Origin of the sequence: Flavobacterium stagni, from assembly GCF_004122105.1 — a bacterium.
Taxonomy (GTDB): Bacteria; Bacteroidota; Bacteroidia; order Flavobacteriales; family Flavobacteriaceae; genus Flavobacterium; species Flavobacterium stagni.
Map to the genome: position 1 here is coordinate 1 of NZ_SBKN01000008.1, position 57,671 is coordinate 57,671.

At 40.2% G+C, this 57,671-nt stretch carries 49 protein-coding genes (1 of these 49 running past the window's edge); 31 read left to right on the top strand and 18 right to left on the bottom strand.

What is annotated here, in order from left to right:
• The first annotated feature begins 20 nt into the window (after positions 1 to 20).
• The 3 genes from EQG61_RS11920 to EQG61_RS11930 are packed head-to-tail and all read left to right on the top strand — an operon-like array spanning position 21 to position 9,114.
• On the top strand, positions 21 to 6,179 hold the full coding sequence (locus tag EQG61_RS11920; RefSeq protein ID WP_206733887.1) for a gliding motility-associated C-terminal domain-containing protein: 6,159 nt from the start codon (positions 21 to 23) through the stop codon (positions 6,177 to 6,179).
• Between the two features lie 56 nt (positions 6,180 to 6,235).
• On the top strand, positions 6,236 to 7,147 hold the full coding sequence (locus EQG61_RS11925; RefSeq protein ID WP_129462174.1) for a PorP/SprF family type IX secretion system membrane protein: 912 nt from the start codon (positions 6,236 to 6,238) through the stop codon (positions 7,145 to 7,147).
• 17 nt (positions 7,148 to 7,164) lie between these two features.
• On the top strand, positions 7,165 to 9,114 hold the full coding sequence (locus tag EQG61_RS11930; protein ID WP_129462175.1) for an OmpA family protein: 1,950 nt from the start codon (positions 7,165 to 7,167) through the stop codon (positions 9,112 to 9,114).
• A 597-nt stretch (positions 9,115 to 9,711) separates the two neighbouring features.
• On the opposite strand, the gene EQG61_RS11935 is transcribed toward EQG61_RS11930, so the two are convergent.
• The 8 genes from EQG61_RS11935 to EQG61_RS11970 all read right to left on the bottom strand — a co-directional run bounded on the left by EQG61_RS11935 (position 9,712) and on the right by EQG61_RS11970 (position 14,687).
• A complete protein-coding gene (locus EQG61_RS11935) occupies positions 9,712 to 10,209 on the bottom strand; it encodes a CAP domain-containing protein (RefSeq protein ID WP_129462176.1) in 498 nt (165 codons plus the stop codon).
• 171 nt (positions 10,210 to 10,380) lie between these two features.
• Positions 10,381 to 11,025: a pyridoxamine 5'-phosphate oxidase gene (gene pdxH, locus EQG61_RS11940; RefSeq protein ID WP_129462177.1), complete on the bottom strand. Its 645-nt coding sequence runs from the start codon at positions 11,023 to 11,025 to the stop codon at positions 10,381 to 10,383.
• Positions 11,026 to 11,074: 49 nt separating this feature from the next.
• A complete protein-coding gene (locus EQG61_RS11945; RefSeq protein WP_129462178.1) occupies positions 11,075 to 11,989 on the bottom strand; it encodes a ribonuclease Z in 915 nt (304 codons plus the stop codon).
• Positions 11,990 to 12,190 carry a hypothetical protein gene (locus EQG61_RS11950; protein WP_129462179.1) on the bottom strand — a complete coding sequence of 67 codons (201 nt, stop codon included), beginning with the start codon at positions 12,188 to 12,190 and terminating at the stop codon, positions 11,990 to 11,992.
• Between the two features lies 1 nt (position 12,191).
• Complete coding sequence (locus EQG61_RS11955) at positions 12,192 to 12,521, bottom strand: ribonuclease Z (protein ID WP_129462180.1); 330 nt, start codon at positions 12,519 to 12,521, stop codon at positions 12,192 to 12,194.
• Between the two features lie 3 nt (positions 12,522 to 12,524).
• Entirely contained in the window at positions 12,525 to 13,451 is a 927-nt protein-coding gene (locus EQG61_RS11960) for an aspartate carbamoyltransferase catalytic subunit (RefSeq protein ID WP_129462181.1), read from the bottom strand.
• Positions 13,452 to 13,462: 11 nt separating this feature from the next.
• On the bottom strand, positions 13,463 to 14,005 hold the full coding sequence (gene pyrR / locus EQG61_RS11965) for a bifunctional pyr operon transcriptional regulator/uracil phosphoribosyltransferase PyrR (protein ID WP_129462182.1): 543 nt from the start codon (positions 14,003 to 14,005) through the stop codon (positions 13,463 to 13,465).
• A gap of 85 nt (positions 14,006 to 14,090) precedes the next feature.
• Positions 14,091 to 14,687, bottom strand: a complete 597-nt coding sequence (locus EQG61_RS11970) for a glutathione peroxidase (RefSeq protein ID WP_129462183.1) — start codon at positions 14,685 to 14,687, stop codon at positions 14,091 to 14,093.
• 163 nt (positions 14,688 to 14,850) lie between these two features.
• On the opposite strand from EQG61_RS11970, the gene EQG61_RS11975 reads away from it, so the two are divergent.
• On the top strand, positions 14,851 to 15,384 hold the full coding sequence (locus tag EQG61_RS11975; protein ID WP_129462184.1) for an RNA polymerase sigma factor: 534 nt from the start codon (positions 14,851 to 14,853) through the stop codon (positions 15,382 to 15,384).
• Positions 15,381 to 16,169, top strand: coding sequence for an anti-sigma factor (locus EQG61_RS11980; protein WP_129462185.1), 789 nt, complete (start codon positions 15,381 to 15,383; stop codon positions 16,167 to 16,169). The genes EQG61_RS11975 and EQG61_RS11980 overlap by 4 nt, the downstream gene beginning before the upstream one ends.
• Before the next feature lie 80 nt (positions 16,170 to 16,249).
• Here EQG61_RS11980 and ccsA read toward each other — a convergent pair whose 3' ends face one another.
• Positions 16,250 to 19,417, bottom strand: a complete 3,168-nt coding sequence (gene ccsA / locus EQG61_RS11985) for a cytochrome c biogenesis protein CcsA (RefSeq protein WP_129462186.1) — start codon at positions 19,415 to 19,417, stop codon at positions 16,250 to 16,252.
• Between the two features lie 139 nt (positions 19,418 to 19,556).
• Here ccsA and EQG61_RS11990 point away from each other — a divergent pair, with 139 nt between their 5' ends.
• The 9 genes from EQG61_RS11990 to EQG61_RS12030 all read left to right on the top strand — a co-directional run bounded on the left by EQG61_RS11990 (position 19,557) and on the right by EQG61_RS12030 (position 28,209).
• Positions 19,557 to 20,318: a Rossmann-like and DUF2520 domain-containing protein gene (locus EQG61_RS11990; protein WP_129462187.1), complete on the top strand. Its 762-nt coding sequence runs from the start codon at positions 19,557 to 19,559 to the stop codon at positions 20,316 to 20,318.
• The gene (locus EQG61_RS11995; protein WP_129462188.1) at positions 20,302 to 20,829 is read left to right on the top strand and encodes a KdsC family phosphatase; all 528 of its coding nucleotides are present in this window, start codon (positions 20,302 to 20,304) and stop codon (positions 20,827 to 20,829) included. The genes EQG61_RS11990 and EQG61_RS11995 overlap by 17 nt, the downstream gene beginning before the upstream one ends.
• Positions 20,830 to 20,853: 24 nt before the next feature.
• Positions 20,854 to 21,783 (top strand): geranylgeranylglycerol-phosphate geranylgeranyltransferase, encoded by a 930-nt coding sequence (locus EQG61_RS12000; protein WP_129462189.1) that lies wholly within the window; start codon positions 20,854 to 20,856, stop codon positions 21,781 to 21,783.
• Entirely contained in the window at positions 21,773 to 22,351 is a 579-nt protein-coding gene (locus EQG61_RS12005) for a Maf-like protein (RefSeq protein WP_129462190.1), read from the top strand. Before EQG61_RS12000 ends, EQG61_RS12005 begins: the two co-directional genes overlap by 11 nt.
• Before the next feature lie 41 nt (positions 22,352 to 22,392).
• Positions 22,393 to 22,638, top strand: coding sequence for a hypothetical protein (locus EQG61_RS12010; protein ID WP_129462191.1), 246 nt, complete (start codon positions 22,393 to 22,395; stop codon positions 22,636 to 22,638).
• The gene (locus EQG61_RS12015) at positions 22,639 to 23,166 is read left to right on the top strand and encodes a mechanosensitive ion channel domain-containing protein (protein WP_129462192.1); all 528 of its coding nucleotides are present in this window, start codon (positions 22,639 to 22,641) and stop codon (positions 23,164 to 23,166) included.
• A gap of 101 nt (positions 23,167 to 23,267) precedes the next feature.
• Positions 23,268 to 23,726, top strand: coding sequence for a hypothetical protein (locus tag EQG61_RS12020; protein ID WP_129462193.1), 459 nt, complete (start codon positions 23,268 to 23,270; stop codon positions 23,724 to 23,726).
• A 156-nt stretch (positions 23,727 to 23,882) separates the two neighbouring features.
• Positions 23,883 to 26,375 carry a PIG-L family deacetylase gene (locus tag EQG61_RS12025; RefSeq protein ID WP_129462194.1) on the top strand — a complete coding sequence of 831 codons (2,493 nt, stop codon included), beginning with the start codon at positions 23,883 to 23,885 and terminating at the stop codon, positions 26,373 to 26,375.
• Positions 26,376 to 26,490: 115 nt separating this feature from the next.
• Positions 26,491 to 28,209 carry a sodium:solute symporter gene (locus EQG61_RS12030; RefSeq protein WP_129462195.1) on the top strand — a complete coding sequence of 573 codons (1,719 nt, stop codon included), beginning with the start codon at positions 26,491 to 26,493 and terminating at the stop codon, positions 28,207 to 28,209.
• A 26-nt stretch (positions 28,210 to 28,235) separates the two neighbouring features.
• Here the strand turns inward: EQG61_RS12030 and trhA are convergent, their stop codons facing one another.
• Both trhA and EQG61_RS12040 read right to left on the bottom strand, forming a co-directional pair.
• Complete coding sequence (gene trhA, locus EQG61_RS12035; RefSeq protein ID WP_129462196.1) at positions 28,236 to 28,871, bottom strand: PAQR family membrane homeostasis protein TrhA; 636 nt, start codon at positions 28,869 to 28,871, stop codon at positions 28,236 to 28,238.
• A gap of 52 nt (positions 28,872 to 28,923) precedes the next feature.
• Entirely contained in the window at positions 28,924 to 29,775 is an 852-nt protein-coding gene (locus tag EQG61_RS12040; protein WP_129462197.1) for a DUF2911 domain-containing protein, read from the bottom strand.
• Between the two features lie 135 nt (positions 29,776 to 29,910).
• On the opposite strand from EQG61_RS12040, the gene EQG61_RS12045 reads away from it, so the two are divergent.
• Genes EQG61_RS12045 through EQG61_RS12060 form a run of 4 tightly spaced genes read left to right on the top strand, consistent with a single transcriptional unit; the run spans position 29,911 to position 33,845 of the window.
• A complete protein-coding gene (locus EQG61_RS12045) occupies positions 29,911 to 30,381 on the top strand; it encodes an SRPBCC family protein (RefSeq protein ID WP_129462198.1) in 471 nt (156 codons plus the stop codon).
• A 1-nt stretch (position 30,382) separates the two neighbouring features.
• Complete coding sequence (locus EQG61_RS12050; RefSeq protein ID WP_129462199.1) at positions 30,383 to 31,081, top strand: SDR family NAD(P)-dependent oxidoreductase; 699 nt, start codon at positions 30,383 to 30,385, stop codon at positions 31,079 to 31,081.
• A gap of 1 nt (position 31,082) precedes the next feature.
• Positions 31,083 to 32,369, top strand: a complete 1,287-nt coding sequence (locus EQG61_RS12055) for a cryptochrome/photolyase family protein (RefSeq protein WP_129462200.1) — start codon at positions 31,083 to 31,085, stop codon at positions 32,367 to 32,369.
• Positions 32,370 to 32,384: 15 nt separating this feature from the next.
• Complete coding sequence (locus tag EQG61_RS12060) at positions 32,385 to 33,845, top strand: cryptochrome/deoxyribodipyrimidine photo-lyase family protein (protein WP_129462201.1); 1,461 nt, start codon at positions 32,385 to 32,387, stop codon at positions 33,843 to 33,845.
• Here the strand turns inward: EQG61_RS12060 and EQG61_RS12065 are convergent.
• From EQG61_RS12065 to EQG61_RS12095, 7 genes are all read right to left on the bottom strand, one after another.
• Positions 33,842 to 34,489, bottom strand: a complete 648-nt coding sequence (locus tag EQG61_RS12065; RefSeq protein WP_129462202.1) for a GDSL-type esterase/lipase family protein — start codon at positions 34,487 to 34,489, stop codon at positions 33,842 to 33,844. The genes EQG61_RS12060 and EQG61_RS12065 overlap by 4 nt on opposite strands.
• Positions 34,486 to 35,145, bottom strand: coding sequence for an HAD family hydrolase (locus tag EQG61_RS12070; RefSeq protein WP_129462203.1), 660 nt, complete (start codon positions 35,143 to 35,145; stop codon positions 34,486 to 34,488). The genes EQG61_RS12065 and EQG61_RS12070 overlap by 4 nt, the downstream gene beginning before the upstream one ends.
• Positions 35,145 to 35,645, bottom strand: coding sequence for a DUF1648 domain-containing protein (locus EQG61_RS12075; protein ID WP_129462204.1), 501 nt, complete (start codon positions 35,643 to 35,645; stop codon positions 35,145 to 35,147). Before EQG61_RS12075 ends, EQG61_RS12070 begins: the two co-directional genes overlap by 1 nt.
• Complete coding sequence (locus EQG61_RS12080; RefSeq protein WP_129462205.1) at positions 35,645 to 36,361, bottom strand: tRNA threonylcarbamoyladenosine dehydratase; 717 nt, start codon at positions 36,359 to 36,361, stop codon at positions 35,645 to 35,647. Before EQG61_RS12080 ends, EQG61_RS12075 begins: the two co-directional genes overlap by 1 nt.
• A 417-nt stretch (positions 36,362 to 36,778) precedes the next feature.
• A complete protein-coding gene (locus EQG61_RS12085) occupies positions 36,779 to 37,435 on the bottom strand; it encodes a TatD family hydrolase (protein ID WP_129462206.1) in 657 nt (218 codons plus the stop codon).
• A gap of 693 nt (positions 37,436 to 38,128) precedes the next feature.
• Complete coding sequence (locus tag EQG61_RS12090) at positions 38,129 to 38,770, bottom strand: DUF6266 family protein (protein ID WP_129462207.1); 642 nt, start codon at positions 38,768 to 38,770, stop codon at positions 38,129 to 38,131.
• 392 nt (positions 38,771 to 39,162) lie between these two features.
• Positions 39,163 to 39,435, bottom strand: a complete 273-nt coding sequence (locus tag EQG61_RS12095; protein ID WP_129462208.1) for a helix-turn-helix domain-containing protein — start codon at positions 39,433 to 39,435, stop codon at positions 39,163 to 39,165.
• A 572-nt stretch (positions 39,436 to 40,007) separates the two neighbouring features.
• Between EQG61_RS12095 and EQG61_RS12100 the strand changes: the two genes are divergently transcribed.
• The 13 genes from EQG61_RS12100 to EQG61_RS12155 form a co-directional block, all read left to right on the top strand.
• Positions 40,008 to 41,672 (top strand): T9SS type A sorting domain-containing protein, encoded by a 1,665-nt coding sequence (locus tag EQG61_RS12100; protein ID WP_129462209.1) that lies wholly within the window; start codon positions 40,008 to 40,010, stop codon positions 41,670 to 41,672.
• Between the two features lie 5 nt (positions 41,673 to 41,677).
• Positions 41,678 to 45,124, top strand: coding sequence for a hypothetical protein (locus EQG61_RS12105; RefSeq protein ID WP_129462210.1), 3,447 nt, complete (start codon positions 41,678 to 41,680; stop codon positions 45,122 to 45,124).
• A gap of 11 nt (positions 45,125 to 45,135) precedes the next feature.
• The gene (locus tag EQG61_RS12110; RefSeq protein WP_129462211.1) at positions 45,136 to 48,714 is read left to right on the top strand and encodes a DUF6443 domain-containing protein; all 3,579 of its coding nucleotides are present in this window, start codon (positions 45,136 to 45,138) and stop codon (positions 48,712 to 48,714) included.
• A gap of 19 nt (positions 48,715 to 48,733) precedes the next feature.
• The gene (locus EQG61_RS12115) at positions 48,734 to 49,087 is read left to right on the top strand and encodes a YbbC/YhhH family protein (protein ID WP_129462212.1); all 354 of its coding nucleotides are present in this window, start codon (positions 48,734 to 48,736) and stop codon (positions 49,085 to 49,087) included.
• A gap of 548 nt (positions 49,088 to 49,635) precedes the next feature.
• Positions 49,636 to 50,310: a hypothetical protein gene (locus tag EQG61_RS12120; RefSeq protein ID WP_129462213.1), complete on the top strand. Its 675-nt coding sequence runs from the start codon at positions 49,636 to 49,638 to the stop codon at positions 50,308 to 50,310.
• A 347-nt stretch (positions 50,311 to 50,657) separates the two neighbouring features.
• Positions 50,658 to 51,233 carry a tyrosine-type recombinase/integrase gene (locus tag EQG61_RS12125; RefSeq protein WP_129462214.1) on the top strand — a complete coding sequence of 192 codons (576 nt, stop codon included), beginning with the start codon at positions 50,658 to 50,660 and terminating at the stop codon, positions 51,231 to 51,233.
• Positions 51,234 to 51,656: 423 nt separating this feature from the next.
• On the top strand, positions 51,657 to 52,220 hold the full coding sequence (locus tag EQG61_RS12130; protein WP_129462215.1) for a hypothetical protein: 564 nt from the start codon (positions 51,657 to 51,659) through the stop codon (positions 52,218 to 52,220).
• 3 nt (positions 52,221 to 52,223) lie between these two features.
• Complete coding sequence (locus EQG61_RS12135) at positions 52,224 to 53,894, top strand: hypothetical protein (protein WP_129462216.1); 1,671 nt, start codon at positions 52,224 to 52,226, stop codon at positions 53,892 to 53,894.
• A 119-nt stretch (positions 53,895 to 54,013) separates the two neighbouring features.
• Positions 54,014 to 54,919, top strand: a complete 906-nt coding sequence (locus EQG61_RS12140) for a tyrosine-type recombinase/integrase (protein ID WP_129462217.1) — start codon at positions 54,014 to 54,016, stop codon at positions 54,917 to 54,919.
• 13 nt (positions 54,920 to 54,932) lie between these two features.
• Positions 54,933 to 55,796 (top strand): tyrosine-type recombinase/integrase, encoded by an 864-nt coding sequence (locus EQG61_RS12145; RefSeq protein ID WP_129462218.1) that lies wholly within the window; start codon positions 54,933 to 54,935, stop codon positions 55,794 to 55,796.
• A 194-nt stretch (positions 55,797 to 55,990) separates the two neighbouring features.
• A complete protein-coding gene (locus EQG61_RS13780; RefSeq protein ID WP_164974935.1) occupies positions 55,991 to 56,161 on the top strand; it encodes a hypothetical protein in 171 nt (56 codons plus the stop codon).
• Between the two features lie 24 nt (positions 56,162 to 56,185).
• Complete coding sequence (locus EQG61_RS12150) at positions 56,186 to 56,770, top strand: hypothetical protein (RefSeq protein ID WP_129462219.1); 585 nt, start codon at positions 56,186 to 56,188, stop codon at positions 56,768 to 56,770.
• A 120-nt stretch (positions 56,771 to 56,890) separates the two neighbouring features.
• Positions 56,891 to 57,671, top strand: partial view of an RHS repeat-associated core domain-containing protein gene (locus EQG61_RS12155; RefSeq protein ID WP_262707620.1) — the 5' portion only. It continues 62 nt past the right edge of the window; the window shows 781 of its 843 coding nt (coding positions 1–781); the start codon lies at positions 56,891 to 56,893; the stop codon falls past the right edge of the window.

The window sequence follows — 57,671 nt, forward strand, 5'->3', positions numbered from 1 at the left end:
CTCCTGCAGGTAACTATACTTTGGTATACCAAATCTGTGAAATCTTAAACCCAACTAATTGTGATACGGCTACTGTAACAGTTACTGTGAACGCTGCTCCTATCGTAGCTAACGACGATAACGGTTCGGCTAACGGTTATACGGGTGGTACTGCTGTACCTAATGTGTTGGTAAACGATACCTTAAACGGTCAACCTGTTACTTTGGCGCAAGTGAACTTAACGCAAGTTTCTACAACGAGTCCAAATGTAACTTTAGATCCTGCAACCGGTGCGGTGAATGTTGCTCCTGGAACGCCTGCAGGTACGTATACTTTAGTATACCAAATCTGTGAAATCTTAAACCCTACTAACTGTGATACAGCTACTGTAACAGTTACTGTAGGTGCTGCTCCTATCATTGCTAATGACGATGCAGGAACACCAGTGAATGGTTTTGCGGGTGGAACTTCTTTCACTAATGTATTGGTAAACGATACTCTTAATGGTCAGCCAGTTGTAGCTGCTCAGGTGAACACTACGTTTGTATCTTCTACAAACCCTGGTGTAACTTTAGTTGGAACAGATGTGGTAGTTGCTGCTGGAACGCCTGCTGGTAACTATACATTGGTATACCAAATCTGTGAAATCTTAAACCCAACTAATTGTGATACGGCTACTGTAACAGTTACTGTGAACGCTGCTCCTATCGTAGCTAACGACGATAACGGTTCGGCTAACGGTTATACGGGTGGTACTGCTGTACCTAATGTGTTGGTAAACGATACCTTAAACGGTCAACCTGTTACTTTGGCGCAAGTGAACTTAACACAAGTTTCTACAACAAGTCCGAATGTAACTTTAGATCCTGCAACCGGAGCGGTGAATGTTGCTCCTGGAACGCCTGCAGGTACTTACACTTTAGTATACCAAATCTGTGAAATCTTAAACCCTGCTAACTGTGATACAGCTACTGTAACAGTTACTGTAGGTGCTGCTCCTATCATTGCTAATGACGATGCGGGAACACCAGTTAATGGTTTTGCAGGTGGAACTTCTTTCACTAACGTATTGGTAAACGATACTCTTAATGGTCAGCCAGTTCTTGCTTCTCAAGTGAACACTACGTTTGTATCTTCTACAAATCCGGGTGTAACTTTAGTTGGAACAGATGTAGTAGTTGCTGCTGGAACTCCTGCTGGTAACTATACTTTGGTATACCAAATCTGTGAAATCTTAAACCCAACTAATTGTGATACGGCTACTGTAACAGTTACTGTGAACGCTGCTCCTATCGTAGCTAACGACGATAACGGTTCGGCTAACGGTTATACGGGTGGTACTGCTGTTCCTAATGTGTTGGTAAACGATACCTTAAACGGTCAACCTGTTACTTTGGCGCAAGTGAACTTAACGCAAGTTTCTACAACGAGTCCAAATGTAACTTTAGATCCTGCAACCGGTGCGGTAAATGTTGCTCCTGGAACGCCTGCAGGTACTTACACTTTAGTATACCAAATCTGTGAAATCTTAAACCCTGCTAACTGTGATACAGCTACTGTAACAGTTACTGTAGGTGCTGCTCCTATCATTGCTAATGACGATGCGGGAACACCAGTTAATGGTTTTGCAGGTGGAACTTCTTTCACTAACGTATTGGTAAACGATACTCTTAATGGTCAGCCAGTTCTTGCTTCTCAAGTGAACACTACGTTTGTATCTTCTACAAACCCTGGTGTGACTTTAGTAGGTACAGATGTGGTAGTTGCTGCTGGAACTCCTGCAGGTAACTATACTTTGGTATACCAAATCTGTGAAATCTTAAACCCAACTAATTGTGATACGGCTACTGTAACAGTAACTGTGAACGCTGCTCCTATCGTAGCTAACGACGATAACGGTTCGGCTAACGGTTATACGGGTGGTACTGCTGTACCTAATGTGTTGGTAAACGATACCTTAAACGGTCAACCTGTTACTTTGGCGCAAGTGAACTTAACACAAGTTTCTACAACAAGTCCGAATGTAACTTTAGATCCTGCAACCGGTGCGGTAAATGTTGCTCCTGGAACGCCTGCAGGTACTTACACTTTAGTGTACCAAATCTGTGAAATCTTAAACCCTGCTAACTGTGATACAGCTACTGTAACAGTTACTGTAGGTGCTGCTCCTATCATTGCTAATGACGATGCGGGAACACCAGTTAATGGTTTTGCAGGTGGAACTTCTTTCACTAATGTATTGGTAAACGATACACTTAACGGTCAGCCAGTTCTTGCTTCTCAAGTGAACACTACGTTTGTATCTTCTACAAACCCGGGTGTAACTTTAGTAGGAACAGATGTGGTAGTTGCTGCTGGAACTCCTGCAGGTAACTATACTTTGGTATACCAAATCTGTGAAATCTTAAACCCAACTAATTGTGATACGGCTACTGTAACAGTTACTGTGAACGCTGCTACAATTGTTGCAAATGATGATACTATTACTGCTCTTTGTTCTGAAAATGGAGTATTTGCAAATGCAATTTCTAACGACACATTAAACGGTATAGCTATTGCTAATGGCCAAGTTAACTTTACTGTTATCTCTGGAACAGCACCTAATGTTGTTATTGATTCAAATGGTAATATTTCTTTATCAGCATCTGGAAGTTGTGGAACTTATACCTTCACTTATCAAATTTGTGAAGTATTAAATCCAAACAATTGTGATACTGCTACAATTACCTTGACAATTCAAGATACTACTGCACCTACTTTCGTAGAAGCTACACCAGCTAACGTAACAGTTGAATGTTCTAACGTTCCTGCGGCAGCAACATTGACTGCTACAGACAACTGTGGAACGGCTAACGTTACTTTCAACGAAGTAACTGCTGCGGGTAACTGTGCAGGTAACTATACATTAACTCGTACATGGACAGCTACTGATGCTTGTGGTAACACAACTACTGCTACGCAAGTAGTAACTGTTCAAGATACTACTGCGCCTACTTTCGTAGAAGCTACTCCAGCTAACGTAACTGTTGAATGTTCTAACGTTCCTGCAGCAGCAACAATGACTGCTACAGACAACTGTGGAGCGGCTACTGTAACTTTCAACGAAGTAACTACTGCAGGTAACTGTGCTAGTAACTATACATTAACTCGCACATGGACAGCTACTGATGCTTGTGGTAACACAACTACTGCTACTCAAGTAGTAACCGTTCAAGATACTACTGCTCCTACTTTCGTAGAAGCTACTCCAGCTAACGTAACAGTAGAATGTTCTAACGTTCCTGCAGCAGTAACAATGACTGCTACAGACAACTGTGGAGCAGCTAACGTTACTTTCAACGAAGTAACTGCTGCGGGTAACTGTGCAGGTAACTATACATTAACTCGCACATGGACTGCTACTGACGCTTGTGGTAACACAACTACTGCTACGCAAGTAGTAACTGTTCAAGATACTACTGCGCCTACTTTCGTAGAAGCTACTCCAGCTAACGTAACTGTGGAATGTTCTAACGTTCCTGCAGCAGCAACAATGACTGCTACAGACAACTGTGGAGCAGCTACGGTAACCTTCAACGAAGTAACTGCTGCGGGTAACTGTGCAGGTAACTATACATTGACTCGTACATGGACTGCTACTGACGCTTGTGGTAACACGACTACTGCTACGCAAGTAGTAACTGTTCAAGATACTACTGCTCCTTCTTTCGTAGAAGCTACTCCAGCTAACGTAACTGTAGAATGTTCTAACGTTCCTGCGGCAGCAACAATGACTGCTACTGACAACTGTGGAACAGCTAATGTTACTTTCAACGAAGTAACTGCTGCGGGTAACTGTGCTAGTAACTATACATTAACTCGCACATGGACTGCTACTGACGCTTGTGGTAACACAACTACTGCTACGCAAGTAGTAACCGTTCAAGATACTACTGCGCCTACTTTCGTAGAAGCTACTCCAGCTAACGTAACAGTAGAATGTTCTAACGTTCCTGCGGCAGCAACAATGACTGCTACAGACAACTGTGGAGCGGCTACGGTAACCTTCAACGAAGTAACTGCTGCGGGTAACTGTGCAGGTAACTATACATTGACTCGTACATGGACTGCTACTGACGCTTGTGGTAACACAACTACTGCTACGCAAGTAGTAACTGTTCAAGATACTACTGCTCCTACTTTCGTAGAAGCTACTCCAGCTAACGTAACTGTTGAATGTTCTAACGTTCCTGCAGCAGCAACAATGACTGCTACAGACAACTGTGGAGCAGCTACTGTAACTTTCAACGAAGTAACAACTGCAGGTAACTGTGCTAGTAACTATACATTAACTCGCACATGGACTGCTACTGACGCTTGTGGTAATACAACTACTGCTACGCAAGTAGTAACCGTTCAAGATACTACTGCACCTACTTTCGTAGAAGCTACTCCAGCTAACGTAACAGTGGAATGTTCTAACGTTCCTGCGGCAGCAACATTGACTGCTACAGACAACTGTGGTGCGGCTAACGTTACTTTCAACGAAGTAACTACTGCAGGTAACTGTGCTAGTAACTATACATTAACTCGCACATGGACTGCTACTGACGCTTGTGGTAACACAACCACTGCTACGCAAGTAGTAACTGTTCAAGATACTACTGCGCCTACTTTCGTAGAAGCTTTACCAACTGATGTGACTGTTGAATGTACAAGTATTCCAGAATTGGTTGAATTAACTGCAACTGATAACTGTGGTACAGCAACTGTAACATTTAATCAAACAACAGTAGCAGGAAGCTGTCCAAATAACTATACACTTGTTAGAACATGGACGGGTACAGATGAATGTGGTAACACTGTTACACATTCTCAAAACATTACTGTTCAGGATACAACGGCTCCAACATTTGTTGAGACTTTACCAACGAATGTGACAGTGGAATGTTCAAACGTTCCTGCTGCAGCTACATTAACAGCTAGTGATTATTGTGGTACAGCGACCGTTACTTTCAATGAAGCTACAATTGCAGGTTCTTGCCCAGGTGCTTACACTTTAACAAGAACATGGACAGCTTCAGATGTTTGTGGTAACACAACTACACATGTACAAACCATTACGGTACAAGATACTACGGCTCCAGTATTCGTAGGAACTTTACCGACAAATGCAACTGCACAATGTGATAATGTACCTTCAGCTGCAACATTAACAGCAACTGATAGTTGTGGTGCTGCAACGGTAACGTTCAATGAAACTTCTACAGCTGGATCTTGTCCAAGTGCTTACACACTGACAAGAACATGGACTGCAACGGATGCATGTGGTAATACAACTACACATACACAAATTGTGAATGTGGTTGATACTGTAGCTCCACAGATCGCTACTCCATACTTAGCAGTTGTAAATGTGAATTGTGATGCAATTCCGACTGTTCCTCAATTACAGTTTACAGATAATTGTAGTACAACAGTAATTGTAGCTTACAACGAAACTACTTCACCAACACAAAATGGAGTATACACAATTGTGAGAACATGGACTGTATCAGATGCTTGTAACAATACCAACACGTATACACAAACTGTGAACGTAACCTTGGTAGCTGCAACAAACAACCTAACTTATGCAGATGTTGTATGTAATAATGATAACACATTAACTGTAAATGTTGCCAATGTGATTTTAGCGCAATTCCCTGGAACAGATATGACTTCAGGTGTATGGACAGATGTGAATAACACAGGCGGATTAAATACTTCAACAGGTGTCTTTAATCCATACCAAATTGCAAATGGTAGCTACATTATCAAGTATACATTAAGTAATGGAACTTGTCCTGTGGAATATGCAGTAACTATAAATGTGAATGAAAATGCTTGTATTGTATTACCTTGTCAAGCGTTAGTAATCAATAATGCATTGACACCAAATGGTGACGGAGCCAACGATTACTTTATCATTGAAAACATTCAAGATACAACTTGTTACCCAGAGAATACTGTTGAAATCTACAACCGTTGGGGTGTGAAAGTTTTTGACACAACCAACTATGACAATGAGTCTAGAGTATTCCGTGGAGTTTCTGAAGGTAGAGCTACCGTTAACCAATCGGCGGAATTACCAACGGGTACGTACTTCTACATTTTGAAATACAAAAATGCTGAAGGTAATTATGTAACTAAAAACGGATATTTGTACTTATCAAGATAATCTGATCATCCGGGGATTATACCCTTAATCCCCGGGTGTTTTTAACACCCAAATAAATGAGAACAAGATTTTTACTTTTCGGAATGCTGTTATCGGGATGGATGAGTTTCGCTCAACAAGATGCCCAATACACACAATATATGTATAACACAATTAACGTCAACCCTGCCTATGCTGGTTCACGTGGTGTTATGAGTTTCTTTGGACTACATAGAACACAATGGGTCGGATTAGATGGTGCACCAGTTACAAATGCATTTTCAATGAATACCCCAATTCAATTCACTAATCTTGGATTAGGGTTATCGTTTGTTAATGATCGAATCGGACCTACTACAGAAAATACAATTTCTGCCGATATATCGTATTCTATCCAAACTTCTGAAACCTATAAATTATCCTTTGGTGTAAAAGCGACAGGTAATTTATTTAATTTAGATGTTACTAAATTGACTTACCAAAATGCGAATGATCCACTACTTCAAAATTTGAACAACAACTTCAGTATGAATATTGGAGCCGGAGCATATTTACATTCAGACAAATCGTACTTAGGTTTATCCGTTCCCAATTTCTTTGAAACAAAACGTTACAATGATAATGATGTAGCTGTTTATAAAGAACGTATGAACTTTTATTTAATTGGAGGTTATGTTTTTGATTTAAGTCCGAACTTAAAATTCAAACCTGCTTTCTTATCAAAAGTTGTTGAAGGAGCTCCTTTCCAATTGGATGTATCGGGTAACTTCTTGATCAATGATAAATTTACTTTAGGAGCCGCTTGGAGATGGGGTGCTGCCATGAGTGCAATGGCCGGATTCCAAATTACAGATGGTTTATTTGTAGGATATGGATATGATTTAGAAACAACTAAATTAGCCAACTATAACTCAGGTTCTCACGAAGTATTTTTACGATTTGAATTGTTCAAACGTGACGACCGTATTGTATCACCAAGATTCTTCTAATATAATTATAAGCAACCATGAAAAACAGATTCTTACAAATAGCTTTAATCGCTCTTGCCACTTGTGGAAGCCTTACGGCTCAAAACAAGGAAGCCAAAGGAACAAAGCAGTTTCAAAACTATGCTTATGTTGATGCGATTAAAACGTACGAACGTATTTTTGCCAAAGGATACAAATCTCAAGATATGTTGCAAAAATTAGGAGATTCGTATTACTACAAAGGTGATTTAACTAGCGCTGCCAAATGGTACAACGAATTATTCACTTTCGCACCAGAAAATCCAGCCGAATATTATTTCCGTTATGCACAAGCATTAAAAGCAACCAATGATTACGCAAAAGCCGATCAAATGATGGCGAAGTTTAATCAGTTGAGTGGTAATGATCAACGTGCTAAATTAGCGGCATCACAAAAAGATTATTTAGCCCAAATCAAGAAAAATTCGGGACGTTATACCTTGGAAAATGCAGGTATTAACTCGCAATATTCTGATTACGGTGCTGCCTATTATGACAAAAAATTAGTATTTACATCAGCGCGTGATACTGGAAGTTTAGGAAAACGTAAACATACCTGGACAGGTGAAAGTTTTACTAATTTGTATACGGCCGATATCGGTGAACAAGGTAAAGTCTCCAATCCGAAAAGAATGGATATGGGATTAAATTCTCGTTTCAACGAATCGACTTGTGCCTTTACCAAAGATGGTAAAACCGTATATTTTACAAGAAACAGCTTCTTGGATAAACGCGAAAAAAACAGCAAAGGTTCTACCCTATTGAAAATTTACTCGGCTACTTTTAACGACGGTAAATGGACAAATATTAAAGAACTTCCTTTTAACAGTAATGACTACCAAACCGCTCACCCCGCCTTAAGTGCCGATGAGAAAACCTTATACTTTGTATCGGATATGCCAGGAACTAAAGGGTTGTCTGATATCTTTAAAGTAAACATCAACGGTGACGGTTCTTTTGGAACACCTGTAAATTTAGGTGATGTAGTCAACACTGAAGGCCGTGAAACGTTCCCAATGATTACTTCAGACGGTGAATTTTATTTCGCTTCTGACGGTCATCCAGGATTAGGAGGATTGGATGTATTCTTTGCTAAAGTTCAACCTGATGGCTCTTTCAAACGTATTCACAATGTAGGTGAACCCATCAACAGTTCTAAAGATGATTTCGCTTATTTAATCAATGAAAAAGACCGTACTGGTTATGTTTCTTCAAACCGTGATGGTGGAAATGGAAATGATGATATCTACCGTTTCAAAGAAAACACCCGATTGGTAGATTGTGAACAAGCCATTAACGGTATCGTTACAGATGTGGCAGATGGTAAACCATTGGCTGGTGTAACGGTTGTTTTACAAGACCAAAACTTCAAAGTATTGAAAGAAATGAAAACCGATGCAGAAGGTAAATTTGATTTTGGTGCTCAAGATTGTGAAACGAAATTCTACCTAAAAACTACATTACCAGAATACAATACCGTAGATACTCCAGTAATGACAGCCAACGAAACAGGGAAAACGTTTGTGCCCATTACTATGGAACGCACAACTAAACCTGTTCAGCCTGGTGATGATTTAGCTAAAGCATTTGGTATTAAAATTATTTATTTTGATTTAGATAAATCGTATATCCGTCCGGATGCAGCCGTTGAGTTGGCTAAAATTTTGGATGTAATGAAACAATATCCAAATATGGAAATTGATGTTCGCTCGCATACCGACTGTCGTCAGACTGCAAAATACAATGCTTCGCTTTCTGATCGAAGAGCAAAATCGACCATTGCTTGGTTGATTAAAAATGGTGTGGAAGCTAAACGCTTAACAGGTAAAGGCTACGGAGAATCACAATTGGTTAACGATTGTGCTTGTGAACCCACCAACAAATCCGAATGTACGGAAGAGCAACACCAAGCGAACCGTCGTTCAGAATTCATCATTACCAAATTATAATCTACATTATAAATTGTTTAAACCCGAGAACGCCTCACTGCAAAGTGGGGCGTTTTTCTTGGTTATAAGCGGGTTTGAAACGAAATAAATCGTTTGGATTAAATATATAGCATAGACGATAGAAAAAGGATTAGTATACGGCTTTTCGATTCAATCTTGTACTCCAAATACGAATTCAATTCCTTTACGCTTAATTAGATCATAAGGAGTGATTAGTGCGCTTAATCCTCTTGAAATATATTAGCAATATAAATGCTAACAGTTCAATTTCATTGCAGTAAAAGTCTTTAAAACGATATTCATTCCTTAGGTGGAAAAAGATATGCCAAAGGCAATTTTCTACTTATGTAGAAATATCATCAATTGAAACTACTGATTTCTTTTACTACTAGATTTTAGTATACGTGTAAAAAAACAAATCGTGACTTCAGCCCGGATAGAGCCGGTATCCCCCGATTCTTATCGGGGATAAAGGCGAAAGCCGGTGAGAATGGAGTAAACCACCCAACTTGTGCTGCCCAATCCTAAAATAAAATACAAACAAAAAACCACCCCGAAGGGTGGCCTTTTTCAAAATCAAACAAAACTATAAATCAATTATTTCTTCATAAATATGTTGGTGTAATAGCGTTTACCAGTAGTTGGGTTTACCGAGATGGAAACTCCAAAGTGGGTGTAGTCTCCCTCAATGTTGGCTTTGTGACCCGGACTGTTCAACCATGCGTTTAATACAGAAGTTGGACTAGAGAAATTGTAGGCTACATTTTCCCCTACTCGAACTGCTCCTAAAACATGTTTGATGTTGTTTACGCGATCGTCAAAATAATCATGATTTACCACATTATTGTCAATCATGTACTCATTGTGCTCATACGATTTGTATGAAATGTGGTTTACGATTTGCAAACGCGATTTACCTATACTTTCTCTGTAATCGTTGATACGTTGGATGAGATCTGATTCCTCAGCAGAGTAATCATACGAAGTCACTAAGCGATATTCTTGAGATGAATCGCTGTCAGTGTCTTTAGAACACGATACCATTGTGAATACCAATGCAATTGGCAAAAACAATCTGAGTAGTTTTGCTTTCATAGTAGTAGGTTAAGTTTTGACCGATAGATGTGGGGCAAATATCTTGTCAGTTAATAATTGATGAACGTTGTTTTGATTTGGTTATCCAAACTTACTACTATACCGTCAAAACGACAAATAAAATCGATGAACTACATAAGTAATTTATTTTATAGGGATATTTTCTTACAATTAAGGCGCTAAACGATCAATTTGCCATGTATAATCTGACAAAAGCGTGTACCGAATTCGATCGTGTAACCGGTTAGGGCGCCCTTGCCAAAATTCAACAGAAACGGGTCGGACCAAATAGCCACCCCAATGACCGGGACGCGGTATGTTTTGCCCTTCAAATTCTTTTTCCAATTGGCGTAAATTATCTTCTAAAAAAGTACGGGAAGGAATAACCTCACTTTGGGGCGAAACGATAGCGCCCAACTTACTCCCGTCGGGGCGGCTGTCAAAATAATTATCGGATACAATTTCGGATGTTTTCTCCGCATTTCCTTTTATGATAACCTGACGTTCGATACTCGGCCAAAAAAAGGACAAACAAACCTGCGGATTGACTTCCAAGGCTCTCCCCTTTTCGGAATTATAATTGGTGTAAAAAATAAATCCTTCTTCGTTGAACTTTTTTAATAACACCACGCGCGACTTCGGATAACCATCGAGTCCGATAGAAGCCACCGTCATGGCATTGACTTCATCGACACCACCAAAGTCTTCGGTTTCATGAAACCAGCGGTGAAATAAATTAATAGGATCTTCTGGGAGCTGTGATTCCAACAGCTCACTTTTATCATAGGATTTTCGGTAATTGCCTAAATCTTTCATCGTACGTTTATTTGCGTACTAAATTACGGCAAAAGAATGGGAAGTAAAATTAACGCAACGGAATTTCGAATTCTTTACCATCATCGGCTAACCATACTTTAGGGAAAATGGTTTCGGCTTCGGATTGAAATCCGTCAATCGAACCGTATCGCGTGGAATAATGACCCAAAGCCAATTGTCTTACGTTAGCTTTTGAAGCAATTGTAGCCGCTTGCTTGGCAGTGGAATGCATGGTTTTTTCCGCCAAATGAGCTTCTTTTTCTAAAAATGTACTTTCGTGGTATAATAAGTCTACACCTTCAATAAGCGGAATAATGCGCTCATCGTATAAAGTATCGCTGCAATAGGCATAACTTCGTGCGACTGCCGGATCAAAACTCAATTCAGCATTTGAAATGACTCGACCATCTTCAAGTGTAATGTCACCGCCGTATTTAATTTTATTGTAATAGACTTTGTCAATCGCATACTCCTCAACCGCGGCAATATTCAATTTGCGCTCTTTATTTTTTTCTTCAAACAAATAGCCGTTGGTATAAATGCGGTGGTTCAAGGGTATTGTGGAAACGCGAACTTTCTCGTCTTCAAAAATAACTTCGGAAGCTTTGGATTCCAATTCGTGAAAAAACAAACTGTAACCGGTATACGAACCCGAAGCACGCAATTGCAGTAGAATAATTTCTTTGATGCCTTTCGGACCATACACGTGCAAATCACTCTCGCGATTCAAAAGCATAAAGGTCGAAATCAAACCGACCAATCCATAAAAATGATCGCCGTGTAAATGGGAAATAAAAATATGATTGATTTTGGAAAACTTTACTTTGCTCTTGCGCAATTGTACTTGGGTTCCTTCGGCACAATCAATCAAAAAAACATGATTCTTGATTTCCAAAACCTGAGAAGTCGGATTGGATAAAGTACGCGGCGTGGCGGCATAACAACCAAGTATGGTAAGTTTCAACTATTCTTCCGTTTTTTGATTTTCAATTTTTCCTAAACGAACAATTTTGAGAATTAAAACAATGACGATTCCCAAATTCAGCGCCAATTTCAAATATTCAAAATCACCTGTTTTTAAATTGCCAAAGAATCGGCGTACCAATAAAAAGGTCAGTGCAAACAGTACAACTGTATAGATATATATAAAAGTCTTGTTGTTCATCTTAAAATCCTAAATCGCGTTCGATTTCTTCCATTTCAATAATATCATGCGCCTCTTGGAGCGAAGGCACCACATGCAATTGGGCTGGAACCGCATTGTAATCCAAGCCCAAAGCAACAAGGACAAACGATTTCTTTCCTTTGCGGTGTACTTTAGACAAAGCTGAAAATAATTTCACATCAGCCAAGGTAGCAGTCACATGCGTAAGGTCTATAATGAGATTCTGTTGGGCAAATTGCACATGTTCGTGCGTCACTTTTTCACAAAAAGCGGCCACTCCTTCTGCTGTATTTTTAATTACGGTTGTATGTCCTTTGACGTCAACTTTCATAGGTTATTTTATTTTTGATGCTAATAAATAAATGACTGCCATACGCACGGCTACCCCATTCTCCACCTGATCCAATATTACCGAATGCGGTCCGTCAGCGACTTCAGAAGTGATTTCGACTCCACGGTTAATCGGTCCGGGGTGCATGATTACAATTTCTTTATTGAGCGAATTTAAAAGTTCTTGGGTGAGTCCGAATTGCTGCACGTATTCCCGAGTCGACGGAAAATACGTCACATCCAAACGTTCGTTTTGAATGCGTAACATATTGGCAACATCACACCATTCAAGTGCTTGGCGCAAATTGGATTCTACCTTTACCCCCAAACTTTCTACATATTTCGGGATTAAGGTTTTGGGGCCGCAAACGCGCACTTCTGCGCCTTGCATTTGCAACGCAAAAATATTGGATAAGGCTACCCGTGAATGCAAAATATCGCCTACAATGACTACTTTTTTTCCCGCTACATCACCCAATCGCTCCCGAATGGAATAACTGTCCAATAAAGCTTGTGTTGGATGCTCGTGTGCGCCATCGCCCGCATTGACAATACTTGCCTTGACATGTTGTGATAGAAAATACGCCGCACCGGGATGGGAATGGCGCATGACCACCATATCCACTTTCATCGCTAATATATTATTGACAGTATCAATTAACGTTTCACCCTTTTTAACCGAAGATTGAGCCGCCGAAAAACTAATCACATCGGCAGATAAACGCTTTTGTGCCAACTCGAACGATAACTTGGTTCGGGTACTGTTTTCAAAAAAGATATTGGCAATTGTAATATCCCGTAAAGAGGGAACTTTTTTAATCGGGCGGTTGATGACTTCTTTAAAATGATCTGCCGTTTCAAAAATCAATTGAATATCTTCTTCCTTGAGATATTTGATGCCGAGCAGGTGATTTACGGAAAGTTCAGACATTGTGTTGTAGTTTAGTGTTGTGTGACCAAATAGACGGCATCTTCTCCTTCATTTTCCATCCAACATACCTTCACCTTTTCCTGGTTGATGGCATCAACTTGACGGCCACGATAATCGGGTTGAATGGGCAAATGACGACTAAAACGTCGGTCTATGAGGGTTAGTAATTCGACTTCAGAAGGACGACCAAACGATTGAATAGCCGTAAGGGCTGCATTAATACTTCGTCCAGTATACAACACATCGTCAATAAAAACCACTTTTTGATCTTCTACTAAAAAATCAATTTGGGTTTTATTCGCCTCCAAAGGTTTGTCGCCACGTCGAAAATCATCCCGAAAAAACGTAATGTCCAAAAATCCCAAACGAATGTCGTTTACTTGGTATTCGTCTCGCAATAATTGGGCAATGCGCTCAGCCAAATATTTACCGCGCGGTTGCAACCCGATTAAAACGGTCGAACTAAAATCAAGGTGTTTTTCGATTAACTGACAAGCCAAACGATGCAGGATGATGTGTACTTCTTTCGAATTGAGTAAGACTTTTTGACTCATAGTGAAGTGTGCTGTTTGGGTGGTAAAAGTACGGATTTTTATTCAACACTATTCAAAAAAAATCCCTCGCAAGGAGGGAATTGATTTATTTTTTAATCCAATCGACAATTTGTGCATCCATTGGGGTGACTTGTGGTGCGACCACTTTTTCCAAATGACCGTCTGTTCCAATCAAATACTTTTGAAAATTCCATTCTACCTGACTGTCTTGTAAACCGTTGCGGGATTGCTGCGTTAAGAACTGATACATCGCACACATATCTTCGCCTTTTACAGATACTTTCGCCATCATCGGGAAGGTTACACCGTAATTTTTTTGACAAAATGTGGCAATCTCTTTATTACTTCCCGGCTCTTGTTGTCCAAAATTATTGGCTGGAAAACCTACAATCACAAAGTTTTTGTCTTTGTACTGTTTATATAAAGCTTCCAATTCTTTATACTGCGGCGTCAATCCGCATTTGGAAGCGGTATTTACCACCAATATTTTCTTTCCTTTCAATGAAGCAAAGTCAAATGTATTGCCTTCTAAATCTTCTACTTTAAACTGATAAATCGTTTCACGTGTTGCCATAGGATTGTTTTCTACAAAATTTGAAGTGTTTTCAGCTAGGGATGTTTCCGAATTTTTACACGATAACAAGCCGAAAATTAGAGCTGTTGCAAGAAATTTTATGTTCATGGTTTATTTTTTTGTCTAAAATTAATTTAAAAAAATTCAACACTATAGTGTACGTTCAATAAAAATGTGTTAATTTTTCGGTGTGAAATAAAACCATAGAGTCAATTAGTCCGTATATACTGACACTCTGAATAAAAATTTTGTTGAACTAACTTGTTAACACATGACACAGGAACAATTGATTCCGTTGCTCGTAAACAAAGATGAGCGCGCTTTCACAGCCATGTACGACATGTATTCGAAGAGTCTCTATGCTGTAATTGCTAACCTGATAAAGGATAGTGATGAAGCAGAAGACGTCCTTCAGGAAACATTCGTAAAAATCTGGAAAAATATCGATTCGTATAACGACTCCAAAGGTCGGTTCTATACGTGGATATTGAATATTGCCCGTAATACGGCCATTGACAAACTTCGTTCGAAGGGGTACAATAACAGCAAGAAAAACCTAGATGTCGACAACTTCGTATATATGGTTGGAGACAACAGTCGAATGAACAGTCGCATTGATACTATTGGTATTAAGGATTTCATTAAAAAGTTGAAACCTAAATGTATCCAATTGTTAGAACTCTTGTTCTTCCAGGGTTATACCCAACAGGAAGCTTCCGAAGAACTTGAAATTCCAATTGGAACCGTGAAAACACAAAACCGCACGTGTATCAATGATTTAAGAACTTATTTGAACGTATCATGAATTCAAAAGAAATAATCGAATCCGGTGATCTCGAATTATACGTTTACGGGGCTTTACCCGAAAACGAATCTGCCGAGATTGCTGCACTGTCCAAGAAAGACAGTACGGTTCTCAACGAAATCGTATCGATTGAAAAATCGGTCATCAATCTGTCCTCCAGCATTGCCCCAGCGCTGTCAGCAGGTGTGTTCCAATCCATAAAGGAACGCCTCGATATGGGTGGTGGCAACGTGGTACAAATGAACTCGCGTCTTAGCATTACACCTTACCTTGGTTGGGCCGCTTCTGTCGCGCTATTAGTGGGTGTTGCACTTCAGTACAATAAAGTGGCCGATGCACAATCGGAAATTGGCACCCTTCAAAATGAAAAATCTACCTTGCAGAAATCGGTTGTCGAATTGGAATTGGAAAAACAACAAACCGTTGTAGCGCTCGATGTCATTCGCGATAGCCAAAATACTGTGGTAAGCCTAGCCGGTCAAGCGGCTGCACCTAATGCTACTGCCAAGATTTATTGGAACCAAAAAACCCAAAAAGTCTATGTAGATGCTTCAGGATTACCCGAACCTCCAAAAGGCAAAGTGTACCAAATTTGGTCGTTGAAATTAGTTCCTGCCCTTACGCCTACTAGTATTGGTCTTTTGAACGATTTCACGAAAAATCCAGGTAAAGTATTTGCTGTAGAAGGAACGGGAGATGCACAAGCCTTCGGAATTACTCTTGAACCTGCTGGCGGTAGTAAGTCGCCCACCATGGAACAATTGTACACCTTGGGTAAAGTATAAGTCTTTAATTAACTTTCATATAAACAGAAAAAGGTTCGACAATTCATGTCGAACCTTTTTTATTACTTGTTGTTTTCTATTTATTTCGAAACCTTGCGGTACCGCCAGTAAACAATTCCTGCAAATACCATGAAGATTACAAATATGCGAATGTAAATATCTACGTTTTGCTTTTCTCCCGTAGCATACGAGTGCATACCGGTTAAATGGAAATTTACTCCAAAATAGGTCATTAAAATCGAAGCAAACGCCAAAACACTCATGAAGTTAAACGCAAATAATCCACGTAACCCCGGAACTAAGCGGGCATGAATCACAAACGCATAAACCATAATACTGATCAATGCCCAGGTTTCTTTTGGGTCCCAACCCCAATAACGGCCCCAACTTTCATTCGCCCATTGACCACCTAAAAAGTTACCAATCGTTAATAACACCAAACCTAATGTTAGTGCCATTTCGTTGATATAAGTAATCTCTTTGATGTTCAACTGCATGACTTCTTTGTTCTTTTCGTTGGTGGCCAACATTAAAATCATCGCTACAACACCCAAAATCATTCCCAACGTAAATGGACCGTAACTCATCACAATTACCGCCACGTGGATCATTAACCAATAGGAATTCAATACGGGTTGTAAATTGGCAATTTGTGGATCCATCCAACTCATGTGCGCCACCATCAAAATCATGGAAGTCACAAATGTACCTGCTGCAACGGTCAATTTCGACTTACGGTCAAAAGCCAAACTGAAAAACATCGTTGCCCACGCTACATAAATCATACTCTCATAAGCATCACTCCAGGGTGCATGTCCGGACACATACCAACGGGCAATCAAACCTGCGGTGTGGGTTGCAAACAAAATACCGATGAATAGATGAAAGGCATTGATGGAAATGCGTAACAAACGACTGTTGGTAAAGATGCGAATGATCGTTAGAATCAACATGATACTTCCCGCCAACATGTACAACCAAAATAAACTGCGGAAGACATCGTATTTATTCAATAAAATTTCCGAATCAATTTGTTGGTCAGTTGGGCGAACAGCTTTCCCGTATTTTTTCTGATAATCTTCCAATCCTTTTAATAAGGTATTGGCCATGGTGTAATTCTTGGTCTTTGTACCTCGTCCCAATTCATTCAAATAATACGGAAATGCATTCTTGATTTTATCCAAATCGGTTCCCGTCGCTTGGTTCAATTCCATGAAAGAAACCCATTTGTTACTCTTGTCATTTGGAACAGGGAATATCTTTAAAATGCCGCCGTACATCGCACTGTACAACAAATTGATTTTTTTGTCGGCTTCCACAAAATCCTTTTGAAAATTATTCGGATTGGTGGTTTTATAGGCATCATCCAAGTAGGGGGATAATTTATACATCCCATTATCCGTAATGAAATCTTTAAATTTCACATACTTGACGTCTTTTCCAACGCCAATGATTTTGCGAATACTATCGTTTCCTTTTTTCAAATAAATCACAGGCAAATTCTCCCAAGCTCTTGGATACATCACCATGGATAAAAATACCTGATCGGCGTTTAATCCTTCGTAAGTATCGCTTTTACTCACTTTCCGTAATAATTCCGATGAAAAAGTATTCACCGGTTTCATACGTCCGCCATCATCTTGAATGACCAAACGTCCAAATTTCTCCGCTTGTACTTCAGGAACTGCATATTTCTTCACCGAATCCAAATAGTTGATATTCGTGGGCATCGCCATAGGATTGGAATGCTGGTGACCATCATGCTCCGAGTGTTGCGCTTGTATGGCAAAACTGATAAAGAACAAAAGAATCGTTGCTAAAGCATTCTTCTTTTCTTTTACTTTTTCCAATTTCTTTTTCAAATCGGCAAAGCGCGTATTCTTATCAAATAAAATGGCTAACATGCCAAAAAACAATAAAAAGTAACCTATATAAGTAATCATCGTTCCCCAATAATCGTGGTTCACTGATAAAACCGTCCCTTTTTCATCGGGATCAAATGACGATTGGAAGAAACGATAACCGCCGTAATCCAAAATATGGTTCATGTAAATATCGGCATCGGTGTTTTTCCCATTATCCATGACCGTAACCTTACTTTTAAAAGCCGAATAACTTTTCTCAGTACCTGGATATTTATCGGCTATAAAATCATTCAATCGCATGGAAAAAGGCAATTCATAGACTTTACTACCGAACAGTAACGAGAATTCCAGTCCGCCCAATTTTACCACTTGAGGCTCACCTGTTTTACCTTTGGAACCTACCAATGTAATATCTTGCGATTTACCACCCGAAGTTACAGTGACAATCAAAGCATCATCGGTATTTTTGGCTTTGTAGTTGGTCCCCGATGTCCATTCTTTCTTCCCTTTAATGGGTTGCTCTGGAAAAACAAATTGCGAACCGCCTACATTATATAAAGAGCGAAACATCAAATCTTGTTCAGTAGCTGCGGCAATTTCCCCTTTAAATTGATCCGCCATACGCATGAAATTACCTGCAAAAGGCGATTTTATAGATGTCTTTGTCCCATCTGTCGTGATGTTAATCGCGCCCTCCATGGGTTTGTTGAGCGAAAATAACAATCCGTGTATGCTTTGTACAACACCTTCTTCTAAAAAATGCTCATGACGTTGACCGCCACCCGCTTCAACCATTTTGATAAAAAACTTTCCGTTGGCATCCGCAGCAATCGTTTGCTTGGCATCCATCATGAATTTTTTATACGAAATTTGGAAAGGAGTTTGATCGAATTTTTCATCGATAGTAAAATTATTGGAGGCAAATGGAGGATAAACCGCTTCAGATAACAATAAGGGCTTCTCAATGATGCGTCGCTTCAATGCCCCTTGGTATTGCCCATCAATCCAAACCGTTAAATAATTTTTATCGGAATAAAATTGTTTAGCACTTTCACCTTCACGAATCGGCATCACCCCTTCAAAACTGATGTATCGTGTGATTCCTGCCCCAATAATGATCAAAATAAACGCCAAGTGCAACAGTAAGGTCGCCCAATTCTTGCGCAAATGCAATTGATAGCGTTTGATATTCCCGATGAAATTGATTAAAAAGAAAATCAATATCAATTCAAACCATTTGGTATTGTAAATCCAGATTCGAGCCGTATCCGTATTGAAATCACTCTCAATAAAAGTTCCCGCCGCCATAGCTGCTGCATACACAATAAACAATACCGCCATTAATCGGGTGGAATATAAGAAGGAAGCTAATTTATCAGCCATTTTCAAAAAAATTTACGCAAAAATACACCAAAAAAAACGTTTTTTCCGTTTCAACACATCGATTTTAATGGAATATTAGGAATTGTCTGTTCCTTCGAATAAAATTGCATTTTGCCCCTTTTTTTATACTTTTACAGCCATGATAAAAACGGTGATTATTGGTTCTGGAAATGTGGCCCAACATCTCATTACGGCCTTTCGCGAAAGCGGAAATGTACACCTTGTCCAAGTCCTAGCCCGCCATCCAAAAACCTTGGAACAGCAATTTCCCGATTTGGACATCATCACTGATGCGGCCTCTCTTGCTGAAGCCGACGTGTATGTAATTGCCGTTTCAGATAACGCTATTGGCGCAGTGTCATCCCAACTCCCACTGAACAATAAATTGGTGGTACACACCTCAGGGACTACCTCACTTGCTGTTTTAGATCCCAAAAATCGTAGGGGTGTTTTTTATCCTTTACAAACGTTTACAAAAGGAAAACGACTCGCCTATCACCACATTCCGTTTTGCTTGGAAACCGAACACGAATCGGATTATGCCATTCTTCACGAATTGGCCCATTCGGTATCAGAATCGGTGTACCGCATCTCGGAAGACCAACGCAAAGCCTTACATGTCGCGGCTGTTTTTGTGTGTAATTTCACCAATCATTTGTATCAAATAGGTCACGATTTGTGCGAAGAACATCAGGTTCCCTTTGCTATTCTCCAACCATTGATTGCTGAAACTGCAGATAAAATACAAACCCTTACCCCACAACAAGCGCAAACCGGTCCTGCCCTACGTGGCGATACCGAAACCCTCAATCGGCACTTGGCGGCATTGACCGATGCCACCCAAAAAGAAGTTTACCAACTCTTGACAAAATCCATTATTGATCATGGCAAAAAGCTATAAAGAACTCATGAACGACATCACCACTTTTGTGTTGGATGTTGACGGTGTACTCACTGACGGTACCGTACACGTTTCGCCCACCGGCGAAATGCTACGCGAAATGCACATCCGCGACGGATTTGCGATGAAAGCCGCACTCGAAAGTGGCTATAACGTATGCATTATTTCGGGAGGAAGCAATGAAGGCGTGCGCATCCGTTTGCGTAACCTGGGCATCACCGACATTTATTTGGGTTCACCCGATAAAGTGGAAACCTTCAAAGAATATTGTGACATTTATGGCATCCAACCGGATCAAGTCTTGTACATGGGTGACGATATTCCCGATTATCACGTGATGCAAAAAGTTGGCCTTCCCACTTGTCCCCAAGATGCAAGTCCGGAAATCAAAGCTATTTCCACCTATATCTCCCACAAAAATGGCGGGAAAGGTGCCGTGCGGGATGTCATCGAACAAGTGATGAAAGTCCAAGGAAAATGGCATACCTATTACAACGGAAAACACGATTAAACGCTCTATTAGAATCATTACAACATGAAATTTTTACAATTAATTCGCTACCCAAATATTTTAGCCTTAATCGGAATGCTCTTTGTCATTCGTTACGGTTTTTTGGAACAATTAAGTCTTTATTTGGCTTTGACCCCTTTGGAATTTATTCTTTTTGTCACCGCTGTCGCTTGTATTGCAGCGGGTGGATATATCATCAATGATGTTTTTGACCAAGAAGTTGATGCTATTAATCGTCCCAACCGAGTGCTCATTGGATCGGCTATTTCCGAAGCTAATGCGTATTATTGGTACGGCGGACTCTCCATTACAGGAGTGGGTATCGGAATGTATTTGTCCAATTGCATTGGCCGTCCCGGATTTGGCGTTTTCTTTGTTTTGGTGGTTGCCTTATTGTATGTGTATTCCTCTTCCCTCAAACAAATGCCTTTTGTTGGGAATTTAGTTATCGGATTGTTAACGGGCGCGACTATTATTTTGGAAGCCATTTTTGATTTGTATCCCATTACGAATGCCAGTAATAATGTAGCCATGTCAGCCTTGTTTGGCATGTTGAAATATTACGCCCTTTTTGCGGTACTACTCACGGTAATTCGTGAAATTATCAAAGATGCCGAAGACCGTGAAGGCGATGATGCGCTTGGAATGCAGACTTTACCTCTTGTTTTGGGTGTTCAAAAAACCAATATCCTTGTGGCGGCATTAGCTGTAATCAGTGCTGTTTTGGCCCTGTATTATTGTTTCACTGACCTTTTCAATAATTCCTATTTCTTGATTATTGGATACTTACTCTTTTTCACCGTTGCTCCATTGTTGTTTATCGCCATCCGTGTGTTACAAGCCCAAACCAAAGCGGATTATGCACAACTCAGCAAATTGATGAAATTCATTACGCTGTTAGGAATTTTGGCTTTGGCTGTCCTGACTTTTAATTTAAAACACCATGCCGGTTAATTATAAAATCATCTTGGCCTCGGGTTCGCCCCGTCGCCAACAATTCTTCAAGGACTTGGATTTGGAATTTGAAATTCGAATCAAAGAAATTGACGAAGTCTATCCCGATCATTTGCAAGCCGAAGCAATTACCAATTATTTGGCCCAACTCAAGGCTGCTGCTTTTGAAGGTTCGCTTGCTGAAAATGAACTTCTTATCACCAGTGACACCTTAGTTTGGTTACACGGAAAAGCTTTGGGGAAACCAACCGATTATGATCATGCCGTAGCTATGTTGCAGGAGCTTTCAGGAAATACCCATGAAGTCATCACTTCAGTTTGCTTTAAAACCCAAACCTCAGAAGCGGTTATTTTTGATAAAACAAAAGTCACCTTTTCCCCTTTATCGCTTGATGCCATTCATTATTATCTCGACAAACACCAACCTTTTGACAAAGCGGGGTCATATGGTATTCAAGATTGGATTGGTCTCACGGGTATTTCCCGAATTGAAGGTTCGTATACCAATGTCGTGGGATTACCCACTGAAAAAGTTTATCACTATTTAACAAGCCACTTTTTAAAATAGTTGTACTTTTATGGGGCACAACAAATAATACCTTTTCAGTAATGGAAACGGAGCAGGAAATCAATGCCAAAATATTGAAAGTAACCATGGTCATTCGCGATAATTTCCCTGAATTGCACCAGTACTTAAACGAAATGCCGGTCACCATCCCCATCGATAGCAATCCGGAGATCAATGTCCAACACCTCAAAAAATACTACGAGTCATTGGTCGCTATATTTCGAAATTATGTGGCCGAACACCAACTGAATTATATTAACCAACGCAATCAAGAAGGACATTTGTAAATGGAATTCAATCAATTTACAACAGAAATCATCGCTACTGCCAGTGTGCTTTTCCTTGTCATTGTACTTCGCATGCTGGTTGCCAAAGTGGTTCGGCGCTTTGCCAAAACCAACCACAACATCGAACACCGCGCCAATTTAGTCATCAAATACATTGACTTGTTGATTAACATCATCGCGGTAATTGCCCTCATTGTTATTTGGGGTGTAAAAAAAGAAGATATTTTAGTGACTGTCTCTTCAATCACTACTGTAATTGGAGTAGCCATGTTTGCCCAATGGTCGATTCTTAGTAACATCACATCAGGAATTATACTCTTTTTCTTTTTCCCTTTTAAAATTGGCGACATCATTCGCATCAACGATAAAGATTTTCCAGTTCAAGGAGAAATCGAAGACATCAATGCCTTTCATATTAACCTTCGTTCCAGTGATGGCGAATTAAGCACTTATCCGAATAATCTATTGTTACAGAAAGGGATAACCGTACTCAATCCCCGTAATGATACTCCCGAATTCATGGACTAAGGGTATTAAAATGGAAATACTGTAACGATTCCTGAAATTGTTATAACACCTAATCACTTCATCTGTCGCAACTTTGTACCATAAGCTAAAAACAAAAGTTTATGAAAAGTATACGACTAATAATTGCAGCCTTGTTACTGGGAAGTAGCGCTGCAGTAGCTCAAGTAAATGTAAATATCAATTTTGGAACGCCACCAGTTTGGGCACCTGCCGACCGTGTGGAAGTACAGTACTACTACTTGCCCGAAATTGATGTGTATTACGATGTCCCCAACGGATTATTCTTGTATTTCTCCAATGGGCGTTGGATTCGTAATGCCTATTTACCCGCCCGTTGCAATCACTATGATTTGCGTCGCGGACGTGTCGTATACCTCACCGACTATTACGGCAAAACACCGTACTATTATCACAAAAGACATCGCGCTCGTTATGTCACTGTTCCTCAACGAACCGTAGTGGTGTACCGCGATCACGACGATGATCACGATCGCGGAAGACACCATGGACATGAAAAACACCGTGGACATGGGAAAAAAAGAGGACATGGACACGATTAAAAATAACACTAATTCATAATCGTTAGGGTTAATTTAGTTAGTTTAGGGGGAAAAGGAGCACAATGTTGTGCTCCTTTTTTTTGTTAAAGAAAATCAAATAAAAAAAGGGTAGCCCATAGAAATCCGTATTTTTGAAGGAATTCAAATTAACTACTAATGCGTCAATCGTTTTTGTTACTGGCTGCTTGTATCGTTGCATTTCCAACATGGGGGCAACGACCTGAAAAACCAAATTCAGCCGACATTTACCACCAAATTGAAAAACTGAATTTCTTGGGCAACATACTCTATATCGCCGCCCATCCCGATGATGAAAATACCCGATTGATTTCCTATTTATCCAATGAAGTCCATGCCCGAACTGGCTATTTGTCACTCACACGCGGTGATGGCGGACAAAACTTAATCGGACCCGAATTGCGGGAATTGTTAGGGGTAATTCGAACCCAAGAACTCATCGAAGCCCGTAAAATTGATGGAGGCGAACAGTATTTCTCGCGTGCTAACGACTTTGGCTTCTCTAAAAACCCAACGGAAACCCTGCAAATATGGGATAAAAATCAAGTTTTAAGTGATGTGGTATGGGCTATTCGAACTTTTCGCCCTGATATTATTATCAACCGTTTTGACCACCGCTCTCCCGGCACCACCCACGGTCATCACACGGCATCTGCCATGCTTTCCATGGAAGCCTTTGATTTGGCCAACCAACCCAATCAATTTGCGGATCAATTAGCTTACACCCAACCTTGGCAACCCCAGCGTATTTATTTCAATACCTCCTGGTGGTTTTATGGCAGTAAAGAGAAATTTGAAAAAGCCGATAAAAGCAAACAAGCCCAACTCCAAATTGGCGTTTACTATCCCTTTGCCGGAAAATCCAACCAAGAAATTGCAGCCTTGAGTCGGAGCTGCCACCAATCCCAGGGCTTCGGAAATACAGGAACCCGCGGTGAAGAAGACGAATATTTAGAATTCTTAAAAGGCACGGCACCCGCCAACAAAAACAATCTATTCGATGGGATTGATACTACATGGAACCGTCTAACGGATGGAAAAGCAGTGGGCGAACTGCTCGCCAAAGTGCAAAAAGAATTCAATTATTCGAATCCTGGGGCCAGTGTACCCGATTTGATAAAAGCCTACTCGCTCATTCAACAATTGCAAGACCCTTTTTGGCGCAACCAAAAGTCGGAGGAAATCAAAAAGATAATCGCCGCTTGTTCCGGTCTCTACCTTGAAGCCGTTTCCGATGTGCAAGAAACAACACCCGGTAGTACAATAAAAGTCAAACTCGAAGCCATCAACCGCAGTGCCAATGCTTGGACTTTAAACCGTGTAGAAACCTATCCCAAAACTGCAGTGAACTGGAATAATCAGGTTTTAACTAACAACAAAGACCTGACAACTAGTTTTGATCTTTCCTTGCCAAACGATTATGACTACACGGCGCCCTACTACCTCAAAGAGGAAGGAACTGTAGGCATGTACACCGTAAACGATCGCCTACTCATTGGTAAACCCGATGTACAACGCGCTACACAGGTGACCTTTTTCCTTTCCATTCAAGGTGTGGAAATTCCGTTTACCCGCAAAATTGTTTACAAATACAACGATGACGTGAAAGGTGAAGTTTACCAACCGTTAGACATTGTACCTGCGGCTACTTCGTCCATCAAAGAAAAAGTCTATATTTTCCCTAAAAACCGAAGTCACGAAGTGCGCGTAATTGTGAAAGCGGGCAAAGAAAACCTCAGTGGATCGGTGCAATTGCAGGTCCCAACCGACTGGAAAGTTAGTCCGGAGCAACAAGCAGTTACCCTTCAACGCAAAGGCGAAACCGCCGAATTTGTTTTTACCCTAACCCCACCCAAAGAAGCCGCTGAAGCAGTCATCCAGAGTGTGGTCACAGTAGACAACCAAACCTTCAAACAAGATAAAATAGACATCAACTACACGCACATCTACAAACAAATGGTATTGAAGTCGGCTACAGCCAAAGCCATCAAACTCAACATTAAAACCAACGAGGAAAAAATCGCTTACATTATGGGAGCCGGTGATGAAGTACCCAATAGCCTCACCCAAATGGGGTATGAAGTTACTGTAGTGAAACCCGAATCGCTTACCCCTGAGTTGCTTCAACCATTCGATGTGGTGATGAGTGGAATCAGAGCCTATAACGTTGTGAATCAATTGGCCTACAAACAACAGGTTTTGTTGGATTTTGTAAAAAGTGGGAAAACAATGATTGTGCAATACAACACGTTGGATGATATGGTGACCAAGGAGTATGCGCCCTACCCGCTCAAAATTTCCCGTGACCGCGTTACGGAAGAGAATGCCGAAGTGCGCTTTCTCCAACCCAATCACCGCATTTTAAACTATCCCAATAAAATTACGAGTGCCGACTTTACCGGCTGGAAACAAGAGCAAGGCTTGTACTACCCCAGTGAATGGGATGCACAATACACGGCCTTGATTTCAGCTAATGATCAAGGAGAAAAACCAAAAGACGGAGCCATACTCGTCGCTCCCTATGGAAAAGGAACGTATATTTATACCGGATTGAGCTTTTTCCGTGAATTGCCCGAGGGCGTTCCAGGAGCTTTCCGACTCATGGCGAATCTAATTTCGGCAAAAAACTAAACCAATATGAAAACCAACAAGGAAAACCGATGGAGCAATAACTATACTTGGCTGTTAGTCATCAACGCCTTGTATATTTTGATTTTTTATTTACTCATGGAAAACTACTCCTAGTATGCAACAACTGGACTGGATTATTTTATCGGTAACCTTGCTCTCCATTGTCATCTATGGGGTGTACAAAACCAAAGGGAGCCGCAACGTAGAAGAATATATTTTAGGAAACAAGCAAACCAATTGGTTTACCGTGGGGATTTCTGTCATGGCCACCCAAGCGAGTGCCATTACTTTTCTTTCTACCCCGGGACAGGCCTACCACGACGGAATGGGATTTGTACAGTTCTATTTCGGACTCCCGATTGCCATGGTGGTAATTTCCCTGACGTTTATTCCCATTTACCACAAATTAAAAGTCTACACGGCCTATGAATACCTCGAGCAACGATTCGATCTAAAAACCCGCTCGCTGGCTTCTATCTTATTCTTGATTCAGCGCGGACTTGGTACCGGACTCACCATTTATGCACCGTCCATTGTGTTGTCTACCCTTTTGGGTTGGAACCTCACCATGCTCAATGTCATCATCGGTATTTTGGTGATTGTGTATACCTTTTCGGGAGGTACCAAAGCCGTAAACGTTACCCAAAAACAACAAATGTTTGTCATCATGAGCGGGATGTTGATTACCTTCTTTCTCATATTATCGCTCTTACCCAACGACATGACCCTTTCCAATGCCATGCATATCGCGGGCGCTAATGAGAAAATGAATGTAGTCGACTTTTCATTTGACCCTGAAACCCGCTACACCATTTGGAGCGGTATCGCTGGGGGTTTCTTTCTCAGTTTGGCCTATTTTGGAACCGACCAATCCCAAGTAGGTCGCTACCTCTCTGGAAAATCCGATCGCGAGAGTCAGATGGGACTCATCATGAACGGCTTTCTAAAAGTTCCGATGCAGTTCTTTATTCTCCTCATCGGAGTTTTGGTGTTTGTTTTCTTCCAATTCAATGAAGTGCCGTTGAATTTTAATCCCGTAAACAAGGATATAATTGAAAAGTCGGCCTATGCCAATGATTACCACAAATTAGAAGACCAATTAAAGGCATTGACCGAAGAGAAAAAAGAATATAATCTCTTGTATATCGATCACTTAAATCAGAATTACGACAATCCGATTTTACGGAATCGTTTAACGGCTTTGTCTGGAAAAGAACGGGATTTACGCGATCAAGCCAAAGAATTAATCGCGAAAGCCGATCCCAAAGCGGAGACCAACGATAAAGATTATGTGTTTTTGTATTTCATTCTTAATTACCTTCCGAAAGGGTTGATTGGATTGTTACTCGCCGTAATCCTCAGTGCCGCCATGTCGTCCTCGGCTTCCGGACTCAATGCACTGGCATCTACAACCGCTATCGATATCTATAAACGCAATTTAAAAGAAGAGAAATCCGATAAGCATTATGTTATGGCTACACGCTATTTTACGCTTTTGTGGGGTGTCATTGCTATTTTATTTGCTTGTGTAGGGACGCTTTTTGAAAACCTCATTCAGCTCGTGAATATTGTCGGGTCGATTTTCTACGGTACAGTGCTCGGGATATTCCTTGTCGGATTTTACATTAAACACATCAAAGCAACTGCGATTTTCTACAGTGCCGTGATTTCCCAACTTTTAATCTTCTATATCTATTATCTGGATGTGGTGAGTTTCTTGTGGCTGAATTTTATTGGGGCTCTATTGACCATCGTGATTGCATGGTTGATCCAACGCACGCAGCCCAATGAATCTCCTGAGGAACTCCAACTTGTCCATGAAAACGAAATTTAAATAGAACCACCTTCGGGTGGTTTTTTTTACGGTAAAATGTAATGGAAAATGGCAAAAAAGTGAAAAGCACTGCCTCCCAATACAAAGACATGCCAAATGGGATGGTAAAAACGGTTGCGATCTTTGGCATAAAAATAAATTCCGCCCGTATAACAAACACCGCCTAACGCTATCAACAACAGCGCCGAGGATGAAAGGGCATGAATGATGGGTTGTATACCAATGATGCACAACCAACCCATGACAGCATATAACGTCAAGGATAATTTCTCGTTGTAGCGGTATTTGGAAAACTTAAATACAAATCCGACGACCACCAATACCCAAATCAAACTAAAGAGTGTCCATCCCCAAACGCCTTTCAAACCCACCAACATTACAGGTGTATAGGTTCCAGCGATAAGAATGTAGATACTCAAATGGTCGACACGTTGCCAAAAACGTTTGTGCCGCAATTGCACGACCGCATGATAAATTGTTGAAGCGGAGTATAAAAGCACCAAACTGAGTCCGAACACCAAACTCGCCCCCAATTCCAATAATGTGCCTTTCCAAGCGGTATATCCAACCAAAAGGACCAACGCCACCAACGACAATACGGCACCCAACCCATGGGTGAGTACATTCCAAAATTCCTCTTGTTTGCGGTTCTTCCGTTTCATAGTTTAAAAGTAAGCAAAAAAAAGCCCCTGAAATTCAGGGGCTTGATTTTTATTATTTGCTCCATTCTTTGATGGAATCGTTATTCATTTTTACGTAATCGTCGTTTTTCGCTTTTTGTGCGCCGGCTAACGATAACTTAGCGGTTTCAATCGCTCCTTTTTTATCGCCTAATTTTGCTTGGATTAACGATTTTAAACGCAATTGCCAAAACGGTGCTTCTTCCCCTGCTTTTACAGCTCCTACCGCTTTGTTTACATATTCTAAAGCTTTTGCCATTTCAATATTCGCTTGGTAGTAATATTGGGCTGCACTATAATAATCGTTGGCAGAAGGTCCGGCTAGCGTTTTATTGATACTCGCCATGGCCGCTTTTTGTGTAGGCACCTCAAACTTTACCGCTACAAACGTTTTTTCCCAAGCAATTTCTAATTCAGCCGAGTCATTGGTTACATTGCCAATACCCATAGTAAAGGTTTCCACACGACGATCCGTCATCACAGGTTTTGCATTGGCACGCAACGCCACATCCGCTTCTTTAAATTCTTCTGGTGTTCCCCAGTTGTCAGTTGTTTTATAGAAAATTACTTCCCAGTTATCCGCTTTTGGTAATGTATACAAGGCATACTTTCCTTTTGCTAAGGTTTTTCCGTCAATCACTACATCTTCACTGAATGACACAAGGGTATTCGCATTCGCACCCGTTCTCCATAATTTTCCAAATGGCACTAAATCGCCAAAAATAGTACGGCCTTTGGCACTGGGACGGGAGTATTCAATAGCTACATCGGTCAAACCCACAACTTGATTTACAGTGGCTTTCGGACTCGATTGAGGGGTTTTTACTTGCGCTTCGATCGCATACGATGCAATAAAAAAGGCAATTGCATAGATTAGTTTTTTCATGGTTCATTGTTTTAGTTCTGCCAAAATTACTAAAAGCGATGGGGTCAAACTGTTAATTTAAACTTAAAAGGGAATAATTTTTGTTTAACTTATTTTTCTTTTTGTTAAACAAACTGTATCTTTACCAAAAAAACAATGAAGATCTATACACTGCACTCTAAACAGTTTCTTCCCATAACTCTTGATGAAGCCTGGGATTTCTTTTCCGATCCGATGAACCTAAATACCATCACACCCGATGATATGGGGTTTAAAACCCTCTCTGGTGCGGATCGGAAAATGTACCCGGGACAAATCATCCAGTATATTGTTACGCCCTTATTAAATATTCCCATGAAATGGGTAACCGAAATCACACACGTTGATCACAAAAAGTTTTTTGTTGACGAACAACGATTTGGTCCATATGCTTTATGGCACCACAAACATTTCTTTAAAGAAGTACCCGGCGGTGTAGAAATGGAAGACATCGTCGACTATAAACTACCCATGGGTATGTTAGGGCAACTCGTGCACCCAATACTTGTCAAACCACGTTTGCACCAAATTTTTGACTACCGAAGAAAGAAGTTAATCGAACTCTTTGGCGAATTTAAACCTGAATAACATGAAAAATATCCTATTGATTGGTGGTTCCAAAGGAATCGGTCGTGCCCTTGCCCAACAATTACAGTTTGAGTCCAACCTTTTTGTAGCTTCACGCTCAGTGGAAGATTTAGCCGACTTAAAACTTACCCACATTCCGTTTGATGCGACACAAGATACCTTGGATACTTCCGCCCTTCCTGCTGAAATCCACGGATTGGTATATCTGCCAGGAAGCATAAATCTACGTCCGTTTAAGGGTTTAAAGTCAGAAGCGTTTGAAAGTGATTTGCAACTGAACTTCATCGGACTCGTGAAAGTAGTACAAACCGTATTACCGCAACTCACCGCTGCTTCCCAGTCGAGTGTGGTGGCCTACAGTTCGGTTGCTGCTTCGATGGGTATGCCTTTTCACACTTCTGTGGCTGCAGCCAAAGGCGCTATTGAAGGTTTTGCCAAAGCCTTTGCCGCTGAATATGCTCCCAAAGTGCGCATGAATGTCATCGCGCCTTCACTCACCGATACGCCATTAGCGGATAAATTCTTAAATTCGGAAGAGAAAAAAGAAAAAGCGGCTTTACGTAACCCCATGAAAAAAGTGGGTACACCACAAGATATCGCACAAATGACAGCCTTTTTATTGAGCGAACAAAGCAACTGGATCACCGGTCAAGTGTTTGCCGTAGACGGAGGAATGTCCACATTAATCGTAAATAGTTAAGATGAATATATTCTGGTTCCGAAGAGACCTGAGGGTCGACGACAATGTCGGATTGTACCACGCATTAAGCAGTGGCCAACCCGTATTGCCTATTTTTATTTTTGACACGTCGATTCTCTCGCAACTGCCGCCCGATGATGCTCGTGTGACTTTTATTCACCAGCAATTGGAGGCGATACAGCAAGCACTTCATGCCGTAGGAAAATCTTTAGCGGTTTTTCACGGAACACCCGAAGAGGTATATACCCAACTTCTATCGGAACAAAAAATTGACACTATTTACACCAACCACGATTATGAGCCTTATGCCCGCAAACGGGACAAAGCCTTGAATCAATTGTTTAAATCCAAAGGGGTAGATTTCAAAACCTCAAAGGATCAAGTGATTTTTGAAAAGAGTGAAGTGGTAAAAGATGACGGTACACCTTATGTGGTCTATACCCCCTACAGCCGTCGTTGGAAAGAACGTTTTCGAACCCTTACTTTACAACACTATCCATCGGAAACTTTATTGGATCAAATAACCGATCATACGTATCCCTTTTTGACTCTTGAAAACATCGGATTCAAACCTTCCAAAATAAAAGTTCGACCCTACGATGTATCCGAAACCTTGATACGGAACTACGAAGCGACTCGTAATTTTCCCGCACTGAATAAAACGTCTTTCCTCGGCATCTATTTGCGTTTTGGAGCCGTTTCCATCCGCAAGATGATGGCCAAAGCAATTGCCGAGAAAAACGAAACCTTCTGGAATGAATTGATTTGGCGGGAGTTTTTCATGCAAATCCTTTGGCATTTTCCGCATACAGTGCACCAAAGTTTCAAACCCAAATACGACGAAATCCAATGGAACAACGATGTGGATTTGTTCCAAAAATGGTGTTCCGGAACCACAGGCTATCCCATTGTAGATGCCGGGATGCGCGAACTTAACGCTACCGGTCACATGCACAACCGTGTGCGCATGATTGTAGCGAGTTTTTTATGTAAACACCTACTCATCGATTGGCGTTGGGGCGAAACCTATTTTGCCTTAAAACTCCTCGATTATGAACAAGCGAGTAATGTCGGTAATTGGCAATGGGCGGCAGGCAGTGGTGTCGATGCAGCGCCCTATTTCCGCATTTTCAATCCCAGCGAACAAATCAAGAAGTTTGATAAAGACTGGTATTATATCAAAAAATGGGTACCTGAAGTGGAAACCTCAGCCTATCCCAACCCTATAGTTGACCATAAAGAAGCCCGCGAGCGTTGCTTAACTGTTTACAAAGCCGCCGTGGGATAAAACCCTTATCGCCCCATGAAAGTAGTATGGCTCAAACGTGATTTACGCCTGCACGACCACGAAGCTTTGTTTCGCGCTATCGCAACCAAAGAAAAAGTGCTCTTGCTCTATATCCTTGAGCCCTCACTCCAGCAGGATATCCATTACAGTGCGCGGCACTTTAATTTTATCAAAGAATCGTTGGCCGAACTCCAACACGATCTGTTACCCTTTCACACACAAATCCTTATAGTGGAGGAAGAAGCGACTTTTGTCTTTGAAAAATTAATTGAAATGGCGTCGATTACCGGCGTATATTCCCACCAAGAAACCGGTATTCAACGTACCTTCCATCGGGATATTGAGGTGAGCGAACTCCTTCGTGCCAACGGCATTCCGTGGTTTGAATACATTACCAATGGGGTAATCCGTGGCCTGCGCAACCGCCAAACCTGGAAAGAAGATTGGTACGACTTTATGGAGAAAGCCCGCTTTCCGTTTGAAGCCAATGGTCGAACTTTTGTGAAATACACCGAAATCGAGAAACTCGAAATCCATTTTAAAATTCCGTCCCTCGACACGCCTAAGGACACACCTTTCCAAAAAGGAGGCCGTTCCGTGGGCTTGCGTTACCTGAAATCCTTTCTCACCGAACGCGTTGAAAACTACAGCCGCCACATCTCCAAACCCGAATTGGGACGCAAAGGATGCAGTCGGCTTTCACCATATATCGCATGGGGCAATCTTTCCATACGAGAAGTCTATCAATGGACGTGGGAAGTGCGCCAAAAAGGAAAATTCAAACGCCAAATCGACAACTTCGCTTCGCGTTTACGCTGGCAAGCCCATTTTATCCAAAAGTTTGAAATGGAATGTTCGATGGAATTTTACCCCGTCAACAAAGGCTATTTGCACTTAAAGTTACCGGTTAATACAAACTATCATGAGGCTTGGTGTTCAGGAAAAACAGGAGTACCTATCGTAGATGCATGTATGCGTTGTTTGAATACCACAGGCTACCTCAACTTTCGCATGCGTGCCCTAGTCGTTTCGTTCTACACCCACCACTTGATGCAACCGTGGCAAAATTGCAGTCCGCACCTTGCCCAACAGTTTTTGGACTTCGAACCCGGAATTCATTACCCCCAAATTCAAATGCAAGCCGGCGTTACAGGCGTGAATATGATTCGTATTTATAATCCGGTGAAGAACTCCATCGAACACGATGCCCATGGGGATTTTATCCGTAAATGGGTGCCCGAATTGCGCAACATCCCCGAAGCGTTTATCCACGAACCGTGGAAACTGACGCCCATCGAACAAATGTTGTATGGATTCGAACCCGGTTATGACTATCCCTTCCCGATTGTGCCTTTAGAAGAAGCGCAGAAAGCAGCTACCGACTTTTGGTGGAATTTTAGAAAACAACAGGAAGTGCGAAGCGACAGTAAACGCATTTTAGCCAAACATACGTTCCCCGACCGCGAAGCTTCTTAAGGCTGAAGATACGGACGTAAAGCAGTAATCCAAATAGCGTACCCTAAGGCATTCATGTGCAGTTGGTCCTCCCGAAACAAAGCTGGATTCGGCACCCCATTTTGCAACATGGCCTCCCATACCGAAATAAAGACCGTAGCCGGTTGTTTGGCCAAATAGGCTTCGATCAAACGATTGGTGGCTTGCATCCGTTCCTGCATGGCCCAGCGCGACGGACAGGGTTTGATGCCTACAAAATAAAAAGGCACCTTGGGAAATGCTTGACGGATATGGGTAAAGAATGTTTGAAAACGAAGTAATACCGCTTCAGGGGTAAGGTTTGGATCTGCTGCAATGTCATTTTCACCACAGTAAAAGACGATTTTAGAAGGTTCGTACTTTAAAACCACCTCATCCTCATAAAACAAAATATCATTAATTGTAGCGCCTCCAAATCCGCGATTAAGGATGTTGGGATTATTGAAGTCGGATGCCATAGTGGTCCATAGTCGGAACGACGAACTCCCCACAAACAACACCAAACCTTTTTGCGGTGGGTGAATACTGTCTTGTTTTCGAAATTGGGCTATCTCCCCTGCAAATTGCTGTTGACCAAAGCCAACAAGCCCGATAAAAAAGCATCCTAAAAACAGTAATTTTCTCATGCTAATAAAGCCGCTAATCGTTCATAATTCAAGGCTTTGAAATCTTGCACCACGACATCGGCTTGGGTATAATCTTGTCCTTTAGAATGGAAACTGTCGTACCCTACACAAAATACACCCGCGGCTTTGGCGGCAAGAATCCCGTTGGTACTGTCTTCGATTACGATACATTCGGTTGCTTGATCGCCCGATAAATGTACGGCATGTTCAAAGATCGCCGGATGCGGTTTGGATTGCGGAAACTCTTCTCCGGAAACGATATGACTAAAATGTGGGAACAACTCAAAACGTTTGAAAATACGGTGAATGGTAACTCGAGCAGAAGACGAAGCCAACACCAATTGGATGTTATGGGCTCTCAAATCCAGTATTAATTCGTGTACGCCTTCCAACAAAGTGAGGTCTTCTTTCTGATCAAAGGCATCATTAAACAACATGCGTTTGGTATCCACCAATTCTTCTACGGTTTGGGGTAAATCAAATTGGTCTTTTAATTTTTGAAAGATATTCTTGGTCGAATTCCCCGTAAACGAAGCATACATTTCAGGCGTAACGGTGATGCCGAGTTGTTCAAACTGTTGGTGGTAGGCATAATGGTGTACGGGTTCGGTATCCACGATCACCCCATCCATATCAAAAATGACGGTTTTAAGCATTAGCTGTTTTTAAAGAGTTGGATTAAAAAATAGAATAAAGGGACAAATACAGCACCCATCACGCCCAGGAGTATCCATCGGCCGCCGTCAAATGCGGCATTGTGGGCAACTTGCACCGTTTGCCATTCAATCGCAAAGAAAACGCCCACAAGAACCAATTTCAGCGTCCGCAACATACGAACAGCTATCTGGTACAAACGCGGGGCATTGGCTTCGGTAACAGCCACCGGAAAATTAAACCAGTGGGGATGCCGCCCGATATAGGTGAGTCCGATGTACATCGCTGTAGCAATTCCCGACCCCAAAAAAATCGCCCATTTGTCGCCATAGCCATCGACCTGACCTTGACCGTTGAAGTGGGTAGGAATTACGTCGGGTAACTGCGCGTAGTGTACACTTACATAAATCCACGAACTGATTAACCCCAACAAGGCAATGGCTTCTACCCCATTGTCAAAAGCGGTTCGCGGTACAGTGAGTTGGGGACGATTCGATTCCATTATTTTTTGATAAGATAACGCACTACGGTTTCGGCAGCATGGAGTCCGAACAAACAGGGCATCCACGAATTGGTGCCGTAAAACGACTTTTTAAAATTACTACCGTCGGTATGTTTGACACTATCATAATCGGGGCGTTCGCTGGAGTACACCACTTTTACGCCTCCCGAAATACCTTCTTTCTTTAAGCGCTTGCGCACATGTTTGGCGAGGGGACAGTAATCGGTTTTGCTAATGTCGGTAACTTTAACTTTGGAGGCCAAAAACTTCCCTCCGGCGCCCATATTACTGATCACTTTCACGCCTTTGCGTTTGGCAGCAATCAATAGATTGAGTTTGGGCGTCACACTATCAATACAGTCCAAAACATAATCAAATTCAGGCGAAACTAATTCAAATGCACGTTCTGGCGACAAGAATTCTTTGAGTATTGTGAGTTCGAGTTCGGGATTGATATCCAGCAAACGGGCGCCCATCAATTCCACTTTGGGCAACCCCACGGTAGAATGCAAGGCAGGCAACTGACGGTTGATGTTGGTAATATCCACCACGTCTCCATCGACGATGGTCATCTTCCCTACCCCTGCCCGTGCCAAAAACTCAGCCGCAAAAGAACCCACGCCCCCGAGTCCGACCACCAATACATTGGCTTTTCGTAATTTTTCTAATCCTTCCGTTTTAAATAAAAGTTCTGCACGTTCTTGCCAAACAGCCATGTTTTTAGAATTATGAATTATGAGTTATGAATTGTAAATGAAGTACAAAAATAAGGAATTGGGATTAGAGAAAAGAAGAAAGAAGCAAGAGAAAAGAGGGTGCTTGTTAAAAACAAGTTCTGATTTAGAAAGACTGAAATATGATCTTGGAGTTAGTTGTAAGTGAATTAGTCGTAAGTGAATTAGTCGTAAGTCGTAAGTGATTTGAGTCGTAAGTGAATTAGTCGCAAGTCATATTTCGTTTTAAACTCTTGCTTCTTTCAGCGTAGCAGTCTTGCTTCTTTCAGCGTAGCGGTCTTTATTCTAGTAACACTATGTTTCACAAAGTAAGGCACAATGTAACACAATGATTTTAGTCGTATGTGGTTTTTAGCAGTTAGCCATAACTCATAATTCATAACTCATAATTCATAATTGCTAAAGCGGTCTTTCTTCTCCCCCAAACACCTCCACCCTATTTCGTTTAATGCGTCGTTCCAATTCGCTGACGTCCAGGTTGCGGTATTCGGCGGCTTTGGCATAGACGTCGGTGATGGATTCTTCGATTGTATCGGTTTCGAGGAAGATGCGGTTTTCGGGTACGGCAAGGAAAGCTGTTTTGAGTTCGGGATTGCGAAGTAAGTATTTCCCGAAGGAGAGGTAAAACCCGTGTTTGACGAGTTCTTGGGCGAGTTGGGCATTTTTGGAAAAGCCGTGCACGATGAGGGGCACGGAGAGGCGGTGTTGCTTTTTGAGGGCAATTAATTCTTGAAAGGCGCCTACGAGGTGCAGCACTACGGGTTTTTGGTACTGTTCGGCCAAAATCAGATGCGCTTCAAAGACTTGCAGTTGGAGTTCGAACGGCACCTCAATACGTTTATCCAACCCACATTCCCCGATGGCGAGGCAACCCGACTTGATCAAATGTTGCTCCACAATTTCCATGTGTAGTGGCCAAACCGTCGCGTCAATAAACCACGGATGTATCCCAATGGAATAGACAGGCGGCGCTGGATCAAACTCCCAGGGGTATTGATTCACGAGTTCGATACAATTCGGTGTGGCGGTGTAGTGGTGGGTATGGAGGTTAAACATTTTAAAAAAGTTATGAATTATGAGTTATGAATTATGAGTTGGTCGATTAAAAATAGGAAATTTAGGGAGAAAAACAAATTATGCAATGGGTTTACTGCTATATTGAGCGTGAAACTACTGAACACTGATCACTGAATACTAATGACTGAATTCATTGCTTGCTAAAAAACCTTCACACCCAATCTTGTCATTTCGACCATCGGGAGAAATCCCATAGGATAGTCCCCTTTTTTTCGCTAAGCGAAAAACACTTTTATTTGTTTATCTACAGCACCGTGAAAACTGTATGGGATTTCTCCTTGCGTAGAAATGACAATAAGCGGGGGATTTTTTCACTTAGCGAAAAACACTTTTTTATTTTCACCCACAGCACCGTGAAAACGGCATGGGATTTCTCCTTACGTCGAAATGACAACAGGGCGGGGGATTTATTTGCTTGTTAAAAAACCTTTACACCCAATTTTGTCATTTCGACCATCGGGAGAAATCCCATAGGATAGTCCCCTTTTTTTCGCTTAGCGAAAAACACTTTATTTTTACCTACAGCACCGTGAAAACTGTATGGGATTTCTCCTTGCGTCGAAATGACAACAGAACGGGGATTTTTTAGCGTGCAAAAAAAACCTTTCTGCAAACAATAAAAAACCCAACCACTAAACGCAGTCGGGTCTTTAAAAGCAATTGTAGTGATTGTTACTGCACGGTTACACTTCCTAAGTAAATACTGGTCGAACAATCTTCGTCGGTGGTCATAGCGAATCCAACCCAAATGTGAATTGTTTTTCCAATATAAACGGAAGGTAAAACGAAACTGGCTGTAGTAGCACTCCGTGAAGCTAGATTCAAATTACAAAGGGTATTGCCCAATTCGGGTTCATAAATTCCGATAAACAATCGATCGGTAGCCTGTGCTAAAACTTGTACACTGTTGTCGGTCCAATTCAACACCACAGTATTGTTAGCCTCTGCGGTTACGGAAGCGTTTTCAAGACCTGGAAGTGTCCCTTTGCTCAAAATCACTTTATTGTATTGCATTACAAAATCGGGATCCACGAATTCTACTGCCTCTTTGATGTGGTATGCAAAGGCTTTATTTCCTCTTGTTTTTTCGCCAAGATCACCCCCAAAGTAGCGGCTGAGGATTGGATTAAAGGGTGTTAAAAAATCAATTACGGTTGTAAACTTCATGCGTTGTTGCATTTGCAATAGAGAAGGTTTTTTACCTGATTTACGAGGTAAACTGCGTAGGATTTCTTTACCGCGCCAATTGGCACCAATTACTGTTCCTACTTTTCCATTGAATGGACCTAAAATTCCTTTTTGATAGGTGGCCATAGTTTTTAAATTTAAAGATTAATACTAATTAAAATTGTCGTGGCGTTCGAACATCCATGAGTCAAAACTAGTAGAAAAAAAGGTCGATTGTTTACCTATGACGTTAGTTGACGTACATTGACGTATTGTGACGTAATTTGATGTCATCTGACGTAATTTTACCGAACAACTAGTGGTTTTGTTCGGTATTTGTTCGGTAATGCTTCGGTACCACCCACGAAAACACAGGGGTTCCCGCAAGAAATACCGAAGAAAACTGCACGATGACTGCACGAAAACCCTATGCAGTGTACAGTGCTCAGTGTACAGTATACAGTTGGCAGTATTCAGTGTACTCAGCCAACTGATTACTGATCACTGCCAATTGATTACTGATCACTGATTACTGAAAACTATTCAAGTCGTTTTCGGGAATCTTCGGCGATAAGTTGGGTAATGTAATGTTTGGGATAATAACATAATCCGCCGATTTGCGTGTAGGGGATTTTCTTGTTTTTCCGTAAGCGGTACAGTGTACTTTCACTGATGTTAAACTGGCGTTTGACTTGAGCACTGTCTAGCCAGACTTCTTCGTTTGGAATTTGACGGATGATTTGGAGTAAGGTGGCGGCGAGTTCATTGATTTGCTGTTGTAAGCTATTCAATCGGGCATCATAGGGGTCCATAGAAGATTAAAAAAATAAGCGTTGTTTTCATTTTTGTTTTCGGTTTTGGTTCTCAAAATAGTGTATTGACTTTTTTTTTCAAAAATCATTCCATTTTTTTTGGCACACCTATCCCTCTTTCAAACCCAAAACAATAACTACCAGCGCCTTACTAATCTATTTTTTGCTGGATAAAAAATAAAAAAGCTTGATTTTATTGGAGTTTTACCTTTCTTATTAGCTAAAAAATTGTTGGTTTCCGACCTGGATTTTACTAAGATAAATTGTTTGAAAAAATAAGAAATAGGAAAAATACTTTCGTAAAATAGGGTTTTTCCTATTGAAATAATTTTTTTACCAACAGACCAAAAACTATTTTTATGGCCTAAAGTTGGTTTTTACTCAAATAAAATGCTTTTGTACTGCTGCAGACATAAGGTATTATAAGTGAAAAACAACTTTAACAAAATGTACACTTTTTGTGTACCATTATCAAAAAGTAAGAAATTACTTTTACAAGTACCGGAATACATGCCGTTGACAGCCGAAACGATTTCCCTACAAAAAGAGTAAAACCCTAACAACTCGTATATATGCGCTCGTCAACAATTCTTCTTGCACTGACCCTAGGTTGGACTTCATCCCAATCGGTCGCCGCTCAAAAAATTTTATGGGATAAAAGTCTAGGTGGCAAACAATCCGATTACCTCATGGATGCCTTACCGACTCCCGATTATGGATTCCTTCTCGCCGGTTCGTCCTTGTCTATTAAATCTGGAAACAAACAACAAACCACTCAAGGTGATTTGGACTTTTGGCTCTGGAAAATGGACGAAAAAGGCGACCAAGAATGGCAAAAAAACTTTGGCGGTAGCGGGAGTGACCTCCTCTATAGCATCACCGCATCACCCGATGGGGGTTACCTCATTGCAGGCACCTCCAATTCACCCAAAAGCTTTGATAAAAAAACAGCCTCCCTCGGAGGGGACGATATTTGGCTCATCAAACTCAACCCTCGGGGAGAAGAAGAATGGCAACTGACCCTAGGGGGAATGGACCAAGAAAAAATTGCCCAAGTCATTCCCACACGCAATGGTGGTTTTCTTGTGGCAGGCTCTTCAGCCTCTGAGCCCCGTCAAGACCGCAGTCCGATGGATCCCAAAGCCCCTTCTCGATTAAAATCCGGTGCCTTGTACGGGGATTTGGATTATTGGGTAATCCAATTGAATTCCAAAGGCGAAGTCGAATGGCAACAAACCTATGGCGGCCAGTATGTAGACGAATTACGCAGTGTAGCCGCCACTGCCGACGGCGGTTTTATTCTTGGGGGGTATTCCAACTCACCCGTGTCAGGAACCAAAACCGAACGCAACCGTGGTATTGGAGATTATTGGGTGATTCGCATTGATGAAAAAGGAACAGTATTGTGGCAACGCACCCTAGGGGGCGACCAAGACGATCAATTATATAGCGTTTTGGTAACCCACGATCAAAACATCCTTTTGGGAGGCAACTCCAATTCGGGGAGTAGTGACGAGAAAACAAGTTCGAACCAAGAAGGAACCGATTTTTGGTTAGTTAAATTGGATACTGCTGGAAATCTATTATGGCAACAAACCTACAATTTCGGTAAGACGGATGTTCTAACCACATTGGTAGAAAACAAAGACCATAGTTTATTGTTGGGCGGATTTGCACAAGGGGAATACAGTCTGTTGTCCAAAGGAAAAGGAAAGTTAGGATTGGGCAAAGGCGAACCCAAAGCCAAGAAAGGAACCGACGATTTTATTGCGTTAAAAGTAAACGAAAAAGGCGAAGAAATCTGGTCACGCACAGTGGGCAGTAACGGTAAAGAAGTCTTGCGCAAAGTGGTCGAAACCCGCGATGGCGGCTACCTCATGGCAGGAACTTCATTTTCAAAAGCCACAGGTGACAAAACCAGTTCGGTAGGTCGCAACGATTTTTGGGTAGTCAAACTCAAAGACGAACAAAAACCCGATACACCCAAACTCACTATTGAAGCCTCTCCCAACCCAACCTATGGGTTTACTACTGTGGTAATTGGCTACGAATTTGAATCGGGAACCGCCACAGTAGTGGATTTATCCGGACGGGTCTTGCAACAATTTGCCATTAATTCCCGAACCGTCCCCGTGGATTTAAGCAGCCTACCCGAAGGAATCTATGTCGTTAACATCAAAACCGATAAACAAAGCGACGGCGTAAAAATTATTAAACGAACTACCAAAACCAACTAAGAGCCATGAGAAAATTCATCGTTACCCTTTGCTATGCCCTGCCGTTGTGGGGTATAGCACAGAATCCTGAAATAAAAAGTGAACTTCCCAATGTAATACCACCATCACCAACGGTGGCTGCGTTGATGAAATTTAATGAAATAGAAATAAGTCAATATACTGGAGTTCCAGATATTAGTGTCAGTTTATTTGAAACAAAAACAAGGTCGAATGAAATTAAAAATTTAATTAAACTAAGTTATCACATTGCCAATATAAAAGCTGACGATGTTTCAACTGATGTCGGTTTAGGGTGGAGTTTATCGTATGGCGGAACCATATCAAGGACGACAAAAGATTTACCTGATGAAATCAAAACACTATCTCAAAGTTATCTTAATGGTATACAAGGTCACAAAGGTAGATTCGGAATTTATCATAATAATTCAATTTCTAATACTAATAGATTTTATGAATTATTAAATTTAGAAAGAGGGAATACAAATATTTCATTATCTGATACTGAAAGGAAAAAATTTTATTGGGAAGATGTAAGTCTCGGCAAATATGATACAGAACATGATATTTGGCAATATAATTTTATGGGCTACAGTGGCAACTTCACTATTGAAAAAAATATCACGACTAACTTATTAGAAGTAAAAAATAAAACTTCAAATGGATTAAAAATTGTCAACATTTACGACTCATCAACTTTTGAACCCCAATCTTTTATTGTTTATGATCCAAAGGGTAATAAATATGAATTTGATATTGTTGAAGAATCTAGTTCTACAATTTTTTCAGATATAAAATATTACTTTTTTGGGAGTTATATTAGTAGTCCTGAAAGTTTTATTTCATTACCCATAAATGTGAGAAGTGCTTTTCACCTCTCCAAAATATATGATAAAAACAACAATTTAATAATTGAATACATTTATAATGATGAAAATGAAAGAATGACTGAGATAACAGAAATTCGATCGTTTGAATACAACTATTCTATCGGAGTTAATGGACCTGAAACTGTACTAGATTATTTAACAATATACGATCCAAATAATTTATATCAATTAAATAAAGTCCTTGAACCAAAAGAAAGATTTACTGTAAATAAAATAGTAAACAATGTAAAAAAGATAAAACAAATAAAAATAATTGGTTTAGGTAAATACATTTTTGAATGGGATAGCAACAGAAGTGACTTTTACGAAGTAGGTTATGCTGCATACAAACTTAACTCAATTATTGAAAAAAATCTTGATGATGAAGTGCTATCTAAATACGAATTTAATTACTTCTACAATAACAAAAATGTATACAATAGAAATAAACTTTTTTTAGGAGAAATTAAGAAATATGATAAATTTTTGCTCCAATATACTTCACAAAAGCTGGAATATGAATTTTTAGATTACATGCCTAATCTTAATCTAGGTATTGATTATTGGGGGTATCACAATGAAGTTAAACCTTATGACTTCAAGTATTATACAAAAAAAGTAACTCCTTTAATTTCAACACTAGGAGTTCTTAGGAAAATTGTGCACCCCACAAAAGGATGTACTGTATTTGAATATGAACCTAATAGTTACTCCTATATTGGAAGCCAACTATTAACTAACTTTAACGATAATCCTGACAATTGGGATGAAAATATTCTACACCTTGAAATGCAGTCATTAAACAATCAATATAACCTTTTTCATATTCAAGACGAACATGATGTTGAAATCAGAGTTGCAAATAATAATATTTTTAATACCTATTCAGACTTTAGGTTTTTAATTTATAAAAAAGACAGTCTGAATAACTTTGTTTTATACAAATACATCGAACCTGAAACAGTTTTAAGTAATAATTTCTTTTTTTCTACAAAATTAATTGAAGGTGATTATAAAATTGCATTGTCCTCTTTAGATGTAAATTTTCCCAACAATTTCTCTTTAAATGTAGATTTTACGTATAAGACTAAAAAGTCACAGCAATTGAATTATGTTTATGGAGGTGGCAATAGAGTCAAAAGTATAAGTTACTTTGATGTGGATGTGGATATAAATAATTTACAATTTACCCCCACCAAAAAGAAAACTAATTTCGAATATTTGAATGGGTCATTAGTTTATGGATTGCCCGTATTTGAATACATAAAAACACTATTTACACTTATTAGATTTCCAGGTAGTTATAGTGGTTCTTATTTTAATGAAAATATTTTTGAAGTTAAGTATAGAACGGTTTCTACAAATAGCTTGAATGTAAACTTTAAAACTTACGGCTCGGATGTAGGTTATAAAAATGTAAAATCATTTGAAAATGGAAATGGACACAGTGAATATGATTTTACATCAGCAATAGAGTTTCCAGAAGATGAAGAGGCATACAACAGAAATTATCCATTTTACCCTTCTAAAAATATTGATTACAAAAGAGGATTGTTGAAAGAATTGAAAATATTTGATAGTAATGGAAGAATATTACAGTTTATTAAAAATGATTATCAATTTGATGAAGCAAACTTAGCAGATGAAATAACAGGATTTACATCTTACATTACGACAAATAATTGTGCTTATAACCATCTTTTTAATACTTATGAAGCTTTTGAGAATGTTTCAAGAGCATATAATTCTTTAGAACCTTGTCCCGATGTGTTTACCAATATGGGGATAAAATTTATCTATAGTTCCTACGGCTGGGCCAAACTCGAGTCCAAAGAAACCAAAAACTACTTCTACGATGCCAACAATACACAAAGCGAAGTGGTTACCCGTGAGTCTTTTCAGTACAATCCGCTGAATAAAATGATTGCCGAGCATAAAGTCATCAATAGTCTGGGGGAAGAAACAGTCTCTTCATACGACTATCTCACTGATCCTGCTGCTTTGGCTCAAAATCGTATTGCAGAAATAGAACAAATAAAAGTAAATAAAAACAATGAAATTTTAAGTACAAGTAAAATTGTTTACAGCAACACCTTTGCTGGCAACACCAATGTTCACCTCCCCTCCGTGATTCAAACGTCCAAAGGAGGTATCACCCTGGAGAATAAAATTCGGTACAACCGATACGATACCTATGGCAATCCGTTGGAGGTGCAACAAGAAAACGGCATGCTGATTTCCTACATATACGGCTATCACAACACCCAAGTGGTTGCCAAAATTGAGAATATCGGTTATACGAGTATTCCGACTAACTTGATTACCGCCATTCAAAATGCCACCGATGCTGCTACGTATTCAGAAAGTGCTGTACTTAGTGCACTTGATGCTTTGCGCAATGATAGTGCGCTAGCCAATAGTATGGTGACCACTGTAACGCATATTCCGCTTGTAGGAGTGAGTACCATGACTACCCCGAACGGTATTCGCATGCAATACCATTACGACAGCATGAACCGTTTGGAGAAAGTCACCGACCATCACGGAAATATTGTCACCGAAAACAGTTATAACTATAGACCTTAATCCTAAGCGCCATGAAAAAATACAGTCAACATCCAAAACCCTCTTCAATGCGTACCCTAAGCATCGCATTATTCGGTCTATTGTGCTCGGTAACTGCTCTAGGGCAAACCTCTACAGAAAATTATGTAAAGACCAAAACCTATAAAAAGCCCACTACCCTAGTGCCCAATCCGGGGCCAACAGAAGTGGTCGAACAAGTCACCTATTTTGACGGACTCGGACGAGCTATTCAAAAAGTAGACGGCCGCCAAAGTGACGACGGAAAAGATATTGTCACCCACATCGAATACGATGCTTTCGGACGCCCACAGTATGAGTATTTGCCTTATAAAGCCGACCAATCCAATTTAAACTATCGTTCGGGTGCGAAACAAGAGACCGAAACCTTCGCCCTCTACAACGGTGAAATTGTATACAGTCGCAAGTTTTACGAACCTTCCCCTTTGAATCGTGTGTTAAAACAATCTGCGCCGGGTAATGTTTGGGAAGGTCATGATACCGATGATAACGACCATACCATTAAATTTGTGTACCTCGCCAATGAGGATAATGAAGTGCGCTTTTTTAAAGTAGAACTCATCTATGATTCCAATCACAAACTGTATGTCCCCACGCTCAATGAAGATGGATTTTACCGTGCAGGGAGTCTATACAAAACCATCACACGGGATGAAAATTGGACCTCAGGAAACAACCATTCTACGGAGGAATTCAAAAATACAGAAGGGCAAGTGGTGCTAAAACGCACCTACAATGCAGGCACCGCCCACGACACCTATTATGTGTACGATGTCTATGGCAACCTTACCTATGTGATTCCACCCAAAGCGAGTATAAGTCCCGCCATCAGTGTAACACAAATGGAAAACTTGTGCTACCAATACCAATACGACGACCAAAACCGTATGGTGGCCAAAAAACTACCAGGAAAAACATGGGAGTTCATCGTATACGACAAACTCAGTCGGGTAGTCGCAACAGGTCCTGCCTACAATCCTTTTGGTACCGGACATCTGGGCTGGATGCACACCAAATACGATGCCTTTGGTCGCGTGGCCTATACCCTTTGGAGAGATGCTAGAGATGAAGTCAATGAAGATAAACGGCATGTATTACAAGACCAATACGACAATTCGACAACACTTTTTGAAACCCTCACAGGTTCCAACGTAGACAACTATGCCAATCCCTATTCAAGTACGGTCTTTCCTCAATCAGATTATATCTTACTTACGGTTAATTTCTATGACACCTATACCTTCCCTGGTGCACCTTCGTCATTACCCGCACAAGTTGGAAGCAATACAGTACTCACCAATTGCAAAGGACTCCAAACAGGATCATGGGTGCGTGTATTACTTGACCCTGGGTCTACCATTGGAGAAACTTCCTATACGCTATACAACTACCAAGGAAAAGTGTTGAAATCCCACCGCACAAATTACCTAGGCGGGTATACCATTACGGAAAATCAAATTGATTTTATCGGACAGCCACTGGAAACCAAAACCTGGCACCGCTTGTCGTCGATACAAAACCCCGTAAATGTGCAAGAAAAATTTGAATACACCCCCGAGGGCCGACTCAAAAACCACACCCACACCATCAACAACCAACCCACCGAAATGTTGGTAGCCAACAAATACGATGCGCTAGGGAAGTTAATTCAGAAGAATGTGGGAGGTACCGACTTAGCCAACTACAACGGTTTACAAGTGGTAGATTTTAGCTACAACATCCGCGGATGGATGACGGGGATTAATGATGTGGATGCATTAGCCCAACCGAATGACCCGAATGACCTCTTTGCTTTTAAAATCAATTATACCGATGTTGAGGTAAGCGGCATGAACGGGGTGCAACCCTTGTATAACGGCAACATAAGTGAAACTTTTTGGCGCTCGTACAACGACAATGTGAAGCGCGCCTACGGGTATACCTATGATGATTTGAACCGCATGGACGAGGCGTTTTACCAAAAACCCGGACTCACCGCTGCCAACATCAACAACTACCGGGAGAAGCTTACGTATGATGAAAACGGGAATATCCTAACCTTAAAACGCAACGGGAACTTGGACAACGGTATTCAAGTGATTGAGATAGATGATCTAACCTATACCTATCCGCAAGACAGTAACCAACTCCTCAAAGTCACCGATGCGACCTTACACCCTTCGGGATTTGAAGACGATAGCACCGACGGGACTTTAGCCACCGACACCACCGATGATTATGCGTATGATGATATGGGGAATATGGTCAGTGATGAGAATAAGGGGATTATTGAAATTAAATACAACCACTTAAATTTACCCACCTACATTGACCTTGGCGGCAAAGGGAATATTTTGTACATTTACGACGCTACGGGGCGCAAAGTGCGCAAGCTCGTGCAAGATGACGTTCTTACACAAAACAAGCAAGTGGATTATGCCGACGGATTTCAGTATGAAAACAACATCCTTCAGTTTTTTCCAACCGCTGAAGGCTATGCCTCGCGCTTAACAACTAAAATTGAGCAAAGTGGCGTACTTATCAAAATCCCGATCGAAGAGTTACCCGAAGACCAGTTTAGTTATGTGTACAACTACACCGATCATTTAGGCAACATCCGATTGAGTTACAGCCTCGACCCTGATACCCAACAGTTGAAAATCGTCGAACAAAACCATTACTACCCCTTTGGGATGCGCCACACCAACTACAGCGGCGGCCGCATGGTCATGGTCAAAGACGAAGAACTCAAACGCATGGCACCGGCTACTGAGGAGTTTTTGACGTATAAGTATAAGTTTCAAGGAACAGAACGTCAAGACGAGCTAGGGCTTAACTGGGACAGTTTTAAGTGGCGAAATTATGATTACGCAACTGGAAGGTTTATGAGTATTGACCCACTAACGGAAGATTATAGCGATTGGTCTCCTTATGTTTTCAGTGGTAATCGTGTTATTGACTGTAGGGAGTTAGAAGGATTAGAGCCATACAAACTATTTATGACAGAGGAAGAAGCGGCTTTAAATTGGGCAGAATATTATAATGATGATTCAATAAAATTGAATAAGGAAATGGCATCAACTATAGGGAGAAGTAAAGTCAAAGGAGGATTTAGATATTCTTATGCACCAGCCAATATAGGTGATTTAGATAGTTCTAATCCAAGTCCTGCTCCAAAAGGGACAACTCCTGTGGCTGATATTCACAGTCATGGAGCATATAAAGAAGGTTATTATAATAACCGTCTTTCTAACGCTGATAGAAACAGTAATAAGAAAAGTGGACTTAATGGTTATGTGAGTACGCCAGCTGGTTTTTTAATACAATACTTACCTAAAATAGACGATGATTCATATATAATTTATAAAGGTTTAGTTAGTGACCCAAAAGACCCGCAGTCACCAAACTACAAACCGACACCAAAGCCAAAGCCAAAGCCAAAGCCAACACCGACACCGACACCGACACCGACACCAACGCCAACACCAACACCAACACCAACACCAACGCCAACACCAACGCCAACACCAACGCCAACACCAACGCCTAAACCGAAACCAAAGAAAGGTGGAAGTAGATATGGTTTCTTTTAATAATTAAAAAATAATTAATATGAAAAACAGTTTGTATATATGTTTTTTTGCAGTACTTATCTTTTCAGCATGCAATTCAGGTGCACAAGAAAAAAAGAATTTAAAATTTGTAAAAGAGAAAGTTGATGTCCAAAGAGATAACCTTTTTAAAAATGATTTAGTGCCAGACGAGAAAACGGCTATAAAGATAGCAGAAGCCATTTGGCTCCCAATTTACGGGGATAGAATTTATGATAAGAAACCTTTTGTTGCTACATCAAAAGATTCCACTTGGATAGTAAATGGTACAATTCACTCAGAGAAGGGAGGAACCCCATTTATAGAAATACAAAAACGTGATGGAAAAGTTTTAAAAGTATATCATGAAAAATAAGGGTAATATTTCAAAGTCAATAATGAATTAATTGCAATTTTTAAAACCCAGCTCCGCAAAGTGTTCATATGATGCACAATGCTTCGCAACAGTCTCCCGACTTTGCGGAATAAATTAAAAACAAAACCACCTTCACGGGTGGTTTTTGCATTTAGCGCATGTATTATTATGCCTGTATCTGCTCTATAACGCATAGCACCACAATTATAGATGATGAGGCCTCCCACCCTGTATACAGTCTTTCAAACAACCACCAAAACAAAGAACTCTTTACGTTACCGCCTTAAACACCATAAATTGTGTACATCATAAAAGACTATTACCATAAAGGTGCTTTCAAAATTTTGTGGGTGTTGGTTGGTGTGTATAGGTTGTCTCATTTTGAAACAGCTATAAAATCAGTAATTAAAAAAAATTTTACAAAAAAAGTCCCAAAACGCTACACTTTTTGAAAATCGTTAGTATTTATTGTAAATGATACTAATGTGATGCCCTTGTATGGGTATGCTGTATCTACCGCATAACATAAAATATTAACCTTTTAAAAGATGAAGTATGAAAATATCACAACCTTTAAACTAACTACCAAAGCGAGTAAAAGTAAAATATACCGCTTCTATAAAAAGAATAAAGAGCTATGGCAGCAAACTCAACTCAAGTATGGTAAACGATTATTCCCTGTTGACCATGCACGATTTTTTGACTCTGAAATTATGTTTGATGAAAACAAGATGCTGCGCTATGAGAACCATGCCATGCGAAACCTTATTGTTAACTTAGTAGATAAAGATAGCCTACAATTTCGATTTTGGCAACTGGATTGGAGTTTCTTTATTACGGTGGCTTACCAGTTGGAGCGCAACCCAAAAAGTTGCTACCGTCAAATGTTTGCCTTGTATGAACACCTAGAGCAGCAGTATGGTGATAGCACCGATTTACGCCTGTATTTTACCAGTGAACCCTTTACCAACCGAAAGGGCTATCACAATCATTTGGTGTTGTATGTTTCCAAATCAAAGCTACACCCGACTGTATTGCAAGATATAAAGGACTTCTTTAGCTATAACCGTGTTGAGGTTGCCCCTTATGATAAGTACAAAGCAGGGGTATTCTACATGAGTAAAGAAGGCACCATCAATGAGGACTGGGACATCGTGGGCAACAACTTAAAGAAAGACGGATTACAATTTGATAAAAACGATAACAATGCGTATTCGCTTTAGTTTATCTCAGTTCAAACGAATACTCCAAACGGAGCCAATAAAGTTTCCAATACGATTCACCGCTACGGACTTCACCCCTGATGAATTGAAAGTGTTTCAAAAATTATTGCAGCAAGCAGAAAGACGAGGATAACACCTCGTTTTTTTGTTTTAACACCTTGAAAACCAGGAAAAATGACTTTTTTCTTGTTTGTTGATTTCCAGGATATTACATTTGTTTCACTTTTGGCAATTAGTGAAAGTTTATGCGAAAACCCAGTAAAATCAAGGGTTCGCAAAGGGTGGTAAAAAAGTCACTTTCACTAAAGTATAAAAGACAATAAAAGTGAAACATAAAACCCAAAAACATGGCATTAAAAGGACAGAAAACAACAAGTGATTTTTTAGAGTGGGACAAGATGCAGAGCATCGTTTTGAAATTAGAGCGTGACGGTGATTTAAAATTCGCCTTACTTATCGCAACAGGTTCTTATATTGGATTACGAATCTCTGACCTATTGCAGTTGCGTTGGAACCAAGTACTAAACCAAGAGTATTTTACCATCACCGAGAAGAAAACCAAAAAATCCCGACGCATCACCATCAACCCTGAGCTGCAAATTATCCTTCAACGTTTATTTGTTCAACTAGAGGCCAAGGAGCAGGACTTAATGTTTGTTAACCGCTTTGGGGACAAGCCTTTTAGCATTCAGTACGTCAATTCCAAATTGAAAGACATTTTTGCAACCTATAAAGTAAAAGGTCAGTTCTCCAGTCACTTTATGAGAAAGACCCTTGGACGCAGAGTTTGGGAGGTAAACAAGTACTCAGACCAAGCCCTATTATTGCTATCTCAGCTTTTTAACCACGCCAATGTATCCACCACCAAAATATACCTTGGAATCAGAGAGCAAGAAATCAGTAACCTCTATTTGAGCGTATAGGGGTGAAAATTTTTTTCGCAAAAATTCAGTTCATTTTTTGTGGTTTATTGCGAAATCTTCAATAAAAATATATACGGTACCCATTTAATTTAACCTCTCTTTGTAAGTCATTGAAAATCAATATAAAAACAAAATTTAAGAAAATACCTGCATTGAAAACTCCGCAATTGGCCATTTTTAGGTGTTTTTTTATTCGTAAAACGCTCTATATCTTTGTACTCGGAAATCCAAAAGAAAATTTCTTGCAAGTAAATTTTCGTCATTCTAATAGCTAAAGAATGATACAGAGCAGATGGGATTAGCTACCCTGTCCGCTCCAAAAATCAATTAAAAAATTATGTGATTACAAATTCGGTGTAATACCCGAACGGCCATTGGTATGGCCTTAAACGAAGTGTTTAATTTTAAAGTTACAGCATGATTATGAATGCATTAGAAGATATTTTCCACTCCTTTGAGTTAGGTATACGAAGCAGCAAGGCTGTTAAGCCTAAACAGTATCTCAATGGTTTGGGATTGGATTATAACGAGTTGCGTATTGGTTTTAATTCGGGTCAATTCCACCATAACAGGGAGCAGGAGTTTAAAGACCAATGCGAAGCACTTGGATTGCTTACAAAAAGCGATGCAGGAGTAAACAAAGAAGGGCTAACAGCCTATACGGTATTTGGTAGGTATGGGGTGGTGTTTCCACTTATGAATCAGAGTGGAGAAATCGTCAACTTATTTGCTATTCGATTTGATTTGAGTACACCCATTGAGGAATACCTCAACGAGCAAGGGCTTTACCCATCGTATCCGCATCCACTAACTAAAAAATTGTATGTGGTTCCTACGGTACTTGATGCAAGTAGCCTTTTACAATCCAAAGCGCTAGAGAACCGTGAATCGGTCATGGCCTTGCATAATGGGAGGTTACTGCCGCAGCACCTAGAGGCCATTCAAGCCCTTACAGAACTAGAGGAGTTAATCATCTTAAAAAACTAAACCATGTATACAATTAAAACACAACTGCAAGAATTACGTCCAGAAATTCCCATCAACGTACTACCCCTTCCAGAGGGTCATAGCTTGAACGATATGTGGACGCACTATGGTGTAGATGGTATTTTACAACTTTTACAACCTCTCAAGGCGCAGCAAGCCGCAGCGGCATTGGAAGTTCACAATCCATATAAAATTAGCTTTAAAGGCAGTACTGGGGTCTTTTATATCATTGGGAGTTTGCCTATGGACTTGGGAAATTTAAGAGTGTCCCTTCAAATCGTAGAGCATTCCACGGCCAAGAAGCACCGATTGAAAATAGATTTGTTTGACCATTTGAATGTAGAGAACCAGTGCCGTGAATTGGCGGAAAAACAAGGTTTTGATGCTACACTGCTCAGAGCAGATATAACGCTGTTAACGGATTTAGTAGAAGCGCATCGGGAATCACTTTTTGAGGCCGAAATAAACCCCATAACCGACCAATTTTCTGCCAATGAACTCACACCCCAAGCCCATGAGAAAGCCGTGCAATTCCTTTCTAATAAACGCTTATTGGAAAACATCGATAGTCTACTGGAGCAAAGCGGCATCATAGGAGAAGAAGAAAACAGAAAGCTGCTCTTTATTCTTGCATCCAGTTATAAAATGCCGTATTTGTTGCACGGGTTAGTACAGGGTTCCAGTGGTGAAGGCAAAAGCCACCTTATCAACGCTATTGCAGACTGCATGCCGCAGGAGGATGTGATGAATTTGACTAGAGTTACCAGTAAATCACTGTACCATTACCAAGGTAAAGAACTCATCAATAAGTTAATTGTGATTCAAGATTTTGACGGACTGGATGAGGAAGCTCAGTTTGCTTTTCGAGAAATGCAATCGGCCAAATTCTTAACTAGTTCCACGGTAGTTAAAGACCCCTTTGGCAATACCAGAGGCAAAATGAAAAAAGTTGAAGCGCACTTTGCCAGTATGACCGCTACGACCAAAGCAGAGGTATACTATGACAATATGAGTCGTTCGGTAGTTTTAGGTGTGGATGAGAGCCAAGCCCAAACCCTGCGCATCATCAAAGCGCAGAATCTAAAAATTGCAGGGGTAAGTAGTTTTGAGAGTGAAAAACAGGCCAAACAGATATTAAGGAACGCCATGCGTGTTTTAAAGAGCTATGAGGTGGTGAATCCCTATGCGGATAAGTTAATGCTGCCTTTGGAGGCAAAGATGCTTAGAAGGCTTAATAGTCAGTTTCAAAGTTTTGTATCTCAAATCACTATCCTGCACCAATACCAGCGCAAGACGGATGCCAAAGGTAGGCTTATAGCCACTAAGGAAGATGTACAAAGGGCAGTGGATATTTTCTTTAGCTCCATCATTATCAAAGTGGATGAACTCGACAAAAGCACAAGGCAGTTCTTTGAGCGGCTTAAAGGGTATGTGAAGAGTCAAGCGAACGGCACCACATATAAATTTTGTACTCGTGAAATCCGTCAAGAGCTAAACATTAGTAAAACCTCAGCCTTTAAGTATATCCAAGTTTTACAGGAGTTGGAATATATCCAAGCCGTTGAAGGTTCGGCAAACAAAGGCTTTAAGTATGTGGTTTGCTATTGGGATAATATGGAGAAGCTCAAGGCCAAAATCAAAGCCGCACTTTACCAGCAACTGCAAGCGATGTAAATCATTAAAAAGAACACCAAAGCACCAGTAAAATCAGACCATACAACGCTAGTGTTCCTCGTTTTAAAAAGTGTGCATAAGAACACTTTCAAATCAAGAATCAAATCCCAACGCATTTTATGAAAAAAACACTTATAAATCCCGATTTCATTTCCCTGTTACACAGCTTTACGAATTACATCAAAGTAAGGAACTACAAGACAGGCAAACGAAATATTTACCAGAGTGCCGTATCGGATTTTTTAATCTGGTTAGAAGTCTCTGGAATCAGAAAAATAAAACAGGTGACTAGTGTGGAATCTGTAGCTTATTTTGAATATTTAATTGCAAGACCCAAAATACGTGGTGAGGGAACTCTGGCGGAGAAAACCATCAAATTTCAATTGTTTGCGCTAGGACTGTTTCAACAGAATTTACTCGAAAACAAAGAAATTGAAACAACGTTTTTTATCCCTTCCTATAGCCAGTTCAGTCAAAAAGAGCGTAACATACTGACTGTAGAACAGGTGAAAACCGTATACCAGCATTGTCAGAACCACCAAGAGCGAGCCTTGTTGTCTGTGGGGTATGGATGCGGACTTCGACGCTCTGAAATTGAAGCACTGGATATAAATGACATCCAACTTTTCAGCGGCATGTTAATTGTGAGAAGTGGCAAGAACAGCAAAAGACGGGAGGTTCCCATGAGTAATCCTGTGATGGAACACCTAAGGCAATACTTGACCCAAGAGCGTTATAATGCTCCATTGGGTAACGGAGCTTTATTTGTGAATGCCAAAGGGCAGCGCATCAGTGGAGACCAACTCAATACGTTACTCAAAAAAATGATTGAACAAACAGGGCAATACGAGCTAATTAAAAGCGATATAACGCTGCATTGTTTGCGTCATAGTATTGCGTTCCACTTGGCAGAGAATAACGCTAGTATTGAGTTTATAAGACGTTTTCTTGGCCATGCTGAAATAAACACAACGTACCTGTATGCTATCAAGAACAAAAAACGAAAATTGATAACTACCCTTTAATCATTTTATAACCATGACCAACACTATCGAAACTTATTTGAAACAAACATGCTCAGTGCAAACCGCATCGGGGTATTTGTTTACCATCAATCATTTTTTAAAGACCAATCCCAAGGCCAAGCGATACAAATACCAAGACATTGTAAACTACATGGATGAGGTTAGTCAGAAACAGGCGAACATTCAATACCGCATCCGTATCTTATCGGCCATCAAAAAATACTATGATTACTTGGTGATAGTTGGCCAGCGCAGCGACCATCCTTGCAAACGCTTAACCATTAAAAAGCCAAACCATCAGAGTGTACAAGTGCAAGACTTGTTTACTGGTGAAGAGCTGCTATTGCTGCTCACTAGAGAGAACCGCTATCAACACTTAGACACAAGAAACAATGTGCTGTTATCGCTGCTCATCTATCAAGGGTTAACCAGTGAGGAACTCACCCGACTGGAGGTAAAAGATGTTGATTTGGATAACGGCACTATCTATATTAAGGCTTCAACCAATTTGAATCGCAGAACGCTAGAGTTAAAAAACAAACAAATGCTAATGTTTGCAAAGTACATCAACGAGGTTCGACCAGTATTAAACAAATACAAGACCAATAAGCTGCTTTTGGGAAAACTTGGCAGACCATTGCAAGTAGATAGTATTCATTCCATTATAGAGCCTTTAAAAGCGTTATTTCCTGAGCGAAACCTCAACCCAAGAACCATACGAATGAGTGTTATTTGCAATTGGTTAAACGAGAGTAAAATCCCATTGGAACGGGTGCAAGAACTAGCAGGCCATAAATGGCCAAGCACCACCGAGAAGTATATTAAAGCAAATGCTGAGAATGAAAGGGAGTTGATAAATCGGTATTTTCCTATGTAGATTGCTATATTTTTAGGAACAGTTTTTGTACTAAATACAGAAAAAGTTTTTGCTTTGTTATTTAGAATCTGTATAAATAAAGGCCTTTAACTAAAATTTAAAGGGTTCATTAACATAAGTAATAACACTAATTAATAATTTTGTACCATATTTACCCCGAGTAAATATTCTATTTAACTGAAAAGCAAACTGTTATGAAAATTAGTAAATTATATCGCAAAGATACGCAAGGCGCATCAAAAGTGATTAAGACTAATAATTCTTCCTCTAAGCATGCTCCAAAAGTGAAGCATGACTTTCGTGTTATTTCTGCTGATGAAATCAATAATAACAGGTCAAATGCTTATCAGTATTTAGCATTTTAATCTTTTTTTATTGTACTATATTTAATGATGGCTTTGTCTAGGTATGACTATTACAAAATTCAAGGCAATCAGAAAAATAAGCAAAAAGTTGAATTATATAGGTTTAAAAATGATTTTAAGCAAATCTATATAGTAGAAATTTTTCATTACCAGTACAACGTATATGCGGTTAAATTCTATTTAAAAAATCATTCTGATTCTAAACGCAGGTATAATATTTGTTACAAAAATGACTTTATTCAAAGTCACGGATACTGTACAGGCAATTCCAATTTCATAAAAGTTCTCAATACTATACTTTCAATAGTAATCGAAATTATTAAAAAAGACAAACTAGCTTCATTTGGCTTCATGGGAGCACCTAAAGAAATTGAACTTGATGAAGAGTTAAATGGTGAAAACATTAATGATGATTGTACAGTAGCAAATACAAAACGATACAAAGTTTATCATTTATACGTTAGAAAATATTTTAATCCCCAAGATTTTGAATATATTGATAGTAAGACTTCAAGTATATTATTATTGCGAAATAACAGAAATAAAGAAGTATTAACAGAGAAAGTAGCTGAGGACTATATTGTGAATACTATAATCCCAAATTTATAAGAGCATTTATTCTGTTGTTTTTTATCTATTTATTTTATTGGTGGTTACTTTAAGATTAATATTTTAAATTCGATTTATCAAAAAATATTTGTAAATTTAATAACATGATTAATACTTGTAATAGCTTATAAGTATAAGTACAATGGCAAAGAGTACCAAGACGAGTTGGGGCTTAATATGTACGACTACGGCGCACGAAATTATGATGCAGCGTTGGGGAGATGGATGAATATTGACCCGCTGGCGGAGAAAAGACCATATGATTCAAATTATATTTTTTGTGGTAATAATCCATTATCTAATTTAGACCCTGATGGGAAGTATTTTTTTGGCTTATTTGGCAGTAGTTCTTCTGAAAGAAGAATGGCTAGGGCTGAAAAATTTGCTAAAGAAAATGGAGGTAGTGTTGTAATGAACGAAAAAGGTAGACCTACAGTAAATATTTTAAATTCAGAAGGAAATGGTATAATCAGTTACGATAAATTTGGTGACTTCTCAAGCTGGAAAAATTTTGGAAATACTTTGGGAGGATTTATAAAGACTTTAGACGCAGGCGGAAGTGGAGGTAATGAATATACTGGAACACAAGGTATGAGAGAATTTGGGGAAGATTTAGGAAAAGGTAGTACTTATGTTAAAGGTGCTGGAGTTATTATTACTGCTTCAAGTGTAGTTTTTGGCCCCGAAGTAGCTCCAGTAGGAATAGGTATATACGATGCTGGAAGCGGGATGGATGACGTTTCAACTGCCCTACAAGTGACTGCAGATATAGAACAAGGTAAAGGCGCACAAGCAACAACAAGAGTTTTAGGTCTTGTTGCTGGAAAAGTTGCTGATGGAGTAATAGATAAAAATGTATCCGGAAGCGTATCCCAAACCATTTTGAAGCACAGAGCAGATA

Bases quoted from the DNA above. Each gene is read 5' to 3' on its own strand.
- EQG61_RS12125 (WP_129462214.1), top strand. From the start codon at position 50,658: ATGGCATTAAAAGGACAGAAAACAACAAGTGATTTTTTAGAGTGGGAC.
- EQG61_RS12065 (WP_129462202.1), bottom strand. From the start codon at position 34,489: ATGAGAAAATTACTGTTTTTAGGATGCTTTTTTATCGGGCTTGTTGGC.
- EQG61_RS11995 (WP_129462188.1), top strand. From the start codon at position 20,302: ATGGCAAAAAGCTATAAAGAACTCATGAACGACATCACCACTTTTGTG.
- EQG61_RS12040 (WP_129462197.1), bottom strand. From the start codon at position 29,775: ATGAAAAAACTAATCTATGCAATTGCCTTTTTTATTGCATCGTATGCG.
- EQG61_RS12025 (WP_129462194.1), top strand. From the start codon at position 23,883: ATGCGTCAATCGTTTTTGTTACTGGCTGCTTGTATCGTTGCATTTCCA.
- trhA (WP_129462196.1), bottom strand. From the start codon at position 28,871: ATGAAACGGAAGAACCGCAAACAAGAGGAATTTTGGAATGTACTCACC.
- EQG61_RS12140 (WP_129462217.1), top strand. From the start codon at position 54,014: ATGAAAAAAACACTTATAAATCCCGATTTCATTTCCCTGTTACACAGC.
- EQG61_RS12055 (WP_129462200.1), top strand. From the start codon at position 31,083: ATGAATATATTCTGGTTCCGAAGAGACCTGAGGGTCGACGACAATGTC.
- EQG61_RS11955 (WP_129462180.1), bottom strand. From the start codon at position 12,521: ATGAAAGTTGACGTCAAAGGACATACAACCGTAATTAAAAATACAGCA.
- EQG61_RS12150 (WP_129462219.1), top strand. From the start codon at position 56,186: ATGATGGCTTTGTCTAGGTATGACTATTACAAAATTCAAGGCAATCAG.
- EQG61_RS12075 (WP_129462204.1), bottom strand. From the start codon at position 35,645: ATGGAATCGAATCGTCCCCAACTCACTGTACCGCGAACCGCTTTTGAC.
- EQG61_RS11990 (WP_129462187.1), top strand. From the start codon at position 19,557: ATGATAAAAACGGTGATTATTGGTTCTGGAAATGTGGCCCAACATCTC.
- pdxH (WP_129462177.1), bottom strand. From the start codon at position 11,025: ATGAAAGATTTAGGCAATTACCGAAAATCCTATGATAAAAGTGAGCTG.
- EQG61_RS12000 (WP_129462189.1), top strand. From the start codon at position 20,854: ATGAAATTTTTACAATTAATTCGCTACCCAAATATTTTAGCCTTAATC.
- EQG61_RS13780 (WP_164974935.1), top strand. From the start codon at position 55,991: ATGAAAATTAGTAAATTATATCGCAAAGATACGCAAGGCGCATCAAAA.
- EQG61_RS11950 (WP_129462179.1), bottom strand. From the start codon at position 12,190: ATGAACAACAAGACTTTTATATATATCTATACAGTTGTACTGTTTGCA.
- EQG61_RS12080 (WP_129462205.1), bottom strand. From the start codon at position 36,361: ATGGCTGTTTGGCAAGAACGTGCAGAACTTTTATTTAAAACGGAAGGA.
- EQG61_RS12090 (WP_129462207.1), bottom strand. From the start codon at position 38,770: ATGGCCACCTATCAAAAAGGAATTTTAGGTCCATTCAATGGAAAAGTA.
- ccsA (WP_129462186.1), bottom strand. From the start codon at position 19,417: ATGGCTGATAAATTAGCTTCCTTCTTATATTCCACCCGATTAATGGCG.
- EQG61_RS12095 (WP_129462208.1), bottom strand. From the start codon at position 39,435: ATGGACCCCTATGATGCCCGATTGAATAGCTTACAACAGCAAATCAAT.
- EQG61_RS12115 (WP_129462212.1), top strand. From the start codon at position 48,734: ATGAAAAACAGTTTGTATATATGTTTTTTTGCAGTACTTATCTTTTCA.
- EQG61_RS11930 (WP_129462175.1), top strand. From the start codon at position 7,165: ATGAAAAACAGATTCTTACAAATAGCTTTAATCGCTCTTGCCACTTGT.
- EQG61_RS11975 (WP_129462184.1), top strand. From the start codon at position 14,851: ATGACACAGGAACAATTGATTCCGTTGCTCGTAAACAAAGATGAGCGC.
- EQG61_RS12110 (WP_129462211.1), top strand. From the start codon at position 45,136: ATGAAAAAATACAGTCAACATCCAAAACCCTCTTCAATGCGTACCCTA.
- EQG61_RS12020 (WP_129462193.1), top strand. From the start codon at position 23,268: ATGAAAAGTATACGACTAATAATTGCAGCCTTGTTACTGGGAAGTAGC.
- EQG61_RS11960 (WP_129462181.1), bottom strand. From the start codon at position 13,451: ATGTCTGAACTTTCCGTAAATCACCTGCTCGGCATCAAATATCTCAAG.
- EQG61_RS12015 (WP_129462192.1), top strand. From the start codon at position 22,639: ATGGAATTCAATCAATTTACAACAGAAATCATCGCTACTGCCAGTGTG.
- EQG61_RS11970 (WP_129462183.1), bottom strand. From the start codon at position 14,687: ATGAACATAAAATTTCTTGCAACAGCTCTAATTTTCGGCTTGTTATCG.
- EQG61_RS12070 (WP_129462203.1), bottom strand. From the start codon at position 35,145: ATGCTTAAAACCGTCATTTTTGATATGGATGGGGTGATCGTGGATACC.
- EQG61_RS12145 (WP_129462218.1), top strand. From the start codon at position 54,933: ATGACCAACACTATCGAAACTTATTTGAAACAAACATGCTCAGTGCAA.
- EQG61_RS12005 (WP_129462190.1), top strand. From the start codon at position 21,773: ATGCCGGTTAATTATAAAATCATCTTGGCCTCGGGTTCGCCCCGTCGC.
- pyrR (WP_129462182.1), bottom strand. From the start codon at position 14,005: ATGAGTCAAAAAGTCTTACTCAATTCGAAAGAAGTACACATCATCCTG.
- EQG61_RS12085 (WP_129462206.1), bottom strand. From the start codon at position 37,435: ATGTTTAACCTCCATACCCACCACTACACCGCCACACCGAATTGTATC.
- EQG61_RS11925 (WP_129462174.1), top strand. From the start codon at position 6,236: ATGAGAACAAGATTTTTACTTTTCGGAATGCTGTTATCGGGATGGATG.
- EQG61_RS12120 (WP_129462213.1), top strand. From the start codon at position 49,636: ATGAAGTATGAAAATATCACAACCTTTAAACTAACTACCAAAGCGAGT.
- EQG61_RS12060 (WP_129462201.1), top strand. From the start codon at position 32,385: ATGAAAGTAGTATGGCTCAAACGTGATTTACGCCTGCACGACCACGAA.
- EQG61_RS12030 (WP_129462195.1), top strand. From the start codon at position 26,491: ATGCAACAACTGGACTGGATTATTTTATCGGTAACCTTGCTCTCCATT.
- EQG61_RS11980 (WP_129462185.1), top strand. From the start codon at position 15,381: ATGAATTCAAAAGAAATAATCGAATCCGGTGATCTCGAATTATACGTT.
- EQG61_RS12135 (WP_129462216.1), top strand. From the start codon at position 52,224: ATGTATACAATTAAAACACAACTGCAAGAATTACGTCCAGAAATTCCC.
- EQG61_RS12105 (WP_129462210.1), top strand. From the start codon at position 41,678: ATGAGAAAATTCATCGTTACCCTTTGCTATGCCCTGCCGTTGTGGGGT.
- EQG61_RS11935 (WP_129462176.1), bottom strand. From the start codon at position 10,209: ATGAAAGCAAAACTACTCAGATTGTTTTTGCCAATTGCATTGGTATTC.
- EQG61_RS12010 (WP_129462191.1), top strand. From the start codon at position 22,393: ATGGAAACGGAGCAGGAAATCAATGCCAAAATATTGAAAGTAACCATG.
- EQG61_RS12100 (WP_129462209.1), top strand. From the start codon at position 40,008: ATGCGCTCGTCAACAATTCTTCTTGCACTGACCCTAGGTTGGACTTCA.
- EQG61_RS12050 (WP_129462199.1), top strand. From the start codon at position 30,383: ATGAAAAATATCCTATTGATTGGTGGTTCCAAAGGAATCGGTCGTGCC.
- EQG61_RS12130 (WP_129462215.1), top strand. From the start codon at position 51,657: ATGAATGCATTAGAAGATATTTTCCACTCCTTTGAGTTAGGTATACGA.
- EQG61_RS12045 (WP_129462198.1), top strand. From the start codon at position 29,911: ATGAAGATCTATACACTGCACTCTAAACAGTTTCTTCCCATAACTCTT.